The sequence below is a fragment of the Kitasatospora sp. cg17-2 genome (assembly GCF_054031055.1).
On sequence record NZ_CM132923.1, the window covers coordinates 855,840 to 913,510 of the forward strand.

General features: G+C 74.3%; 39 protein-coding genes and 3 pseudogenes (2 of these 42 cut by a window edge). 17 read left to right on the plus strand and 25 right to left on the minus strand.

All coding sequences use genetic code 11. The annotated features are described in order from the left end of the window. Window positions 1-223, plus strand: the final stretch of a protein-coding gene (locus ACW14Y_RS03515) for a pyridoxal phosphate-dependent decarboxylase family protein (protein ID WP_456985826.1). Its footprint begins 1,223 nt before the window's first position; only the last 223 of its 1,446 coding nucleotides appear in the window; its start codon lies off the left edge, out of view; it ends in the stop codon at window positions 221-223. Between the two features lie 58 nt (window positions 224-281). Here ACW14Y_RS03515 and ACW14Y_RS03520 read toward each other — a convergent pair whose 3' ends face one another. Both ACW14Y_RS03520 and ACW14Y_RS03525 read right to left on the minus strand, forming a co-directional pair. Continuing rightward, window positions 282-962, minus strand: a complete 681-nt coding sequence (locus tag ACW14Y_RS03520) for a pyridoxamine 5'-phosphate oxidase family protein (protein WP_456985827.1) — start codon at window positions 960-962, stop codon at window positions 282-284. Between the two features lie 31 nt (window positions 963-993). Next, on the minus strand, window positions 994-2,037 hold the full coding sequence (locus tag ACW14Y_RS03525; RefSeq protein ID WP_456985828.1) for an alcohol dehydrogenase catalytic domain-containing protein: 1,044 nt from the start codon (window positions 2,035-2,037) through the stop codon (window positions 994-996). Between the two features lie 369 nt (window positions 2,038-2,406). On the opposite strand from ACW14Y_RS03525, the gene ACW14Y_RS03530 reads away from it, so the two are divergent. The 3 genes from ACW14Y_RS03530 to ACW14Y_RS03540 all read left to right on the plus strand — a co-directional run bounded on the left by ACW14Y_RS03530 (window position 2,407) and on the right by ACW14Y_RS03540 (window position 7,797). Then, on the plus strand, window positions 2,407-4,812 hold the full coding sequence (locus ACW14Y_RS03530; RefSeq protein WP_456985829.1) for a glycoside hydrolase family 65 protein: 2,406 nt from the start codon (window positions 2,407-2,409) through the stop codon (window positions 4,810-4,812). A gap of 290 nt (window positions 4,813-5,102) precedes the next feature. After that, window positions 5,103-5,915 carry a universal stress protein gene (locus tag ACW14Y_RS03535; protein WP_456985830.1) on the plus strand — a complete coding sequence of 271 codons (813 nt, stop codon included), beginning with the start codon at window positions 5,103-5,105 and terminating at the stop codon, window positions 5,913-5,915. 118 nt (window positions 5,916-6,033) lie between these two features. Continuing rightward, window positions 6,034-7,797: a GAF domain-containing protein gene (locus ACW14Y_RS03540; protein ID WP_456985831.1), complete on the plus strand. Its 1,764-nt coding sequence runs from the start codon at window positions 6,034-6,036 to the stop codon at window positions 7,795-7,797. Here ACW14Y_RS03540 and ACW14Y_RS03545 read toward each other — a convergent pair. From ACW14Y_RS03545 to ACW14Y_RS03570, 6 genes and pseudogenes are all read right to left on the minus strand, one after another. After that, window positions 7,794-8,777 carry an Acg family FMN-binding oxidoreductase gene (locus ACW14Y_RS03545; RefSeq protein WP_456985832.1) on the minus strand — a complete coding sequence of 328 codons (984 nt, stop codon included), beginning with the start codon at window positions 8,775-8,777 and terminating at the stop codon, window positions 7,794-7,796. The genes ACW14Y_RS03540 and ACW14Y_RS03545 overlap by 4 nt on opposite strands. Before the next feature lie 181 nt (window positions 8,778-8,958). Next, window positions 8,959-9,624 (minus strand): annotated as a pseudogene (locus tag ACW14Y_RS03550) (response regulator); the annotation flags it as partial. A 118-nt stretch (window positions 9,625-9,742) separates the two neighbouring features. Next, window positions 9,743-10,345, minus strand: a complete 603-nt coding sequence (locus tag ACW14Y_RS03555; protein ID WP_456985833.1) for a CBS domain-containing protein — start codon at window positions 10,343-10,345, stop codon at window positions 9,743-9,745. A gap of 9 nt (window positions 10,346-10,354) precedes the next feature. Further along, the gene (locus ACW14Y_RS03560) at window positions 10,355-11,050 is read right to left on the minus strand and encodes a CBS domain-containing protein (protein WP_456985834.1); all 696 of its coding nucleotides are present in this window, start codon (window positions 11,048-11,050) and stop codon (window positions 10,355-10,357) included. Between the two features lie 284 nt (window positions 11,051-11,334). Beyond that, window positions 11,335-14,121 carry a bifunctional acetate--CoA ligase family protein/GNAT family N-acetyltransferase gene (locus ACW14Y_RS03565; protein ID WP_456985835.1) on the minus strand — a complete coding sequence of 929 codons (2,787 nt, stop codon included), beginning with the start codon at window positions 14,119-14,121 and terminating at the stop codon, window positions 11,335-11,337. Between the two features lie 275 nt (window positions 14,122-14,396). Continuing rightward, window positions 14,397-15,050: a DUF4389 domain-containing protein gene (locus ACW14Y_RS03570; RefSeq protein WP_266315136.1), complete on the minus strand. Its 654-nt coding sequence runs from the start codon at window positions 15,048-15,050 to the stop codon at window positions 14,397-14,399. A 207-nt stretch (window positions 15,051-15,257) separates the two neighbouring features. Between ACW14Y_RS03570 and ACW14Y_RS03575 the strand changes: the two genes are divergently transcribed. The 4 genes from ACW14Y_RS03575 (at window position 15,258) to ACW14Y_RS03590 (ending at window position 18,661) form a co-directional block, all read left to right on the plus strand. Beyond that, a complete protein-coding gene (locus tag ACW14Y_RS03575; RefSeq protein WP_456985836.1) occupies window positions 15,258-15,494 on the plus strand; it encodes a universal stress protein in 237 nt (78 codons plus the stop codon). Next, entirely contained in the window at window positions 15,491-15,556 is a 66-nt protein-coding gene (locus ACW14Y_RS03580; protein WP_456988049.1) for a hypothetical protein, read from the plus strand. The genes ACW14Y_RS03575 and ACW14Y_RS03580 overlap by 4 nt, the downstream gene beginning before the upstream one ends. 242 nt (window positions 15,557-15,798) lie before the next feature. Beyond that, entirely contained in the window at window positions 15,799-16,671 is an 873-nt protein-coding gene (locus ACW14Y_RS03585; protein ID WP_456985837.1) for a universal stress protein, read from the plus strand. Window positions 16,672-16,909: 238 nt separating this feature from the next. Beyond that, window positions 16,910-18,661 carry a SulP family inorganic anion transporter gene (locus tag ACW14Y_RS03590; RefSeq protein WP_456985838.1) on the plus strand — a complete coding sequence of 584 codons (1,752 nt, stop codon included), beginning with the start codon at window positions 16,910-16,912 and terminating at the stop codon, window positions 18,659-18,661. Between the two features lie 66 nt (window positions 18,662-18,727). Here ACW14Y_RS03590 and ACW14Y_RS03595 read toward each other — a convergent pair whose 3' ends face one another. From ACW14Y_RS03595 to ACW14Y_RS03615, 5 genes and pseudogenes are all read right to left on the minus strand, one after another. Beyond that, entirely contained in the window at window positions 18,728-19,333 is a 606-nt protein-coding gene (locus ACW14Y_RS03595) for an Rv1733c family protein (protein ID WP_456985839.1), read from the minus strand. 670 nt (window positions 19,334-20,003) lie between these two features. Beyond that, window positions 20,004-21,239, minus strand: a complete 1,236-nt coding sequence (locus ACW14Y_RS03600; protein WP_456985840.1) for a hypothetical protein — start codon at window positions 21,237-21,239, stop codon at window positions 20,004-20,006. 203 nt (window positions 21,240-21,442) lie between these two features. Beyond that, window positions 21,443-21,847, minus strand: a pseudogene (locus tag ACW14Y_RS03605) (ATP-binding cassette domain-containing protein); the annotation flags it as partial. A gap of 553 nt (window positions 21,848-22,400) precedes the next feature. Next, window positions 22,401-23,102 (minus strand): cation transporter, encoded by a 702-nt coding sequence (locus tag ACW14Y_RS03610; protein ID WP_456985841.1) that lies wholly within the window; start codon window positions 23,100-23,102, stop codon window positions 22,401-22,403. Window position 23,103: 1 nt separating this feature from the next. Then, window positions 23,104-23,439 carry an ArsR/SmtB family transcription factor gene (locus tag ACW14Y_RS03615; protein WP_380303557.1) on the minus strand — a complete coding sequence of 112 codons (336 nt, stop codon included), beginning with the start codon at window positions 23,437-23,439 and terminating at the stop codon, window positions 23,104-23,106. Window positions 23,440-23,744: 305 nt separating this feature from the next. On the opposite strand from ACW14Y_RS03615, the gene ACW14Y_RS03620 reads away from it, so the two are divergent. Further along, complete coding sequence (locus tag ACW14Y_RS03620; RefSeq protein WP_456985842.1) at window positions 23,745-24,632, plus strand: serine hydrolase domain-containing protein; 888 nt, start codon at window positions 23,745-23,747, stop codon at window positions 24,630-24,632. Here ACW14Y_RS03620 and ACW14Y_RS03625 read toward each other — a convergent pair. Continuing rightward, window positions 24,591-25,805, minus strand: coding sequence for an RNA-guided endonuclease InsQ/TnpB family protein (locus ACW14Y_RS03625; RefSeq protein ID WP_402723791.1), 1,215 nt, complete (start codon window positions 25,803-25,805; stop codon window positions 24,591-24,593). The two genes, ACW14Y_RS03620 and ACW14Y_RS03625, sit on opposite strands and share 42 nt — an antisense overlap. Window positions 25,806-25,855: 50 nt before the next feature. Between ACW14Y_RS03625 and tnpA the strand changes: the two genes are divergently transcribed. The 4 genes and pseudogenes from tnpA (at window position 25,856) to ACW14Y_RS03645 (ending at window position 29,248) form a co-directional block, all read left to right on the plus strand. Continuing rightward, window positions 25,856-26,284, plus strand: a complete 429-nt coding sequence (gene tnpA, locus ACW14Y_RS03630; RefSeq protein ID WP_402723792.1) for an IS200/IS605 family transposase — start codon at window positions 25,856-25,858, stop codon at window positions 26,282-26,284. 95 nt (window positions 26,285-26,379) lie between these two features. Then, a pseudogene (locus tag ACW14Y_RS03635) lies at window positions 26,380-26,745 on the plus strand (serine hydrolase); the annotation flags it as partial. Window positions 26,746-27,283: 538 nt separating this feature from the next. Beyond that, window positions 27,284-28,039 carry a hypothetical protein gene (locus ACW14Y_RS03640; protein ID WP_456985843.1) on the plus strand — a complete coding sequence of 252 codons (756 nt, stop codon included), beginning with the start codon at window positions 27,284-27,286 and terminating at the stop codon, window positions 28,037-28,039. Between the two features lie 480 nt (window positions 28,040-28,519). Further along, window positions 28,520-29,248: a hypothetical protein gene (locus ACW14Y_RS03645; protein WP_456985844.1), complete on the plus strand. Its 729-nt coding sequence runs from the start codon at window positions 28,520-28,522 to the stop codon at window positions 29,246-29,248. A 142-nt stretch (window positions 29,249-29,390) separates the two neighbouring features. Here ACW14Y_RS03645 and ACW14Y_RS03650 read toward each other — a convergent pair whose 3' ends face one another. Further along, the gene (locus tag ACW14Y_RS03650; protein WP_456985845.1) at window positions 29,391-30,683 is read right to left on the minus strand and encodes a HEAT repeat domain-containing protein; all 1,293 of its coding nucleotides are present in this window, start codon (window positions 30,681-30,683) and stop codon (window positions 29,391-29,393) included. Window positions 30,684-30,920: 237 nt separating this feature from the next. Between ACW14Y_RS03650 and ACW14Y_RS03655 the strand changes: the two genes are divergently transcribed. Next, window positions 30,921-32,882, plus strand: coding sequence for a hypothetical protein (locus tag ACW14Y_RS03655; RefSeq protein ID WP_456985846.1), 1,962 nt, complete (start codon window positions 30,921-30,923; stop codon window positions 32,880-32,882). Window positions 32,883-33,135: 253 nt separating this feature from the next. Beyond that, window positions 33,136-35,157 (plus strand): S53 family peptidase, encoded by a 2,022-nt coding sequence (locus ACW14Y_RS03660; protein WP_456985847.1) that lies wholly within the window; start codon window positions 33,136-33,138, stop codon window positions 35,155-35,157. A gap of 95 nt (window positions 35,158-35,252) precedes the next feature. Here the strand turns inward: ACW14Y_RS03660 and ACW14Y_RS03665 are convergent, their stop codons facing one another. The 4 genes from ACW14Y_RS03665 to ACW14Y_RS03680 form a co-directional block, all read right to left on the minus strand. Next, complete coding sequence (locus ACW14Y_RS03665) at window positions 35,253-36,332, minus strand: arylcarboxylate reductase (protein ID WP_380303546.1); 1,080 nt, start codon at window positions 36,330-36,332, stop codon at window positions 35,253-35,255. Further along, a complete protein-coding gene (locus tag ACW14Y_RS03670) occupies window positions 36,329-37,291 on the minus strand; it encodes an ACP S-malonyltransferase (protein WP_380303545.1) in 963 nt (320 codons plus the stop codon). The genes ACW14Y_RS03665 and ACW14Y_RS03670 overlap by 4 nt, the downstream gene beginning before the upstream one ends. A gap of 257 nt (window positions 37,292-37,548) precedes the next feature. Then, window positions 37,549-37,929, minus strand: coding sequence for a helix-turn-helix transcriptional regulator (locus ACW14Y_RS03675; RefSeq protein ID WP_456985848.1), 381 nt, complete (start codon window positions 37,927-37,929; stop codon window positions 37,549-37,551). A gap of 31 nt (window positions 37,930-37,960) precedes the next feature. Further along, complete coding sequence (locus ACW14Y_RS03680; RefSeq protein WP_380390713.1) at window positions 37,961-38,722, minus strand: thioesterase II family protein; 762 nt, start codon at window positions 38,720-38,722, stop codon at window positions 37,961-37,963. A gap of 598 nt (window positions 38,723-39,320) precedes the next feature. On the opposite strand from ACW14Y_RS03680, the gene ACW14Y_RS03685 reads away from it, so the two are divergent. After that, on the plus strand, window positions 39,321-41,147 hold the full coding sequence (locus tag ACW14Y_RS03685) for an AfsR/SARP family transcriptional regulator (RefSeq protein WP_380437573.1): 1,827 nt from the start codon (window positions 39,321-39,323) through the stop codon (window positions 41,145-41,147). A 139-nt stretch (window positions 41,148-41,286) separates the two neighbouring features. Then, the gene (locus tag ACW14Y_RS03690; RefSeq protein WP_380303541.1) at window positions 41,287-41,949 is read left to right on the plus strand and encodes a class I SAM-dependent methyltransferase; all 663 of its coding nucleotides are present in this window, start codon (window positions 41,287-41,289) and stop codon (window positions 41,947-41,949) included. Between the two features lie 42 nt (window positions 41,950-41,991). Here ACW14Y_RS03690 and ACW14Y_RS03695 read toward each other — a convergent pair whose 3' ends face one another. From ACW14Y_RS03695 to ACW14Y_RS03720, 6 genes are all read right to left on the minus strand, one after another. Further along, the gene (locus ACW14Y_RS03695) at window positions 41,992-43,152 is read right to left on the minus strand and encodes an HAD-IIIC family phosphatase (RefSeq protein WP_456985849.1); all 1,161 of its coding nucleotides are present in this window, start codon (window positions 43,150-43,152) and stop codon (window positions 41,992-41,994) included. A gap of 35 nt (window positions 43,153-43,187) precedes the next feature. Continuing rightward, the gene (locus ACW14Y_RS03700) at window positions 43,188-44,303 is read right to left on the minus strand and encodes an acyl-CoA dehydrogenase family protein (protein ID WP_456985850.1); all 1,116 of its coding nucleotides are present in this window, start codon (window positions 44,301-44,303) and stop codon (window positions 43,188-43,190) included. Further along, entirely contained in the window at window positions 44,296-44,577 is a 282-nt protein-coding gene (locus tag ACW14Y_RS03705; RefSeq protein WP_266315208.1) for an acyl carrier protein, read from the minus strand. The genes ACW14Y_RS03700 and ACW14Y_RS03705 overlap by 8 nt, the downstream gene beginning before the upstream one ends. Window positions 44,578-44,660: 83 nt before the next feature. Beyond that, on the minus strand, window positions 44,661-45,530 hold the full coding sequence (locus ACW14Y_RS03710; RefSeq protein WP_380391602.1) for a 3-hydroxyacyl-CoA dehydrogenase family protein: 870 nt from the start codon (window positions 45,528-45,530) through the stop codon (window positions 44,661-44,663). Window positions 45,531-45,547: 17 nt separating this feature from the next. Continuing rightward, window positions 45,548-51,919, minus strand: a complete 6,372-nt coding sequence (locus ACW14Y_RS03715; protein WP_456985851.1) for a type I polyketide synthase — start codon at window positions 51,917-51,919, stop codon at window positions 45,548-45,550. A 40-nt stretch (window positions 51,920-51,959) separates the two neighbouring features. After that, window positions 51,960-57,671: the 3' portion of a type I polyketide synthase gene (locus tag ACW14Y_RS03720; RefSeq protein WP_456985852.1), read on the minus strand. It continues 4,647 nt past the right edge of the window; the window shows 5,712 of its 10,359 coding nt (coding positions 4,648-10,359); the start codon falls outside the window, past its right edge; it ends in the stop codon at window positions 51,960-51,962.

A 57,671-nucleotide genomic window follows, 5' to 3' on the forward strand; every position in this document is an offset into this window, starting at 1 on the left:
GGACGCCTTCCACACCCGCGTGGCCCGCCGTGTGCAGGACGGCGGACGCGCCTACCTCGCCACCGTCGCCGTGCGCGGGCGCACCGTCCTGCGCGCCTGCCTGTGCAACTACCGCACCACCGAGGACGACCTCGACCTGCTGCTCCGCGAAGTCCTCCACGCCGCCGACACCGGCGGCCGCCCGGCCACCGCCGCGACCGGGCGGCCTCCGGACCCTCGGTGACCCTCGGGCCCACCGACGCCGCGCAGCCCGGAAGCCAACGCGCGAGGACGGCTGCCGCTCATTCCCCGCCGATGCGGCGACCGGTGACCTCGTCCGGAACGACGCGGACCCACAGGGGACGGCTGCCGCCCGCCCACGGGGTGGCCCCCGGGAGCCCGAGCAGCCGTTCCTGCTCGTCCACGTCCTCGACGTGTTGCGCGGTGCCGACCATCAGCACGCTCCACCCCTCGCTCAGCCGGTCGTCGAGGTGGTCGATCTGGAACGACGCCGGTGAGTGGTCCGGCGGTGCGGCCGCACCGCCGGACGCGGTGCGGTAGACGACCGTCCGCCGGTCGACGGCGTAGTTGACCGGGTAGACCGACGGAGCCGGATCGGCGGGCAGGCCCACCCGGCCCACGCCGTGGGTGCCGACCAGGTCCCAGCACTCGGGCTCGGTGAGGTGCCTCAGCAGCGGCCTCACCCCGGCCGCGGCCTCCGACTGCCCCGGCGGGGCGTCCGGCCGGTCCTCCAGGAGGTCCGTCCAGGTCATGCGAAGGGCGGCCGCCACCCGGACGAATCCGGCGGCGTCGAAACCGGGCCCGACCTCCAGCAGGTGCCGCAGGTAGGCGGGCGCCATGGCGGCCTCGCGGGCAAGGGTCTCGTCGTCGACACCGAGCTGGCGCCGGCGTTCGTCGATCCGGCGCGCCACGTCGGCGGCGTTCGCCCGCCGGACGGCTTCGAGATCGGGATTGCGGGTCACGGTGGGCTCCTCGCCTCGTGGTCCGTACGGGTCAGGTCCGGAAGAGCGCGACCTTGAGAGCGCCGTTGTCCCCGGCGGCCGCGAAGACGTCGTACGCCTCCTGCATCTCGTCGAGGCCGAACCGGTGGGTGACCAGGCCGGAGACGTCGATGCGGCCGGCGGCGAGCAGGTCGAGCAGCATCGGGGTGCTGTGGGTGTCGACCAGGCCGGTGGTGATCGTGACGTCCCGGATCCAGAGGTCTTCCAGGTGGAGGACGGCCGCCTTGCCGTGCACGCCGACGTTGGCGACCCGCCCGCCGGGGCGCACCACGGCGGTGCAGAGTTCGAAGGATTCGGGCACGCCGACCGCCTCGATCGCGACATCGGCCCCCAGGCCGTCCCGGCTCAGCCCTCGCAGCGCCTCCGGGGTGGCGTCGGCCACGGTGAGCGTGGTGTCGGCACCGAACCGCGCGGCCGCGTCGAGGCGGCTCCGCGCGAGGTCGACGACGACGATCCGGGCCGGGCTGTAGAAGCGGGCGGTGAGGATCGCGGCGAGTCCGATCGGCCCGGCACCCACGATCACCACGGTGTCGCCCGGTCCGACCCGGCCGTTGCGGACCCCGACCTCGTAGGACGTGGGAAGGATGTCGGCGAGCAGCAGGGCGTCCTCGTCGGTCACGTCCTCGGGCAGCCTGTGCAGGGAGGTGTCGGCGAACGGGGTGCGCACGTACTCGGCCTGGCAGCCGTCGACGAGGTGGCCGAGGATCCAGCCGCCGCCTCCGGTGCACTGGCCGTAGCCCGCGGCGCGGCAGTAGGAGCAGCGGCCGCAGGCGGAGATGCAGGAGACCAGGACGCGGTCGCCGACGGTGACGGTGCGCACGCCGGGACCGGTCCCGGTGACAGTGCCGACGGCTTCGTGGCCCAGTACGCGTCCCTCGGTGACCTCGGGGACGTCGCCCTTGAGAATGTGCAGGTCGGTGCCGCAGATGGTGACCGCGTCGACGCGGACGATCGCGTCCTCGGGGTCGCGGACGGCGGGTTCGGGGACGTCGCCCCAGGTCCGGCGGCCCGGTCCGTGGTAGGTCAGCGCCTTCATTTCCCGGTCACTCCTCTCGGCAGCGGAGCGGCGGTGCCGGTTCCGCTTCCCCCTCCAGCGTTGCGCCCGGCCGGAGTCCCCGCCATCGGTCGGCGGGCCCGCGCGGGCGGACGGGGCTCGGCGCCCCACCTCCACCGTGCGACCGCGACCCGGCCGGCGCTTGGGCCGGTCGGCCCCGAACCCGGGTACGAACGGCCACGACCCGCTGCTGCCGGGGTCAGCGCGGATGCGGGTGGGGACGCTGCTCCGGTTCGGCGTGCGCGGCGAGGCCGTCCGCCCGCCGGTGTCGTTCGACGCCGAGCTCGGCGAGCAGCCGTGAGAGGCGGTGCGCAGACTGGGAGACGACCGCTCGGGCTGGGAGGTGATCCGGTGGAAGCCCCTCGGCCTGCCGGCCGCCCTGTCGTGCCGGACCCGTGGATCCTCCGCTACGAGGGCTTCGACCCCGCCGAGGAGGGTCTGCGGGAAGCGCTGTGCGCGGTCGGCAACGGGTATCTGGTCACCCGGGGCGCGGCGCCCGAGGCGGTCGCCGACGGCGTGCACTACCCGGGCACCTACCTGGCCGGCTGCTACCACCGTGCCGCCTCCACCGTGGCGGGACGGACCGTCACCAACGAGGACCTGGTCAACGGCCCGAACTGGCTGCCGTTGACCTTCCGTCCGCCCGGCGGCGACTGGTTCACCGGTCCCCCGGCCGAACAGACCCTGGAGCTGGACCTGCGCCGGGGTGTGCTGACCCGCACCGCCCTGGTGGTGGACGGGCGGGGACGCCGGACCCGGCTGGTGCAGCGGCGTTTCGCCAGCCAGGCGAGGCCGCACCTGGTGGCCCTGGAGAGCACCTTCACCGCGGAGAACTGGTCCGGGCCACTGGAGGTCCGCTCGGCCCTGGACGGCGTCGTCGCGAACACCGGCGTCGCCCGATACCGGGGGCTCACCGCCCACCATCTCGTCCCGACGGCCCAGGGCACGGACGAGGACGGGGACGGTTCGTCCTGGGTGGAGGTCACCGCCACGGACTCACCGCTGCGGATCGCCGTCGCCGCGCGGACCTGGCCACGCCCGGAAGCGCTCACCGTCGCGTGGGAGTGCCGCCGGGGCTGGGCGGCCGAGATTCGCACGCTGGAGCTGTCGCCCGGCCGGCCCGTCACGGTCGAGAAGGTCGTGGCGCTGCACACCTCCCGCGACCCGGTGGCCGGCAGCCCGCTGGCCGCCTCCCGGCGCCTCGCCGCCGGGGCCGGGAGTTTCACGGAGCTGCTCGCCGAGCACGAGCAGCACTGGGCCGAGCTGTGGCGCCGCTGCCGGGTCGAGGCCGACTTCGACGGTGCGGGAGCGCTGAACCTGGCGCTGTTCCATGTGCTGCAGACCTGCTCGGAACACTCGGCCGCCCTGGACGTCGGCGTTCCCGCCCGGGGCCTGCACGGGGAGGCCTACCGGGGCCACGTCTTCTGGGACGAGCTGTTCGTGCTGCGGCTGCTCGACCTGCGCTTCCCGGAGCTGGCACGCTCCGTGCTCCACTACCGCCACCGCCGGCTGGCCGCCGCCCGGCGGGCCGCGCGGGAGGCCGGGTTCCGCGGCGCGATGTACCCGTGGCAGAGCGCGAGCGACGGTCGCGAGGAGTCCCAGCAGCTTCACCTCAACCCGCTCTCGGGCCGCTGGCTGCCCGACCACAGCCATCTGCAGCGCCACGTCGGCTCGGCGGTGGCGTACAACGTGTGGAAGTACTACGAGTCCACGGGTGATCTGGAGTTCCTGTCCTCGGCCGGAGCCGAGACGATCCTGGAGATCGCCCGCTTCTGGTCCTCCGCGGCCGTGTTCGACCAGGGCCGGGACCGCTGGTCGATCCGCGGTGTCCTCGGCCCCGACGAGTACCACGACGCCTACCCCGGCGCCGACCGCCCCGGACTGGACGACAACGCCTACACCAACGTCCTGGCGTCCTGGGTGCTGGCCCGGGCGCAGGACGCGCTCCGGGCGCTGCCGGGACGCCGCAGCGGCGAGCTGCGGGAGCGGCTCGCCCTGGACGACGCGGAGCTCGCCCGCTGGGAGGAGGTCGGCCGACGGCTCCACGTCCCCTTCCACGAGGGGGTGCTGAGCCAGTTCGACGGCTACGAGCGCCTCGCTGAGCTCGACTGGGCGGCCTACCGGCGCCGCTACCCCGACCTGCGCCGGCTCGACCGGATCCTGGAGGCCGAGGGCGACACCGTCAACCGGTACAAGGCCTCCAAGCAGGCCGACGCGCTGATGCTCTGGTACCTGTTCTCCGCCCGCGAGGTCCGTGACCTGCTGCGGCGGCTGGGCCACCCCGCGCCGCACGAACTGTTCCGGCGCACCACCGGCTACTACCTCCGGCGCACGGTGCACGGCTCGACCCTGAGCTCGGTCGTCCACGCCTGGGTGCTCACCCGGGCGGACCGCAGGGCGTCCTGGCGCCACTTCCGCGACGCCCTGGTGGCCGACCTCCAGGACTCCCAGCACGGCACCACCGCGGAGGGCATCCACCTGGGCGCGATGGCGGGCGCGGTCGACCTGCTGCAGCGCTGCTACACCGGGCTGGAGGTCCGGGAGGACGGGCTGCGGCTGGACCCGCACCTGCCGTCGGCGCTCGGCCGCCTGGAACTCGAGCTGTGCTACCGGGGGCACCGGGGTGTGGTGATCACCGTCGGCCGGCACACCGCCACCGTGGCGCTGCCGGCGGACGGGCCCGGGCCGGTCCGGATCCACTGCCGCGGCACCACGGCCACCCTGGGCCCCGGCGGGAGCCGCGTCTTCCGGCTCTGACCGACGCGGGCCGGGCCGGAAGTGCTCACCGAGTACCCGCCGACAGCCCGCCCGCTCCCTGGCCCCGAAGACCGCCTTCCTCCCCCGCCTGCCTCACGCCCCCCTGCGCACCACCAGCCTCGTCGAACGAGCCGGTGCGGCGGCCACTGACGACCGGCCCTCGAAGACTCTCGACGCCGGCCGCCTCCTCCGGCCGGCCTCCACGAGGCCGACCCGCGACGGCGGGTGCTCGGTGGCCGAATGGCATAGCCTGAATCCGGGCACGGCTGCGGAGCACGGAGGTGCCGACGATGAACCGTTCCGTCGTGGTGGGCGTGGATCCGTCGGGGCCGAATCGGACGGCCGTCGACTGGGCCGCCGCCGAGGCGCTGGCCCGGGGAGCCGATCTGCGGCTCGTCCATGCCCGGTCCGGAGGCGCCTCCGAGGACGAGGCACAGATTCTGGACCGGGAGTGGACCCGGGTCGCCGGTGAGCACCCCGGACTCACCGTCGTGGCCGAGCTAGTCGACGGGGCGGCGCGCGAAGCACTGACCGACGCCGCAGCGGATGCCGCGCTCCTCGTGGTCGGTGCCCGAGGATCCGGTGGGTTCGCCGGCCTGCTCGTCGGCTCGACCACTCTGTACGCGGCCGCCCATGCGCCCTGCCCGGTGGCCGTGGTCCGCGACGCCGCACCCGTGGAGCGCGGAGTGGTGGTGGGAGCAGAGGGCAAGGACGGCGAGGGCCCGGTGCTCGAGTACGCCTTCGAAACGGCCCGGCGGCAGTCCTGGCCACTGCTGGTGCTGCACACCTGGAGCTACCCGCTGGTCCTGGTCTCCGGACACGACGTTCCCCCGGTGTACGAGAAGGCACACGTCGGGGCCGAACACGAACGACTGCTCGCCGAGGTCCTGGCGGGCCGGCGCGAGCGCTTCCCGGACGTGCCGGTCACCACCTCGGTCGTCCACTCCGGGGCCGCGAAGGAACTGGTGGCGCTGTCGGAGCGGAACGGACTCGTCGTGGTGGGCCGCCGGGGGGAGCCCGGTGGTCCGATCGGCCGGCTCGGATCGACCAGCCAGGCGGTCGTCCAGCACGCGCGGGGCCCGGTGGTGGTCGTACCGGTGTGAGGTCACCCACCGTCGGCGCCGCCGCGGCCCGGCGCCGGCCGGCCCGACCGCGCCCGACACGGCGGCCGGTGATCGGCCCCGTTCCGCGGGCGACAGCGGTCGGCAGGCCGAGGACGGGATGCCTACGCTGGTGAGGGGACTCGGGCGACACCCGTGGAGGAATGCCGTGGACGCCGATCCGGAGGATTCCACGCCGGTACCCCGGCTGCGACTGGACGAACTCCTCGACGAGCTCCAGGCGCGGCTGGACGCGGCGCGCGGGACCCGCGACCGGATCCACAGCCTCCTGGAGGCGGTCCTCGCGGTCGGCCGCGACCTGGAGCTCTCCCAGGCCCTGCGGCACATCGTGGAGGCGGCCGTCACCCTGGTGGACGCCGAGTACGGCGCCCTGGGAGTCATCGGTGAGGACCGGCGACTGTCGCAATTCGTCCCGGTCGGGGTCAGCGAGGACCAGGTGAGGCGGATCGGGGACCTCCCGTCCGGGCACGGTGTGCTGGGCGAGCTGATCCGCCACCCCGAACCACTGCGGCTCGACCGGATCGCCGACCATCCGGCCTCCTACGGCTTCCCCGCCAACCATCCGCCCATGAGCACCTTCCTCGGGGTGCCGATCCGGATCCGCGGCAAGGTGTTCGGCAACCTCTACCTGACCGAGAAGCGCGGAGGCGCCGGCTTCGACGCGGAGGACGAATCGGTGCTGGCGACCCTCGCCGTCGCAGCCGGGGTGGCCATCGACAACGCCCGGCTCTACGCGCAGGGCCGACTGCGCGAGCGATGGCTGGCGGCGAGTGCGGAGGTCACCAGCAGGCTGCTGTCCGGCAGCCCGGAGCCCGAGGTGCTCGACCTGCTGGTGTCGCGAGCCACCGAGATCTCCGGTGCGGACCTGGCCGTGGTCGCCCGGCCGCTCCCGGCGACCGACGAGCTGGAGGTCCGGATCGCCGTCGGTCTGGGCGAGCGTCGGCACCAGGACCTCGTGGTCCCGGTACGGGGCTCCTTCGTCGGGGCCGCGGTCCTCACGGGTGGGCTGGTCACGAGCGCGGACGTGCGGACGGATCCGAGGATCACGGCCGGTCCCCCGCGCTGGGAGGGCCTGGGCCCGGCCGTCGCGGTGCCGATCGGCACGGACGAGCACGGCGTCCGGGGTGTGCTGATGCTCGCCCGGGCGGCCGGCTCCCCGCTGTTCGGCGAGGACGAGTCCGGGCCGCTGCTGGGCTTCGCCGGCCAGGCCGCCGTGGCGATGGAACTCGCCGAACGGCGGCGCGAGTCCGAACAGATCAGCCTGCTCCAGGACCGCGACCGGATCGCCCGGGACCTCCACGACCTGGCCGTCCAGCGGCTCTTCGCGACCGGCATGACCCTCCAGGGAGCGACCCGCTTCATCGACCACCCCGAGGCGGCCGACCGCGTCCTGCGGGCCATCGACGACCTGGACGAGACGGCCCGGACCATCCGTGCCACCATCTTCGGCCTGCGCCTGCGGACCACCGGCCCGGCCGCCTCGGGTCTGCGCGGGCGGGTGACGGAGACGGTCGAGCGGGTGGCGCGGACGCTCGGCTTCACTCCGGCCGTGCGGATGACCGGTCTGCTCGACGTCACCGTTCCCGGACCCGTCGCCGACGCCGCGGTGGCGGTCCTGGAGGAGGCGCTCTCCAACGCCGCCCGGCACGCGAGCGCCGGTTCCGTACAGGTCTCCCTCACCGCCGGGGCGGACCTCACGCTCACCGTCACCGACGACGGGATCGGGCTGCCCGAGGGCGGACGGCGCAGCGGCCTGACGAACCTCGCCGAACGGGCCACGGCCCTGGGCGGTACCTTCACCGCCGACCGCCGACCCGGGGGCGGCACCGAACTGGTCTGGCGGGTGCCGCTGCCGACACCCTAGGCGCCCGGCTCCAGGACATCGCGGACGGCCAGGCGCGGCGTGGGGGTGCCCTCGGGGCCGTAACCGAGGCGGATCAGCATCTGGACGTGGCCGGGGCCCCGGTGCGGCTCACGGGCGGCCCATCGCAGGTACGGCCACTCCATCGCCTGGTGGAACAGGGACGCGCGGACGCCGCGCACGGTGGCCGCGAGCAGCACGTGCTCCAGGGCGAGTCCGGCTCGCAGCCAGTCCGCACGCGCGTCGCGGTCGGTGACCAGCACGGCGATCCGCGGTTCACTCTCGAAGGTGGCGGCGGTGCGGTGCTCCGGGGGACGCAGGGCGGTGAAGTCGCGCATGGGCAGGTGCCCCTCCCGGTCCTTCGGGCCGATCGCCCGGGCGGGGATGCCGTAGGGCGGCAGTTCACCGCTGTGGACCCAGTTGCGGCTCTCGGCCCGCCGGCCGGCGTCACCGGTGCCGCGCCGCTCGGCCTCCGCGGTGAGGCCCAGGAGGCGGGCCGTCTCCTCGTGTCCGGGCAGTTCGAGGTGGGCGTCCTCCTCCCGGGCCGCCACCACGAGTTCGTCGAGCACCGCCGGCGGGACGGGGTCGCCGGAGAAGGGCGTCCGGATCGAGTGGCGGCGCCAGATCGCCGTGTAGAGCGCTTCGGCGCCGGGCAACTGGACCCGTGCCGAGGTGTCCAGGCGGACCGCGGCCAGGAGGTCGGGATCGGCCGGGTCCGGCAGCAACCGCACCTCCGGGGCCCAACCGAGGTGCCTGGCCGCGACCCTCAGGTTGAGCACGGCCGCGCCGACGGAGATGTGCAGGGCCCGTCCTGTCGGGTCCGTCGCCGGAACGGCCCGCTCCCCGGCGGCACGGACCTCCAGCGTCGAGGTCTCCGGCCGGAGCCCGAAGCGCCACGGCTGGCTGTTGTGGATCGAGGGCGCGGCGACCGCCGCGGAGACGAGGCTCTCCAGAGCGGCGGCGTCGAGGGCGATGGTGGACATGGCCGCCTCCGGAAGGTTGGCACCGGCTCGGTGGCCGGTCCGGACGGTGAGGCTCTTCGCCTCGTCTCCACCCTGCTTCGGCGGCCCGACGGGCGCTTGGGCCGGTCGGCCCTCTCCCGTGGCCCGACCGGCTCCCCGGGGTCAGGCCGGATTCGAGTGCGGCTGCCCGGATTCGGGGGGGTGGGTCCGCGTGTGCCGCGAGGACGGCGGCCTGGAGGCGTCGCTCCACGCCCAGCTTGGCGAGCAGCCGCGAGACGTGGTTCTTCACCGTCTTCTCCGCGAGGTAGAGCTCCCGGCCGATCTCGCGGTTGGTCTTCCCCTCGCCCACCAGGGCGAGGATCTCGTGCTCCCAGGGGGTGAGCTGAGCCAGCGCCGCCTCGGTCGGGGACTGCTCGTGGTGGCGCAGGCTCTCCATCAGTCTGCGGGTGGTGGCGGGGTCGAGCATGGACTGGCCGGAGGCGACCGTCCGGACCGCGCTGAGCAGGTCGGTGCCCTTGACCTGTTTCAGAACGTAGCCGGCGGCGCCGGCCATGATCGCGTCGAGCAGCGCGTCGTCGTCGTCGAACGAGGTCAGCATCAGGCACGCCAACCCGGGCATGCCGTCCCGCAGCTCCCGGCAGACGGTCACACCGTCGCCGTCCGGCAGCCGCACGTCGAGGACCGCCACGTCCGGGCGCAGTGCCGGCACCCGGGCGAGGGCCTGGGCGCACGTGGCCGCCTCACCGACGACTTCGAGGTCCGGCTCGGCGTCCAGCAGGTCGCGCACGCCGCGCCGGACCACCTCGTGGTCGTCGAGCAGGAAGACCCGGACGGGCCGCGGCGCCCGGGCGGCATCGGTCGTGTCCATCGGGCTGCTCCCTCGCCACGCCCGGCCGCCCGGTGGCGGAACCGGTCATGCCACCGATTCTCGGTCCCGCGGCCGGACTCCGCAGCGGGGAGCGGCGGGAGCACCGTGCCCGGTCGGGTCACGCCGGGGCGCCCAGCCGGACCTCGACCCCGACGACGCCGGGCACGGACCGTACCAGCCGTTCCAGCACCGGTACCGACAGCGCCTCCGGCAGGGTTCCGGAGAGCGTGATCCGGCCGTCCTCGGCGTGGACGCCGGCTTCGACGGCGGTGGCCGGGCCGAGGGTCGCGGCCAGTTCGAACCGCACCCGGTCCACGAGGTCCCGGTCGTCCGCGAGATGGACCTTGAGCAGGTCGCCGCGGCTGACGACGCCGACCAGGTAGTCCTCGCCGTCGACCACCGGGAGTCGCTTGAGATGGCCCCGGGCCATCACCCGGCCCGCCTCGGCGAGCGGGCTGCCCGGGTGCACGGTGACAGCGGGGACGGACATCATCCGTCCGGCCGTCAGGGCATCGGCCCGGTCGCCGTCGTAGTCCCGGGCGATGAGCAGATCCGCCTCCGAGACGACGCCGACGACCCTGTCGTCCCCGGTCAGCACCGGGACGGCGCTGACCTGCCAGCGTCGCAGGGTCTCGGCGACCTCGCGGAAGTCGGCGTCGCGGCCGACGGCGACGACCGCGCGGGTCATGACGTCGGCGACGGTGTCCGGTGTGCGGGTCATGACGGCCTCCTAGGTTGCCGCGCGGTAGGCGCGGGGGTGTTCGAGCCGGGGGTCGGTGTCGTCCTCGGTCCAGTCGAGCGTGCGGTGGACGGCGACGACGCCGTCCACGGCGCGGCAGAGCCGCTCCGCGACGGGTATCAGGCTGCGTCGGGGCAGGCGTCCGGTCAGCGAGACGACCCCGTCCGTGACGGTCACCCGGACGGCGTCGGGCGCGAGCCCGAGGGTCCGGTCGAGGATGTCGTGGACGATCTCCTCCCGGACGGCCGCGTCGTGCCGCAGGAACACCTGCAGCAGGTCGCGCCGGCTCACGATGCCGACCAGGCGCCCGGCCTCGTCGACCACCGCGAGGCGCTTGACCCGGTGCTTGTCCATCGCCCGGGCGGCCTCGGCGACCGTCCAGCCGGCGCGGGCGGTGACGGCCGGGCTCGTCATCAGCCCGCCGGCCGTCTCCGCCTCGGCCCGGGCCCGGTCCGCGGCGTCGAGCCAGCGGCCCGGGTAGTGCCCCTCGGGGTCGGGCAGCACGGCCGCCTTGCGGATCAGGTCGGCCTCGGAGACCACCCCGAGCGGCCGGTCCTGGTCGTCCAGTACCGGGATCGCGGTGATGTCGTTGCGGTGGAACAGCGCCGCGATCTCCTTGAACGGCGTGCCGGGCCGGGCGGTGACGACCTCACGGGTCATCACGTCGTTGACGCTGCGGTGCTGCATCGTCCTCAGTCCTCCTCGGAGTCCGCGCTCGGGCCCCGATCGGGGCCTGCCTTCACTGTCCGCCTGCGCGCCACCGTCGGACAGGGCCGGACGGTCCCCGCCGGCAGGGCCGGTTCGGCCCAGGACAGCGGGTCCCGGCGACCGGAGGACGGGAGCATCCGAGTCCCGAGGGAGATCGCCATGACCACGGACACGACGACGGACACGACGACGGACGCCGGCGACACCGGGCCACGGCCAGGCCGGGCCGGGCCGGGCCTGCTGACCTTCCTCCGCCCGGTCCGCTACTCCAGGATTCGATCCTCCCGGACCGCCCCGGCGGCTCCTCCTTCCCGGCCGTGGCGGCCCGGCGCCGCGACGGGTGCCGGGCGGCGCAGCCGTCGCAGGTAGGGGTCGTAGGAGGGCCTGGGTTCGAGGCGGATCCGGGCGTCGACGCACACGGCGCCGTCGGGGCGGGCGATCACCGGGTTGAGATCGGCCTCGACGAGTTCGGGGAGGTCGGCGGCCAGCCGGGACAGCCTGGCGAGCACCGACCGTACGGCGGCGAGGTCGACCGGCGGCGCACCGCCGTGGCCCGCCAGCAGGGGCTCCGTACGGAGGTCGGTGACCATCGTGGTGAGGTCGCGCTCGGTGAGCGGGGCCAGCCGGGCCGTGCGGTCGGCCAGGACCTCGGTCGCGGTGCCGCCCGCGCCGAGGACGACAAGCGGGCCGAACACCCGGTCCTGGACCACGCCCGCGAGCAGTTCGACGCCGGGTGCGGCCATCGGCTGGACCACGGCACCGGCCAGCCTCGCACCGAAGGAGCGGGTGAACTCCCGGTAGGTGGAACGTACTTCGCTCTCCCCGGCGAGGCCGGTGCGGACCGCCCCGGCCTCGCTCTTGTGCACCTGCCCCGGCCAGTACGCCTTGAGCACGGCCTTGCCCTCGTACCCGAGCCGGCCGAGGCCCGCCGCGGTGACGACCGCGGTGTGCTCGTCGCGTGCCCAGACCGAGGTGATCAGCGGGAGTCCGTAGCTCTCCAGCAGGTCGGCGGTGGCGAGAGGGTCCGGCCAACCGCCCTCCGGATGCGTGTCGAGGTACCCGTCGACGAGGCTGCGGGCGACAGCCAGGTCGCAGCCCGGGGCCTCGGCCTCGGGTGACGGCGGTTCGGCCAGCAGGCGGGCGCGGTCGCGAGCGTGGGCGAGGGCCCGGGCCGCGGCGGCGACGTCCGAGTAGGCCGGGAGCACGCCGCCGTCCGCACAGGTCAGGTAGCGGATCGGCACCTGCTGGTCGAGCAGCACGGCCGCCAGCGGGACGGGACGGGAGGCCGGTCCCTCCAGCAGGGCGCGCAGCGGATCGCGCCCCTGGGCGGTTCCGAGGGCCGTCGGCACCAGGCAGACCAGGATCGCGTCGATGGCCTCCTCCCGTTCCAGTGCGCGGAGGAACAGGGTGAGTTCGGCCGGAAGCACCGCCGCCGTGGTGTCCACCGGGTTGCGCACACCGGCGCCCGGTGGGAGCAATCTCGCGAGCTCGGCCGGGAGTTCCGGGAGTTCGAGTCCGGCCTCGGCGCAGGCGTCGGCCGCGAGGACGCCGATGCCGCCCGCGTTGGAGACCACCGCGATCGCACCGCGCGGCGCCGGGAGCGGCTGGGCGTGCAACAGGCCCGCGGTCGCCACGAGTTCGTCGATGCTGCGGGTGGCGGTGATGCCGGCCTGGTGGAACAGGGTCTCGCGGACGACGGTGGGTGTGGCAGCGGCTGCGGTGTGCGAGGCGGCTCCGCGGCGCCCGGCCTCCGAGCGGCCCGCGTCGACCGTCAGCACCGGCATCCGCCGGGTGACCCGGCGGGCCGTGCGGGCGAAGGCCCGCGGGTTGCCGAAGGACTCCAGGTGCAGCAGCGCGAGGTCGGTGCGGCCGTCCTGCTCCCACCACCGGAGCAGGTCGTTGCCGCTGACGTCGTACTTGTCGCCGAGGGAGACGAAGCCGGACACGCCGACGCCCAGCCAGGCCAGCCGTTCCAGCAGGGCGATCCCCACTCCGCCGCTCTGCACGGCCACCCCGGCGGTGCCCGGCAACGGGAAGGCCCCGCCGAACTCGGCGTCCAGCCGGACGGCGGGGTCGGTGTGGGCGATGCCGAGGCTGTTCGGCCCGACCAGGCGCATGCTGTGGCGTCGGCAGCTGTCCAGCAGTTGCCCGGACTGTTCGGCACCGAGCCCGGCGGTGAGGACCAGCAACGCGCGAACGCCGGCCCGGCCGCACTCCTCGGCGACGGCGGGTACGGCGGCGGCCGGGACGGCGAGCACCGCGAGATCCGGAACCCCCGGAAGCGCTCCGACGGACGGGTACGCGGGCTCGCCCGCGATCGAGTCGGCGCCGGGGTTGACCGCCCACGCGGGACCGGTGAAACCGCCGTTCCGGATCCGGTCCAGGACAGCCCGGCCGACCGATCCCTCCCTGCGGGAGACACCGACCACGGCGACCGAGGCCGGGCGCAGCAGCGCGGCGAGGCTGGCCACGTCGGCCCGGCGCCCCCGTTCGTCGACGGCCTCGCGGTAGTGCTCGTCGGACTCGTCCAGGGGGACCCGGACCCGGACCTCGCCCTGTTCGTAGCGGCGCCGGACCGGAAGGCCGAGGTCCGCGAAGACCTTGTGCACGGAGCGGTTGCCGGTCAGGGCGTCGGCCTCGAAGAAGCGCACCCCGCGTTGCCGGGCGGCGTGGATCAGGTGTTCCAGGAGGAGTGTGGCAACGCCCCGGTGGTGCCAGCGATCGGCGACCACCAGGGCCAGTTCCGCGGTCTGCGGCGGCTCGTCCAGCAGCTCGCAGTCCGCTTCGCCGACGAGTTCGTCGCCGGCCCAGGCTCCGAGTGTCAGCAGGCCGTCGCGCGGCGGCCCGCACAGGCGGTCGGTGGCCGTCCCGGGTGCGGTGCGGCTGACGCCGAAGAAGCGCATCCGCCGGCTCTCGTCCGAGAGGCCGGTGGTGTAGAGGCCGAGGACGGCCTTCCGGTCGTCGGCTGTGATCGTGCGGATCCGGACGGTGGTCCCGTCGGCGAGCAGAGCCGCCTCGGTCCCGGCACGCGGAGCGGGAGCAGTGGACATGGCAGCCTCCTCGGGCCTTCGTCGGACCCTTCCAGCCTCCGCGCCCGCCACCGCCCGGGGCCAGGGCCGACCGGCCCCGGCGGGCGGGGCGATGGGCTTCGACTCCGGAACAGGCGCCCGCTGCCGCTCGACCCCGCCGACGGCCGCGCTGGTGCCACTCACCCATGCCCACCCGGAACCACGGCGGTTGTGTGCGAATACCTGAACCGGTACCGGGCTCGGCACCGCCCCCGACGTCCTTCGGCCGTACGCCGTGAGAAGCCGCATCGTCCGTGTCAGGTGGTGTCCCGGGCCACCGGCTCGAGGCTTCCCTGGTCCAGCCGGAACGGCGGGTAGGAGTCGGTCATCAGGGCCGCGTACGCCGCCACCCTGAACACCCAGCGGTTGAGGCCGACGACGAGGTCGAAGAGGCCCGGCGGGTAACGCCTGGTGGCGGCCAGCGCCACCCCCGCGAACAGTGTCAGCAGTCCGATCAGCCCGCCACCGCCCCAGCCTTCGTGGTATCCGCCCACGAAGAGTCCGACGACGAGGTACTGCGGCAGAGCCAGCAGCCACCACTTCACCAGCACCAGCCCTCTGGAGAGCTCGCCAGGCCGGGCGACGTACAGCGTGGCCGGGTAGTCGGGCTCCTCACCGAGGCTGAACGGCGGATACCGGTCGGTACCCAGGCCGCCGCAGGCGTAGTAGGACACCCGCCACGACCAGCGCAACACGCCCAGGTTGAAGTCGAACACCCCGCGCGGGTAGCGGCCGGTGAACAGGATCGCGAAGAACGCGACCACGGTGAGCAGCACGAAGCCCACCCACAGGAAACAGAGGACGATCCAGTGCGGGACGGCCAGGATCCACTTGACGAGCCAGAGCCAGCGCGAGAGCGGCAGGTCGAGCCGGGCTTCCACCCGAACGGGCGGCGGGGTGGCGGTGGCCACGGCGATCACCTCCGGAGTGACGCGCCGCCGTCAGCGGGTGCCGGAGCGGTGCGTTCTCGGACACCTTCATCGTCCCTCCGGGGCGGGAAGTCCGCGAGAGTCGACCGGCCGTGCACGAGGCACGTGGAGGGCGGGGAGTGGAACGGACAGGGCGCTGCAGCCTGGGCGGCTTCGGCCGCTCGGCACAGTCGGTGAGCGAGGTGAGCCATGGACCAGGGCACTCCGGTGGCGGGCGGCATCGTGGTCGGAGTGGACGGGTCGCCCTCGTCGCAGAAGGCGCTGCGGTGGGCCGTCGAGCAGGCGCGGCTGACCGGTGCCACGGTGGAGGCGGTCCTCTGCTGGACGCTCCCGACGGTGTACGGGCGCGCTCCGATGTCGGTCGACCGGGAACTCGGCCGTGCCGCGGCCTGGGAGGCTTCGTGGGCACCCTGCTCGGTTCCGTGAGCAGGCGCTGCGTGGAGCACGCCCACTGCCCCGTGGTCGTCGTCCGCGGCACACCCGCCTGAGGCCCCGCCCCACCGACCGGGGCCGACCTTGTTGCCGCCCGGCCCGGCCCGCCGTTCAACAGGGTCGCCAGGCCATGCCACCGCGCATCGCCTGCCCCACCATGGAAGGAGGGACCACGCTCCACATCGGCTCAGGACCATGACAGCCCCGGCCGGGAGCGGTCGTCGGCCGGCGCGGGGGCCGGGTGTCGGACCGACCGCCGCCGTCCCCGATGACCCACGCCCCGACCCTGGAGGGCCCTGTGAACGGACCGATCGTGGTGGGCTTCGACGGCTCGCCCGAGAGCGTGGCCGCGGCCGCTTGGGGAGCCCGCGAGGCGCTCCTCCGCGGACTGCCGCTCGAACTCGTCCAGGCCTGGCCGTGGCCGAGGACCGACGTCCTCGGCAGCGACGACGCGATCAGCTGGAGCCGGAAGAAGCTGGCCGCGAAGGAAACGGAGCTCCGAGCCGTCCTCACCGCCGGCGCCGGAATCACCTCGGCGCACGTCCACCAGGATCCGGCCCAGGCTCTCGAAGCGGCCGGACGGAACGCCACCGTGCTGGTCCTCGGCTCGCGCGGGCTGAGCACCGTCCGCGGCTTCCTGGTCGGCTCGGTGAGCCAGGAGGTGCTGCGCCGGGCGCGGTGCCCGGTCGTGCTGGTCCGGGCGGAGGAGGACGGAGAGGCGACCGCGCCGCCGGATGCCGCCGACGGCGACGTCGTCCTCGGTCTCGACCTCAAGCACCCCTGCGACGACGTCATCGCCTTCGCCTTCGAGGCCGCCGGGCTTCGCGCGGCGCACCTCCGGGTCGTCCACACCTGGGCGCCACCGATCAGCAGCGAGTACACGGCGCTCGCCGCCGTCGGCAGCATGTACGGGGAGCTGGCCGCCGTCGAGCAGCGACGGCTCACGGAAACGCTCGCCCCGTGGAGGTCGCGCTGTGCCCAGGTGACCGTGAACGCGACGCTCGTCCGCGACAACGCGGCGGCCGGTGTCGTCGAGGCCTCGGCCGGCGCCGCCCTCCTCGTGGTCGGCCGCCGGATCCGGCGCTCACCGATCGGCGCCCACATCGGCCCGGTCGCACACGCCGCCATCCACCACGTGAAGTGCCCGGTCGCGGTCGTCCCCTACGACTGAGCCGGACGCCCAACAGGCCGTACTCCATGGGTCGGCGTTCGGGCGCCGCCCGCCTCTTCGCGGCCGCCGACCTGGTACCGCGCCGAGGAGGCCGACGCGCGGTCCCGGCAGTGAACACGCACGTAGAAGAAGCCGGTGCGTGATCAGATGGGAAGCCGCGCCCCGTACCGGGCGAACGGCGGTCACCTCGACACTCCCTCTGCCGGATGTGGTCGGACTTCGCGGTGGGAGGAGATCCATGGCGCGCCACGGCGACGGCACGGGCCGGTCCCGGCTCCGTTTCGTGCCCGCGGTGCCGGGAGCGACCGTGCTCAGGGGCTACCGGCAGGGTCGGCTGCGTGGCGACGTGGTGGCCGGTCTGACGGTCGCGGCGTACCTGGTTCCCCAGGTCATGGCGTACGCCGGGGTCGCGGGCCTGCCGCCGGTCGCGGGCCTGTGGGCGATCCTGCCGGCGATCGGGGTGTACGCGCTTCTCGGCTCGTCCCGGCTGCTGTCGGTCGGACCCGAGTCGACGACCGCGCTGATGACCGCCACCGTGGTCGGACCGCTCGCGAGCGGGGACCCCGGACGTTACGCCGTCCTCGCCGCGACGCTGGCCGTCGTGGTCGGAGGCCTGTGCCTGGTGGCGTGGGCGCTGCGGCTCGGCTTCGTCGCCGACCTGCTCTCGAAGCCTGTCCTGATCGGCTATCTGGCCGGGGTCGCCCTGATCATGACGGGCGATCAGCTGGAGCGACTCACAGGTGTCCCCGTGACGGGTGAGCGCTTCCTTCCACAGCTGTGGTCCTTCGCCCGGCACCTGCCCGAGGCGAACGCGGCCACCACCGCCCTGAGTGCCGTCACCCTGCTTCTCCTGTTCACCGCGGCGCACTACGTCCCTCGGCTGCCCGCGCCCCTGCTGGCGGTCGTCCTGGGTACGGCGGCGGTGGCCGCGTTCGACCTGGAGCAGCACGGCATCGACACGATCGGAGCGATTCCCGGCGGGCTCCCCCACTTCTCCTGGCCGGACCTGGGCGACCTGGACCGGCTGGTGCTGCCCGCCGTCGGCGTCCTCCTGGTCGGCTACACCGACATGATCCTCACCGCGCGGGCCTTCGCGTCAGAGGGCAGCGGGGGCAGCGAGGGCAGCGGGGAGCGCCTCGACGCCGACCAGGAGCTTCTCGCCCTGGGCAGCGCGAACCTCGGTGCGGGTCTCCTCTCCGGGTTCCCCGTCAGCAGCAGCGCCAGCCGGACCGCGCTCGCCAGGTCGACGGGCGGACGCACCCAGGTGTACTCGCTGGCCGCCGGCGCGTGCGTCCTCGCGGTGCTCCTCTTCCTCGGTCCGCTGCTGGGGGACCTGCCGGTACCCGTACTCGGTGCCGTCGTGGTGTTCGCCGCTGTGCGGATGGTCGACCTGGCGGGTTTCCGCAGGCTTGCCTCCTTCCGCCGGCGGGAACTGGTGCTGGCCATCACCTGCACGGCCGGTGTCCTCGTCCTGGACATCCTGTACGGCGTGCTGGTGGCCGTGGCGCTGTCGGTGACCGAACTGCTGAGTCGGGTGGCGCGACCGCACGACGCGGTCCAGGGACTGGTACCCGGCCTGGCCGGCATGCACGACGTCGACGACTACTCGAAGGCCCGCACCATTTCCGGCCTGGTGGTGTACCGCTACGACTCCCCGCTGTTCTTCGCCAACGCCGAGGACTTCCGCCGCAGGGCGTTGGCCGCCGCCGCCGACGGGACGGCCCCGGTGCGGTGGTTCGTCCTCAACACCGAGGCCAACGTCGAGGTCGACATCACCGCGCTGGACTCGGTGGACGCGCTGCGCCGGGAACTCGACCGGCGTGGCATCGTCTTCGCCATGGCCCGCGTCAAACAGGACCTGCGCGACCAACTGGACGCGTACGGCCTGACCGAGTCCGTCGGTCAGGGGCGCATCTTCCCCACACTGCCCACCGCGGTGGAGGCGTACCGGCTCTGGTGCGACTACCACGGAGGCAGTGCGGACGCCTGACCTGCGGACGGCCGATCCGATCCTCCTGCTCCGGCTCCCGGAGGTCCGGCCCGCCCCGGGGCGGGTTCACCGGCGCCGGGACCAGAGGGGCTCCACCCGCTCCCAGTCCGGATCCCAGCTCCGCTCGGCCCGGCGGTCCAGGGTGCGGCGGTGCACCGTGTGTCCGACGACGGCGAGGGAGACGAGGCCGACGGCCGTCCCGACGCCGAGGACACCGGCATCCGAGAGGACCGCGGCGGCGGTCCGGGCCCCGGCTGCCGGCACGCCGCTGTCGTCCAGCCGGATCGCCACCGTCGAACCGACCGGGGTCCCCGCGGCCACCTGGACGGTGCCGGTGCCGGGCCCGACGGGGTAGGCCCATCGGGCCGGGGCACGGGCACGGGCGCTTCCGGTCCGGAGGTCGTCGGTCACCGCGGGGCCGACGGTCGTCGCGGTGACGGCGTGCCGGTGCCTCGCCGTCTCCTGTTCGGCCTGCGTCTCCACCCGGAACACCAGCACCGCCACGGCCGCGCCGACGGCGACCAGCAGCGCGAGGACGAGCGGCAGGGCGAGTGCCGTACGGCTCCGGGCCCGGTCGACCGGGCGGCACAGCGGATTGCGGTCGAGGCCGGAGGCGCGGCGGACCTGGGTGCGGAGCGACGTGTGCGCGGCCGTTCGCTGCTGCGTGGTCATGGCGCACCTCCTCGGAGCGGGGCCGCCCGGTCGTCGGCCGTACCCCCAGTCTTCCGACGCCGCCACCGGACGACCCAGGGTCCGGCGGGCCCGCCACCGGGGCCGATCGGCCCCTGCCCCGCGGGGTCGGAGGTGGTGCCGTGGAAAGCAGGGGGAGCCGTCCACCGGGCCCTCTACGTCCGAGGCCGCGGTGAAGACCTGCCCCCGCCCCCTCAAGCACACCCGGTGCGCCGCAGCGTCTTTGCAGAGAGCGCGCCGCCCTCTCCGGTGACAATGTGCCTGAGCACCGGCTCGGCGTATCCGCCCGGTCGGAGTCACGCCACGATCCGGGCGAGGTCGCGGGGCAATGCCGACCGCGTTGCGGCTTCCTCCGTCCGCGGTTCCGGTGCGTCCGGTGGAGAGTGGGCAGACCGGTGGCGTGTCGCCCCGGGAAGGCTCGCGGTGCGGGCAGCACCGAACGTCCCGGGCGCTGCTGCCGGTCCTGTCGGTCATCGCGGCAGTCGGCCTGCCCGCGACGCCCGCGCGGGCCGCCGCCGAGCTGTCCACCGCCGAACTGTCCGCCGTCGCGGGCCGCGTGGTCGGCCGCGACCGGCGGCCCTCGGGCGCCGCGGGTCGCTGCCCTCCAAGGTGACGACCCGCGGCACGTAACGGTCACCCCACTACGGGGTGGTCACTTCGCCTCGTTCCAGGCGGAGGCGGCCGGTGTGCTGCTGTTGGCGGCGAAGGTGGACTCGTCGAGGTCGATGTCGGCGTAGAAGACGCCCAGGTCGTAGCCGTCGCCCTGGGTGTTGACGGTGACGGTGATGGAGGTGTCGCCGTTGCGCAGGAACCGGGAGACGTTCCAGCGGTTGGTGTCGTAGCCGAAGTTGTTGCGCGGGGCGGGGTTGCGGGCGAACGTCCCGCTGGAACCGGGGGCGCCGACGGTGGAGTTGAAGGCGTCGTCCGCCGGGTGGTCGGCGTCGGTGAACCGGGTGAGCGGGCCGTTGGTGGACTTCACGTCCAGGGTGTCGCCGGTCCACTTGTGGTCGCCGTCGTAGACGACCCAGCCGAGGTGGCCGGTGACCGGGCCGGTGGCGGGTGTGCGGATGCCGTTGAGGGTGCCGGTCAGGGCGGGGCTGTTGGGCAGTTCGGGCTGGAAGCCGTCCCACAGGTGGACGTGCCGCAGCGGCGCGCAGGGGTCCTCGTAGGCGATGGCGATGCTCCAGCCGCCCCAGCTGTGGGGCTTGACCACGGAGTCCATGTTCGCGCCGGTGTAGGTGCCGGTGCCGTGGCTGCGGACGAGGTCGGTGATGTCGGCGGAGGCCTGGTAGCTGCTCTCCTCGTCGGTGGTGATGTAGCCGATGGACGGCTGCTGGTTGGCGATGTTGGTGTAGTCGGCGTCGCCGGGGAACTTCAGGTAGATCTCGTCGATCCGGCTCTCGGGCAGGACGGTGTCGCCGATGCCGCGGGTTCCGCCCCAGTAGAGGCGGGCGTACTTCACGCTCGCGCCCGGGGGGAGGTTGAGGTCGGCGGAGCTGGCGGAGTAGATCGGGTCGCCGAGCGGGCCGATGGAGCCGGGGTCGATGTTGACGTACTTCATCTCGTAGTTGTTGTTGATCGGCCGGGTGCCGGCGCCGGTGCGGGCCTGCTCGCAGGGAGGCTGGGCGGGGTCGACGGGAGGCTTGGTCTCGTCGCACGTCATCAGGGCGTTGCCGATGTGGGTGACGGAGCCGTGGAATTCGCCCTGGAACCGGGTCGTGAAGGGCAGCCGGTTCTCGATGATGGTCGTCGCGGCGCGGTGGCCCCGGGCGGGTTCGGTGCCGCGCGAGTGGGCGCTGGGCACGGCGAGCGCGCAGGTCGCCGAGGCGACGGCGACCGCGACGGCGAGCGTGCGGCGGGCAGAGGGGGTGGTACGGGGATGTGGCAACGGGTCCTCCGGTACGAGGCGCTTGCGGGAATGTCCTCCACAGGAGCACGCTCCGGGCCGTTCATCGGTCGATTCCCCCGAACGAGGGCGCGCCCGGAAGCCGTGAGCAACGAATGGGCCGCGTCCACCTGAACCGATGTCGTACCCCTGGTCCCGTCCGCGGGCCGTTCGGCCGGGGACCCGGACCGAACGGCCCACGCCCGGGCACCCGCCGCCGGGCCAGCCTGGTGGTGACGACCGGTGAGAACCGACGAGAGGTGACAGCCTCCCGGGAGGTAGCCGATCGACGGCGCCACCCGCCGGTGGTCCGCGACCGGGTCCGGTCCCAGGACCCGGACCGCGCCCGCACTCGGCCGGAGCAGCCCCGCCAGGCAGCGCAGGGTCGTGGTCTTCCCCGCTCCGTTCGGTCCGAGCAGTCCGAACACCTCGCCCCCGCCGACGTCGAGGTCCAGGCCGTCGACGCCGACACTGCGGCCGTACCTCTTGGTGAGCGATCCGAGCTCGATCACCGCCGTACGCCACCTCCACTCCCGGTCAGTGCTCGGCCTCCCACCGAGCTTCGAGCCGCCGGGTGCCGTCCGCCCCCACGACCGGTCGCCAGGTGGCACTCAGCCCGGCGCCGCGGCGAGCGGCACCCGCCGTGTGCGCGGCCGACGCCCCGCCCACCGCCTGAAGGACGCTGCTGTCGAGCGGGCTGTCCGCGATCCTGCGAACGATCGCCGGCAACGCCGACAGGACCGACCCTGCGGCCTCCCGGACACGGATGCCGGAGTGGAACGGCCGGCGTCGGAACACACTGACAACGGCCACGTGGACCTCATTCCCGGTAGGGCATCTCCCGATGCGGCAGGACGACCGACCCGACGCGACTCCGGGGTTTCCCGGGCCCTCCGCCCAGGTCTCCCGACCCTGCGGGTCTCAACAGCTCGAACACCCCGAGGCTAGAACGGGCCGGTCCGCCACCGACCCGCCCCTGACACTTCCTTGACTCCACCGGGGCCGTTGCTGACGACACACTGACGCGGGAGTCGGTCGCCCGGAGCGTGAGTCCCCAACGCCCCGTCAACCACCGGGTGGCGGATCCAGCCCGCCGACCTGCACCCCGTCCGTGCGGGACCCGGGATGCGGACCGGCACGGGGGCAGGACGTGCTCACGGGTGTTCAGCAGCAGTCGCAGCCCGCCCGGCAGCCGCAGGTGTCCGGCACGCCGGTGGGCGGGGTGAGGACCGCAGGTGCGCAGCAGCCCTTGCCCTGCCAGGCGTCGCGGCCTTCCTTGAGGGCGACGGCGGCGATGACGAGGGCGGCGACGGGGTCGGCCCAGGTCCAGCCGAGGGTGGCGTTGAGGAGCAGGCCGGCGAGCAGGACGGCGGAGAGGTAGGTGCAGAGCAGGGTCTGCTTGGAGTCGGCGACGGCGCTGGCGGAGCCGAGTTCGCGTCCGGCCCTGCGCTGGGCGGCGGACAGGAACGGCATGATCGCCAGGGAGAGGGCGGCGATGACGATGCCGGGGAGGGAGTGTTCGGCCTCGCCGGTGCCGGTCATGGCCCGGATCGAGTCGAGGGCGACGTAGGCGGCGAGGGCGAAGAAGGAGACGGCGATGATCCGCAGGGTGGTCTTCTCGCGCGCTTGGCGGACGGCGTGGTCGCGGGCGGAGAACTGCCAGGCGACGGCGGCGGCGGAGGAGACCTCGATGACGGAGTCCAGGCCGAACCCGATCAGCGCGGTGGAGGAGGCGAGGGTGCCGGCGGTGAGGGCGACGACCGCCTCGATCACGTTGTAGCTGATCGTCGCGGCGACCAGCAGCCGTATGCGCCGCGCGAGCGCGTCGCGGCGGGCCGGGGACGGCCCGAGGGCGAGCACCGCCATCTCAGCAGCAGCCCTTCTCGGCGGCCTCGGCGCAGGTGCGGTCGTCGGCGACGGCGACCACGGCGGTGCGCAGGTCGTCCAGTGCATGTCCGAGCCGCTCGTCCGCGAGTTCGTAGCGGGTGCGGCGCCCGACGGGGACGGCCACGACGAGGCCGCAGTCGCGCAGGCACGCCAGGTGGTTGGACAGGCGGGTGCGGGAGACGCCGAGGGCTTCGGCGAGGTCGGCGGGGTGAGCCGGGGCCTCGCGCAGGGCGAGCAGGATGCGGCAGCGGATCGGGTCTGCCAGCGCCCGCCCGAATCGGGTCAGGGCTTCCAGGTCGGAGGCGAGGGTCAGCATGCCCAGAACAGTACACATACTTGTGGATTCACAAAACTCTGAACTCTGGATCAGCCGCGGCCCGGCCGCCGGGCCCAGTCCAGTTCCGCGGAGCGGCCGCCGCCCGGCCGGTCGGCCGTGGTGAGGCGCACGGTCGTCGCCCGTCCCCGGGTTTCGCCGACCGACACACAGCGGTGCGCGCGGTACGCGGTAGGGGTAGCCCCACCGCGAAGCGGGGGGACAGCAAGATCCACTTCTGTGCCCCTCCCGCAGATGCTTGATCCACGAGCCAGTCGGCTCGCAACCGACCCACAGGAGCATCTTTCGTGAACGTGCGCGCAGGCAACAACCCCCGTGTCCCCGGCCGGCGGAGCCTTCGACGGGTGGTGGTCCCGGCGGCGGTCGCGGTGGCCGCCGGTCTGATGACGGTGAGTGCGCCGCTGCTGCCCGCGGCGGTGGCCGCTCCGGCGAAGGACGGCGTCCAGCAGAGCCTCAACGCCCTGGTGAGGGACGACGGCGTCCCGGCGGCGACGGCGTCCGTCACGGGCCGCGACGGGCGGACCCGCAACTACGTCGCGGGCGTCGCCGATCTGAGGACCGGCGCCAAGGTCCCCGTCGACGCGCAGGTCCGGATCGGCAGCAACACCAAGGCGTTCACCGCCGTGGTCGTCATGCAGCTGGTCGCCGAGGGGAAGGTCGACATCGAGGCCCCCGTCGACACCTACCTCCCCGGGCTGGTGCGCGGGGACGGGATCGACGGCCGCAACATCACCGTCCACCAGCTGCTCCAGCACACCAGCGGCCTGCCCGAGTACGGCGAGTCCCTCGACCTCGTCGGCGGCCGCTACACCTACACCGAGCCCCGCGACCTCCTCGACCTGGCCCTCGCCCGCAAGGCCGACTTCGCGCCCGGTACCAAGTGGGCCTACAACAACACCAATTACCTCCTCGCCGGCATGATCGTCCAGAAGCTCACCGGCCGCCCCGTCGGCGAGGCCATCACCGAACGCATCATCAAGCCCCTGGGGCTGCGCCAGACCTACTTCCCCGCCCCCGGCGACATGACCGTCCGCGGCGCCCACCCCCAGGGCTACCTGAAGACGCAGCCCGACGCCCCCCTGCTCGACATCACCGAGGTGACTCCTCCCCCACGTAAACGTGGGGGCTTCTCGCTAACCCTGGCGGGCGTCGCGACGGACCAGCCCGGCCCGTAGAACGTTGATGGCTCCCACCGTGTCAGCGTGCGCACGGTGGCCGCAGCTGACGCAGTGGAAGATGTCCTGAGAGGGCCGGTTCTCCGCCGCAACGTTCCCGCAGAGCGGGCAGGTGCGGGAGGTGTTGCGGGGGTCCACGGCGATCACTTCCCGACCGGCGCTTTCAGCCTTGCTGGTGAGGATCGTGAGGAACACCCCCCAACCGGCATCGTTGATCGACTTGTTAAGCCCTGCCTTGGCCGCCGCACCGTTGGGCAGGAACGCGCCCGGCCGGTCGGGGTCGGGCTTCGGCGCGGGGGCCTTGACCATGTTGCGGATCCTGAGGTCTTCGTGCGCGATGAGGTCGTGCGCCCGGACCAGGTCAAGGGCGGTCTTGTGGGCGTGGTCGAGGCGCTGGCGGCGGACCTTCCGGTGCAGGTCGCCAACACGCTGCACGGCCTTCTGGTGGTTCTTGGTGCGCTTGTCGCGGCGCACGCGGGGGAACCTGCTGAGGGCCTGCTGAGCTGATTCCAGCTTCGCGGCAGCCTGCCTGCCGTGACGCGGGTTGGGCACGAACTCGCTGTTGGAGTCGGCGAGGAAGTTGGCTATGCCCATGTCGATGCCGATCACGCTGCCCGTCGGGGACAGCGGCTCGGGCTCGGCCTGCTCGGCGGTCAGGATGACGTACCAGCGCTTGCCCTCGCGCTTGACGCCGACGGTCCTGACCTTGCCGACCACCGGCCGGTGCTGGTTGACCTTGACGTGCCCGACCCCTTGGAAGCGCACGCGGGTGGTCCGGTCATGCGGGGTGGAGTCCCAGCGGCAGCCGTCCCCGTCCTTGGGGAAGTCCACCGTGTCGAACCGGTTCACCCCACGGAAGCGCGGGTAGCCGGGCGTGTCACCGGACTTGACCCGCCGGAAGAACGCCGCGAACGCCTTGTCCAGACGGCGAAGCGTCGCCTGCTGCGAGCTGAACGACCAGCGGCCCTGACGCTCCGGGTCGAACGCCCGGATCTCCTTCAGCTGCGCCGACTGCATGCCGTACTTGATGCTGGTCTTCGACACGTGCCGGTAGGCGTCCCGGCGCTCCTGGAGTGCCCCGTTGTACAGCGCGCAGTGATCCCTCAGCATCTCGCCGAGCGCCTGCGTCTGGCCCACGGTGGGCCGCATGAGGAACTTGTACGCACGAATCATCCGACCCACCCCCTTCCTGGTCAGCTCAAAGATCGTACTACGCTTGGAGTATGTCACCACGCTGGGAGCCAAACCCCGACGTTCGCACCGGACGGCACGTCGCTTACAACTTGCACGCGCACTTGGTGTTCGTCACGAAATACCGCAAGGGCGTCTTCGATGACGCCATGCTCAAGCGGTGCGAGGAGATCATGCGCGAGGTCTGCGACAAGTTCGAGACCGAGTTGCGCGAGTTCAACGGCGAAAGCGACCACGTGCACCTGCTGGTGCACTACCCGCCGAAGATCGCCCTGTCCAAGCTGATCAACTCCCTCAAGGGCGTCAGCTCCCGGTACCTGCGCGCCGAATACGCCGGCCGCATCAACCGCATCGGCCTCGGGTCCGTCTTCTGGTCTCGCTCCTACTTCGCCGGGTCGTGCGGCGGCACACCGCTCAGCATCGTCCACCAGTACATCGAAGGCCAGAAGCGGCCCATCTGACCGTCACCCCGGAGCCGCAGCGAACTCCGCCGCTTCGCGGCTGCGGGCCAGGAATGCATTCCCTCCCCGGCTAAAACCGGGGATACCCTGCAAGATCAGGGATGGACCCCTCCTGGGCCTGGGCGGCCGGTGCCATGATCTCCACCAACTCCGACCTCGACCGCTTCTACACCGCGCTCCTCGGCGGCCGCCTCCTCCCCGCCGCGCAGCTCGCCCAGATGCGCACCACCGTGCCCGCCGACGAGCTGGCGCCGGGGATCCGCTACGGCCTGGGCCTGACGAGCACGCCGCTGTCGTGCGGCGGCGTCTACTGGGGCCACGGCGGAACCATCCCCGGCTACCGGACCCGCGGGGGCGTCACCGAGGACGGCCGCGCCGCCAATGTCACGGTGACCACCATCCCGACCGGCGCCGCCGCGCAGCACCAGGCGGCGGCCGTGGACACCGCCCTGTGCCGCTGAACCGCACGCTGAACCGGGAGCCCGGGGCGAGGAGGACCTTCGGGGTTCCCTGGCCCCGATGAGGTTCCCCACCTGCTCCACCCGGTCGAACGGGCGGGAGAGCGGGTGGGAGAGCGGGCTGGCATCCGGAAGCGCGTACGTGGGCCCCGCCGACCGACGGCCGGCGGGGCCTGTCCGACGTGGCCGCAGAGTACGGAGGGGCGTCCCGGCCGGAACGCGTCGCGGTCGCAGACCTGCACCATCCGGTTGATCGGGCGTACGGGGTGGTGTGTCGGCCGTGGGCGGCGGCGACCGGCGGTCCGATACTCGGGGCGCCGAGGCAGACGATGCCCCGAGCGCGGTCACCGGCCCGCCCGGGCGGCCCTGCGAGTGTGCCGCGGGGGACGGGTCCGACCGCTGGAACCCGTGGAGAACGAGGACACCCCCAATGCCGAACACGCCCTTCCCCGTGCGCCGAGCGGGCCGCGTACTGCTCCCGGTCCTGTCGGTGATCGCACCGCTCGCCGTAGCCGCTGCCACACCCGTCCACGCTGCCACCGTGACCTGCACGGTCAACGGCACTCCCGTCACCGGCACGACCGTCAACGGCACCGACGGCGACGACACGATCGACTGCGCCGCGGTCCCGTCCGGAGTCCTGGTCCACGGACGCGGCGGGAACGACACCATCACCGTCAACATCGGCGAGCACGCCAGCCGGGGCACCGACGGGAACCGGGGCGAGATCAACGGCGGGACCGGCAACGGAACCGGCTCCGGCGGCGGCGACGGCGACGGCGGCAACGCCGGGGAGATCTACGGAGGCGGCGGCAACGACACCGTGCGCGTCACGGGCGGCAACGGACAGGTCGGGGAGGTGCGCGGCGGTCACAGCGACTGCGGCAACGGCGGGCGCGGCGGCATCGGCAACGACGGCCGCATCAGCGCCCACGGCACCATCACGGTGACCGGCGGAGACGGCGGCCGGGGCGGTCTCGGCATCGGCGAGATGGACTGCGACGGCGGCCACGGCGGCGACGGCAACAACAGCCGCATCATCGGCAGCGGCTTCGACAGCAGGGTGAAGGCCGTCGGCGGAGCCGGCGGGTACGGCGAGCAGGGCGGCGACGGCAACAACCGCACCGTCGACATCCTCGTCGGGGGCAAGGGGCTCGTCCGCGGCGGCGACGGGGGCAACGGCCGACCCGTCGGCACGGGCGGCAAGGGCAACGACGGGACCGTCAACACCACACCCGCGGGCGACTACGAGGCCCCCGGCGGCTCCCCCGGGACGAACGCCCCGCTGTCGGAGTAGCAGCGGGGAAGCGGCCGTCGCACCCGCACCGGCCCGAACCGGTCCGGTGTGACCGCCGAGCGTTCTCCTTGTCGGCGCGCCTGTCGGCGTTCCGGCGAACTCGTGTGCGAAGCAAGGGTGGTATCCGGTAGCTTGCACGAAGGAGTGCCGGGAAGCCTGGTCGGCGAACAAGGGACAGTTGTGTCCGCGACCGGGTCCGGGGGTGGTGTGCGTGGCGCTCGACGCGAGGTCCGCCGACACACCGTCGGCCCGGCCCCGGCCGCGGACCCGCCGCCCCTCACTCCGGCCCCGGCCCCCGCGGGCCCCGTGCACCGTCCGCCGGGCTTCAGCGGACTTCGGGCAGATACCGAGAACCGAGACACCGTCCGGCGTTCCGGCCGCCCTGTGCCGTCCGACCCCGCGACGGGGGGCGGGGCGGCACGCCCCGGCGACGGCGACCCGGGCGTTCCGGCCACCCACCGGACCGGGGGGAGAACCGTCATGACCGACCGTCACTCACCATGGACCCGCACCGGCGGCGCGCTGCTCGCCGCGGCGGCGCTCGTCCCGGCCGCGGCCGCCTGGTACGTGTTCGCCGTCCGGATGCCGGACGACACCGAGCGCTCCCGCTCGTACGCGGTCGCCGCGACCTGCCCGGCCGGGAGCCCGGGCACGGCGGTCCAGGAATGCCTGCGCACCGTGCCGTTCACCGTCGGCGGCACGGTCCTGCGGCCCAAGGAGCACCTGGCGACGCTGGACGGCGCGCCGACCTGGAGCGGCACCGTGCGGTTCGGCGACCCCGGGCCGCTGCTGGAGGACCTGAAGCCCGGCGACCGGGTGGACGGCACGGTGTGGCGCGGCCGGGTGACGCGCCTGGAGCGGGCCGGTGTCGCGCAGTCCTCCGTCGACGAGCCCCGCGAGGAGGCGCAGATCACCGCCGGGCTGGGCACCGCACTCGCACTGCTGGCGGTACTGGCCGCCGCCCTGGGCGCGCTGCTGTTCACCGGCCGCACCACCACGTTCGCCCTCGCCCGGTCGCTCCTCTTCTGGACGCTGTTCTCCTGCGTCGCGCCCGCGGCCCTCGCGTTCTGGGCCGGCCTGGCGTGGTGGACGGTGCCGGCCGCTGCCGTCCCGACCGCGCTGGTCGCGGCGGAGGCGGTGCGGCGCCTCAACACGGGAAAGGCCCCGGGGGAACCGCAGGGGTCCGTGGCCGACCGTCTGCCCGCCTGATCCCACAGGCAGTCGGAGCGGTCGCCGCCGCCTCCCCGCCACGGGCCTGCCGGTGCACGAACAGGCCCGTGGTGCAGCGGTTCCGGCGACCACCGCGCGCCTGGGCGACGACGGACTCGGCGAACCGGCCCGCGGCACACGGTCACCACCCGTTGGGCACGCCGTAGGTGCGGAGCATGTGCCGAACGTCGCCCATGGTGCCGTCGCCGGGGCTGCGGTGGTTGGTGAAGCCCCGGCTGATCCCGTCGAGAACAGCACGCCCGCGCTGGTCCCCACGTGCGGCCAGCGCGCCGGCCGCCTGGATCCGAATGTCGATGACGACCCCGGAGTCGTCGAGGCGGCGGGTGAGTACGGCCCGCAGGGCCGGTGTGTCCTGCCGGGAGCGGTACAGGGCGTGGGTCGCGGCGGCCCGGACGTCCGGTGCCGGGTCGTCGGCCAGGTGCAGCACGGCGGCAAGGATCCGCGGGTCGACGTCGTCGCGGTGCGCGAGGGCGTTGACGAAGACTTCCGCTGTCACTCGGCGCACCGTCGGGTCCTGGTCCTCCGCGCGGTGCAGCAGCGCTGCCACGAGCTCCTGGTCCCACTCCGTGGTGGGGGGCAGGAGGGCGCCCGCCGCCGCGTTGACGGCCGCACTGCGCACTGTCGCGTCCACGTGCCCGAGGTGCGGCAGGGTGGCCCGGTGGTCGCGCCAGCAGTGCTCCCGCAGGGCGTACAGCACGGTCTTCAGCGCGTACGGGTCCTGTTCGGTGTCGAGCAGAGGTCGCAGGAACGCGACGGCGGCGTGGGTGAAGTCGGGCCCGCCGTTCCCCTCGTCGCCGTCGTCCAGGAAGTTGATGCCGAGGCCGAGGTAAAAGAGGGCGTCGAGGGCGAAGCGGCGTGCGGCGAGTGACGGTGCGTCCAGGACGCGGGCGCAGGCCCAGTCGACGAGCTCGCGGTCGGCCCGACGGGCGAGCACCAGCAACGCCTCGTCCCAGTCGGGATGGTCCGGATCCGCGTGCACCAGGGCGCGGGCCATCAAGCCGTCCGGCGAACGGAACAGGCCCAGGTCGAACTCCAGCATGCTGATCACCGCCCGGCGGGCTTCCGGCCCGGTCGGGTCGGCGGCGAGGGCCGCCCTGGCGGCGCGAAGCGCACGGCGGTGCAGCACGAGCTCCTTGCCCGTGCCGCTGAGAAGGCTTCGCAGGACATCGACCAGGCCGCGTTCGGCGGCCCAGCCGACCGCGTCGACACCGTCCGTCCACGGCCGGGAGACATCGACGCCCCGCAGGAGGACCAGTTCCTCCACCGCCTCGGCCCGCCCCGCCCGGGCAGCGGTCTCCAGCAGCTCGGTGCCCCGCGGACCCGCCAGTTCGTCGTCCGGGACGAAGCAGAGGAGGTGGGCGAACTCGGCCTCGTCGCCGTCGGCGAGGGCGCGGGTCAGTGCGTCGAGGTCCATTCGCGCGAGTCTGCCGTGACGAGCCACCGTCGTCGAACGGTTTTCCCGCACCGGGAGCACCCGGCCGGCGGGCGGCACCCACGACCGGTGTCCGGCCTCGCGCGAAGAACGCGCCGCGGCGGCGCGGGGCACAGCAGCGTACCGGGCCGGAGGCCGACACCCGGACGGCGCAACCATCACATGATCGACTCGTTGGACCGTCCACCACGACAGCACCGACGACTCCGGGAGGGCCCGTTGGCAGAACGGACGGTGGACTCGGCGGCGCCCGCCAGGGGCGCCGGGCGCCCGGTGGTCCAGGCCGAGGCCGCCCTGGTGCGCCACTACCGCAGGCTGGTCCGGCTGGCGTACGTCGCGCTGCCCGCCGACCGCGACCGGCACAGCCGGGTCCTCGCCGCCCACTCGGCCGTTCAGCGGGCCCTGCCGTCCCGCTGGGCCCGCCGGTGCGACCCGGCGCCGGGCGACGAGGACCCGGCCTACACCGCGCTGCGCCTGCGGGTGCTGCGCGACGGGCTGCGCCCCCGCCCCGCCCGTCGGCTGCTGGCACCGCGGGTCTGGGGCCTGCGGCTGTTCACCCCGCACGGCGGCGAGCAGGACGCCGCGCTGGAGCACGCGCTCGCGGCACTCGACGCGCCCGCCCGGGCCGCGTTCGCGCTGCGGGCCGTGGAGGGTCTGAGCGCCCCGGAGGCCGCCGAGGTGCTGCGGCACGCCGGGGTCCAGCAGGCCGAGCGGGCCCTCGACGCGGCGGCAGGCCTCGGCGGGGCGGCCGGCGCTGCCGTCGCGGGCGGAGTCGGCGGGGCGGCGGAGCCGGACCTCTCCGCCTTCGACCCCTGCGCCGTCCGGGTCCAGCCGACCGACCTGCTGAGCCGCCGCCGGAGGCTGACCGCCGTGCTGGTGGTCGGCGTGCTCGGCCTCGGCACCGCGGCCGCCGTGCTCACCGGTGCCGGTACCGACACCCGCACCGACACGGACCCCGGCACCGGCCCGGTCGCCGCCGGGCCCGGGCCGGCGCCCGCTCCGCCCGTCGGCGCCGCGGCCGCTCCGAACCGCCTGGTCCGCGCGCCCGCGGACCTCTGGCAGCACACCGCGCGGGTCGACTTCACCGCCTGGCCGGCCCGCGGCGACCGCCGCGAGGACGCCGCGCTGCTCGGCCGCGCGACGACCGCCTGGGAGCGCCCCGGCCCGCAGACCCGCGCCGAACCGGGCACGGACACCGCGCCGCCGATCGCCCCGCCGCGGCTGCTCTACGCCGGCACCGTGGACGGGGCCGCCGTGGTCCTGCTGTACGACGGGCAGCGGCTGGCCCGCTACACCGACGGACGCGACGGCGGCCTCGACCTCGCCCGGGCCGACGACTCCGACGTCACGACGGCCGGAGCGGTGGTGCTGCACCGCCGGGGCGCCTCCGTGCGCTACCTGCTCGCCCCCTGGGTGGAGGCCGCCGAGACCCGCCGGATCGACCGGCCCGACACCCCCGCCCAAGCCCTGGACCATCCGGACGGCCTCACCCCGGCGACGCCGGGCGGCGTGCTGACCGACTGTCGGGGAGCCACCGTGCTCCAGCTCCGCTCCTCACCGGTCGTCGCGGAGAAGCACGCCTTCCTACTGGCCGACCTCGGGGGGCTCGTCCCCGCCCACCTCACCTACACGCCGCCCCCGGACCGCAACCAGCCGGCCCGGTCGCCGCGCGAGGCGACCGGCCCGGACGCGCTGCAGGCCTGGGCCCGGGCGGGCTGCGCCGCCCCGGACGGCACTCCCGGCGTCAAGCAGCTCAACCTGTGGGCGTTCGCGGTCCAAGCGCTTCCGCAGAACGCGGGCTCGGCGTCCTGGGTCTGCCTGCGCGCCGATCGCTGGACCGGCGAGGGCAGCGCCGCCACGGCCGTCCTGCTGCCCGCCGCCCAGGGCCCGCAGCGCACCGGCGGCGGTCCGGGCCGGTCGTGCAGCCGGTTCGAGCAGGACACCGTGGGCTGGGCCTGGTGGCGCTCCCCGCAGGGCACCGAGTTCCTGCTGGCGGCGGGCAGCCGGCGGGTCACCCGGCTCACCGTCAAGGGCCCCGGCTGGTCCACCGACCGGCCGGTGCCGGACCACACCCTCGCGGTGGAGCGCCCGGCCCGGACGGACGTCCAGGTGGAGGGCGTGCTCGACGGCGGCACCCGGATCGGCCCGCAGCGCCCGTCGCAGAGTGCCGGCGCTCCCTGACCCGCAGCGGACCGGGATTCCGGGTGTTCGGGTCCAGGAGGTGGGAGCCGCGTCGGGGCCCGAGCGGGACGGTTCCAGCCGCTGGGTGGGTGAAGCCGACGGTGCGTCAACGACGGGTGCACGGAACGGGAGGCGGGACAGCCCTAGGGTCGGGCCCTGTCGCCGGGACGCGTCCGTCGTCCCCGCGTCAGCACTCGTCGGGCCTCGCTCCGGCCGCTCGCCCCCACTCCCCCGGCAGGAAGGTTGCTGCTCCATGCGCATCCCGTCGTCGCGTTCGAGAGCAGGTCTGGCCGCCACGGCCGTACTGCCGCTGGTGGCGGCCGCCCTCGCCGTCGCCCCGGCGGCGACGGCGGACACTCCCGCGCCGCGGGACCGGGCGGTGGTGCCGGACACGGCACCGGACTGGGCCCGGTCCACCGCCGACCAGGGCAGGGAGCGCGCCGACGCGCCGGTCACGGTCCGGGTCTACCTCGCCGGCCGCGACCACCACGGCCTGGACGACCTCGCCCGGCAGGTCTCCGACCCCGCCTCCGAGCAGTACGGGCACTTCCTGAGCCCGGAGCAGCTGGCGGAACGGTTCGGCAGCAGCGAGGAGCAGAGCGCCGAGGTCCGCGGCTGGCTGGACTCGTCCGGGCTGCGGGTGACCGCCGCCAACGGCCACTACCTCACCGCCGACGGCGCCGTCGCCGACGCGGAGCGGGCCTTCGGCACCGAGCTGCACACCTACCGCAAGGGCGGGCGGACCTACCGGGCGCCCGCCGGGGACGTCACCGTGCCCGCGCACCTCGCGGACCACGTGCTCAGCGTCACCGGGCTCAACACCGCCCCCAGCAGAGTCCGGCCGGGCCGGCCGACGCCCAGGGACCTCCTGCCCGGCCCCGGCAACGCCTTCGTCAACGCCCCACCGTTCTCCGACCACTTCGGCTCCACCCCGGCCACCGGCACGCCCCCGGCGTACGGCGCGGTCCGACCGTACGTGATCCAGGGCTTCAACGGCTCCCAACTGCGCACCGCCTACGGCGCGACCGCGACCGGGCTCACCGGCCGCGGCACGACCGTCGCCGTCGTGGACGCCTACGACTCGCCCAGCATCGGCGACGACACCGCGCGCTACGCCGCCGAGCACGGTGACGCCCCCTACGGCAAGAACCAACTGCTGCGCTACGACCCGGCAGTGTGGACGCACACCGCCCCGCCGGACGTCGACCCGGACGGCTGCGACGCCGCCGGCTGGTACGGCGAGCAGACCCTCGACATCGAAGCGGTGCACGCCGTCGCGCCCGACGCGGACATCTCCTACGTCGGCGCGGCCTCCTGCTACGACCAGGACCTCGTCGACGCCCTGGACCGCGTCGTCGACCAGCACCTCGGCGACATCGTCTCCAACTCCTGGGGCGAGCCGGAGAACGCCTCCGACCCGGCCTTCGACCGGGTCTACCAGCACCTGTTCAAGCGCGGCGCGGTCACCGGCATCGGCTTCTACTTCTCCAGCGGCGACGACGGCGACGAGTTGGAGAACACCGGCACCAAGCAGACCGACATGCCCGCCTCGCTGCCCTGGGTCACGGCGGTCGGCGGCACCTCGCTCGCCCTGGACGCCTCGCACGGGTACCGCTTCGAAACGGGCTGGGGCACGCTGAAGTCCGTCCTGTCGGCCGACGGCACGTCCTGGACGGACCTGCCCGGCGGCTTCAACGGCGGCGCCGGCGGGGGCACCAGCGCCCGCTCCCCCCAGCCGCGCTACCAGCGCGACGTCGTCCCGCCCGCGCTGTCCGGGGCCAACGGCGGCCGCCACCGGGTCGTCCCCGACCTCGCCGCCGTCGCCGACCCCAACACGGGCTTCCTGGTCGGCCAGACCCAGACCTTCCCCGACGGCACCGTCCGCTACGGCGAGTACCGCATCGGCGGCACCAGCCTGGCCTGCCCCGTCATCGCCGCCCTCCAGGCCCTGGCCCAGCAGGCCAAGGGCTCCCCGATCGGCTTCGCCAACCCCGCCATCTACCAGCGCTACGGCACCGGCGCCTACCACGACGTCACCGACCACCCCTTCGGCCCCGGCACCGAACTCGCCCAGGTCCGCGTCGACCACACCAACGGCGTCAACGCCGACGACGGCACCACCACCTCGCTGCGCACCATGGGCCACGACACCTCCCTCGTCGCCGACCGCGGCTACGACAACGTCACCGGCGTCGGCACCCCCACCACCGAGTACCTCACCTCCTGGGACTGCCCGCCCGACGGGCAGGGCCCCGAACACCGCACCGCCGACTGACCACGGCCACCGGCGCACCGCCCTGCGGGAGAGGTCTCCCGACCGGGAGGGGCGTCCGACCCCGGGCCGCCGCCACGGCGGCCCGGGGCGACGGTTCAGTAGAGGCCCTCGGGGGACGAGCTGGTGGTCTGGAGGGGGCGGACGTTGGCGACACCGTCGGTGGGCCACTGGTCGGTCGGGTGACGGAGGGCCTGGTCGCGTTCCAGGATGTTGGGGAGGAAGAGGTCCTCGTGGAGGACCGTGAGCCGTACCTGGCCGACCGTGCCGGGCGCGACCGGGGTCGAGCGGTCGCCCTTGTCGACCACCGTCATGGTGACCTGCGGGTAGTTCGGGACGTAGCTGATCAGCTCGCCGTCCCGCTCGATGTCCAGGCAGGCGGCGTTGCCGAAGGTGTTGCCGTACGTCAGTCCGCAGATCCCGCCCTGGAGGGCGGTGCTGAAGGTCCGGTACATGTCGGCGCTGATCTGGGTGCCGCTCAGGCGCACGCCGTCGAGGGCGGCGACCAGCTCGGGCCGGCGCTGGCGGAGGGCCTGGAAGAGGGCCGGGGTGGTGTTGACGTAGTGGACCCGGCCCCGGTCGAGGACGTCGGCGATCTGCTCCAGCAGGTGGGTGGTGTAGTCGGCGACCTCGGCCATCCGGCCCGCCCGGATGAGGCGCTTCACCCACCGGGGGTCCATGTCCACGGCGTACACCTGGCCGGCGTGGAGTTCGGAGACCTCCTGGGTGCCGTTCCCGATCAGGTGCGGTCCGGTGGGGGTGGCCTGCAGCCAGGTGCGGCCCGGCGCGAAGCCCTCCCGCACGAAGGACCAGCGGCGCCAGAGCGCCCGGTGCCGCAGCATGCCGGGGGTGTAGAACGCCCGGCAGGGGGTGCCGGTGGTGCCTCCGCTGTCCCAGACCCGCCCGGCGAGCGGCCTGGGCACCGACAGCGGGACGAGGTCCGCCGGGTCCTCCACCCGCAGCCGGTCGAGCGGGAACGGGCCGAAGGCTCCGAGCTCGTCGTAGCGGGTGATGTCACGGGGGTCGAAGTCCAGCCCGGGGGCCTGCGCGAGCCAGTAGGGGCTTCCGGACACCGGGTCGAAGTGCCGCCGGACCACGGTGCGGGTCCACTCGTCGAGGTCGGTGTCCAGCCAGCGCGCGATCTGGGCGTCCGGGTCGGCGCGGGTGGCGGCGGTCACGACAGGGCCGGGGCACCGGAGAGGTCGATGCCGAGGTCGTAGGCGGTGGTCAGGGCCTGCTCGATGTGCTCGGGCCGCTCGATGTGCACCACCGGGAAGGGGAACGCGAGGATGCCCTCGGGGATCGAGGGGCCCATCACCAGCCCGAGTTGTACGCCCTGCTCCTTCATCCCGGTGTAGACGTCGACCAGGCTGATCGGGTCCGTGGAGTTGCGCTGGAAGAGGTCCCTGACGTCCGCCGCGGTGCGCAGGACCTTGGGCTCCAGGCAGGACAGCAGGGGGATCTCGGGGTCGGCGAAGGGGATCGCGTCGATGCGCGGGGCCATGAAGTCGCGGTAGGGCCGGCGCAGCGGGGTGTGGACGGCGATGGTGCGCCCGGGCAGCGGTACGACCGTTCCCGGCGGGACCTCGGCGGCGAGCGCGCCGAGCGCCTCGGCGTGGCCGGCCAGCATCATGAGGCGCTGGCTGCCGTCGGCCGTGGGGCCGAAGTCGCCCGCCAGGTAGACGCCGGGGACGTTCTCGCCGGGGTGGGAGGGGGCGCCTTCGGCGAGGGAGCCGAAGGCGATGGCTATCCCCTGCCGCGGGTCCTCGGCCGGAGGTTCCGGGGTGTCGCGGGAGCCGGCCAGCATCTCGAACAGTTCCCGTCGCCCCAGCGATCCGGCGAGGCAACTGGCCGTCATCGCGCCGAGGCTGAGGCCGCCGATGGCCCCGGGTCGCAGGTCGAACGAGGCGAGGACGTCGTGCACGCCGATCGCGAGGGCCGCTTCGCGGACCGTGCCGACGCTCTGGCGCTCCTCCTGGGCGGTCGGGAGGTCCTCCTCCAGGATCTGACCGACCGTCAGACCGGTCCACTCGGAGACTTGTTCGTACCACCCCTGGACGACCTCGAAGGTCCGGTACAGCTCCAGGCCGTGCGGCTCGGTCCCGACGCCGCCGCCGAACAGGTACCCCAGACTCATGACAGCTCCTGTGACTCGGTGGGAAAGGAGGGGGTGGTGGTGCGGCCCATGCGTGATGCAGCAGAAGTGGGCACGACAGCACAGTGCGCAGAATACGGCGTTCGACCGGAGACTCGGGAACCTGTCGCGCGACGCGATATCGATACGCTATCCGGGTCCGGAAAAATGGCCGATAGCATACCATCGGCATGCATTGCCCGCCCTCGGAAATGATTTGATTTCGGCCTGTCCACCCGGGCGGGGACCCACGGCAGAGTTCAGGGAACAGTACGCTCCGTCCTCTTCTCGGACTCGTGGAATTCCGGGAGAACGCGGGGTGGCCATGCCCCGACGCTCAGCACACCGAGGGAGTGCGCCCGGGAGACCAAGGCGGGCCGGTTCGCGGCCTGGAAATGGCGCATCATCAACCCGATGCGGTACTCGATGCCCTGCCGGCTCAGATAGAGCGATGCCGCCAGCCGCGCGGTCGAGGTGCCGATCGCGACGCCTTCCAGGATGCGGACGTCCACGGCGGTCAGCAGCCGGACGTCCGCGCCGCCGGCCGGGCGCCCGCCCGTCGGACGGGCGGCGTCGGCGGTCTCGGACCGCGGTGGCCGCGGCGCGGGCTTGATCTCCTCGGAGGTCGCTGCCGGTGTCACTCCTCGGTCTTCCTTTCCTGTCGTCCCTGTTCTAGGTCCTCTGCGGGCCGGCGAGGTGCTCGCGGAGCATGCCGGTCACCTCGTCCGCCCGGTCGCTGAGGTAGAAGTGCCCGCCGGGGAAGACCTTGAGGTCGAACGCCGCCGTCGTCCGGTCGCGCCAGTGCCCGGCCTCGGGGACCGGGGTCCAGCGGTCCCGGTCCCCGACCACGGCGGTGACCGGACAGTCCACCGCGGCGTCGCGGTCGGCCCGGTAGGCCCCCAGGGCCCGGTAGTCGGCGCGCAGCGCGGGCAGCACCATCCCGAGGAGTTCCTCGTCCTCCAGGAGCCGGGCGTCGGTGCCGCTCATCTCCCTGACCTCGGCCAGGATGGCCTCGTCGTCGAGCGGGTGGGCGAGCTCGGGCCCGTCCGCCGACGGCCCCTTGCGGCCGGAGACGAAGAGGTGGTCGATCCGACCGCCCGCGCGCTCGATCCGCCGGGCCACCTCGAAGGCGACCAGCGCGCCCATGCTGTGCCCGAAGAGGGTCAGGGGGAGGTCGTCCCAGCGGCGCAGCGCTTCGGCCACTTCGTCGGCCGTGCGGTGCAGGTCCTGGACACCGGGTTCCTCCCGGCGGTCCTGCCTGCCGGGGTACTGCACGGCCAGGAGGTCGACCGGGCCGCACAGCGCGGCGGAGACCGGGAAGTAGAAACTCGCCGAGCCGCCGGCGTGCGGAAAGCAGACCAGTCGGCGCGTGGCTGTCGGTGAGGGGTGGAAGCGACGGCACCACAGGTCGCTGTCCAAGGAGAGGGAGGTCATGTCGGCCTTTCATTCCTTTCGCGAAATCCGCGCGGTGTCTGCGGGCGGGGTGCGGTGACCACGTGGGACACCCTCGGCAGCGGCGGCCGACTGGTACTTGCTAATACGGGAAGCTCCGATCGACGGCGCTCGGCGAGTCACGAGCGCGGCATATGACAGCCTGCCATGTCCATCGGATTATCAGCAAGTACGCATCGGAGTCGACCGACCACTCATGTCCGGGTCGATTCCGGCTGTTTCGTCGGCGAATGGCGGGAGCGCCGCGGCGCGGGAGCAATCCCGTGGGATCCGCTCGGCTCCGCCCCGGCGACAGCGGTCCGACCGGACCGCGCGCCGCGGGTCCGACCGGGGAGCGGCGGCGCCGGGCGCCGGCCGGTCCCGACCGCTGTGCCGGTGCCGCGCAGCGTAAACCCGGCAGGAGTGCAAGACCCGTGCTCTAGGAATACACCTAGATACGACAGGACCGCGTTGACCCGCACAGGGCCACCCCAGACGCTGGTGGCAGTCTTGCCCACCGGTCGTGCGATGAAGAGGACTCCCGTTGAACTTCCTGCTGCTGGGACCGCTTTCCGTCCGGTTGAACGCGCGTGAGGTGCACGTGTCGGCACCGAGGCAGCGCGTGGTCATGGCGGCGCTCCTCCTCAACGCCAACCGGGTGATCTCGGTCGACCGGATCGCCGAGTACGTCTGGGACGACGCCCCGCCGCCGAGTGCCGCCGCGACCGTGCGCACCTATGTGATGCGCCTGCGGCAGTCGCTGGGCGAGCACGCCTCGGCGCGGCTGCTCACCCGGGCCCCCGGTTACCTCCTCGAACTCGGCGAGCACGAGAGCGATCTCGGGCAGTTCACGGCCCACCGCCGGCGCGCGGCGGAGCTGGCCGAGCGCGGAGACCTGGAGGGCTCCTCCGCCGAGCTGGCCGAGGCGCTCGCCCTGTGGCGCGAGGAGCCGCTGGCGGACATCCCGTCGCGGAGGCTGCGCGACGTGGAGGGCCGCTACCTCAAGGAACTCCGGTTGCAGACCATGGAGTTGAGGTTCGACGCGGAGCTGGCGCTGCTGCGGCACGCCGAGCTCGTGCCGGAGCTGGTGCGGCTGGTCCGGAAGCACCCGCTGCGGGAGGCCCTGGTGGGCAAGTTGATGCTGGCGCTGTTCCGTTCGGGCCGGCAGTCGGAGGCGCTGGACCTCTACCGGCGCACCCGGGTGCTGCTCGTCGAGCAGCTCGGCGCCGAGCCGAGCGCCGATCTGCGCGAGGTCCACCGGAGCATCCTCTCGGCCCACCACCGGCCCCGTACGCCCGAGCCTCCGGAGCGGCCCGCGACCGCCCCGGAGGCGGCCGTCGCGACGGCGCCGACCGCCGTCCGGGAGCGGTCCTGCTGGCCGAGTCCGGCGCAGCTTCCCTCGGTGCCGCTGCCGCTGTCGGCCCGCTCCGGCGCGCTGGCGCGGCTGCAGCACTTCGTCACGACCGGCTCGATGCCCGCGGGCATGGTGGCGACGGCGGTGGTGACCGGCCGGGGCGGTGTCGGCAAGAGCGCGCTGGCCCTGCACACGGCGCACGCCGTCCGCGGTTCCTCGGTGCACGGCCAGCTCTACGCGGACCTCGGCGGAGCCGGGCGGACGCCGACCGCCCGGGCGGTGCTGCCGCGGTTCCTGGCGGACCTCGGTGTGCCCCGGGACGAGATACCCGAGGAGGAGTCGGAGCGGGAGAGCCTCTACCGCTCGCTCACCGCGGGCCGCCGTCTGCTGGTGGTCCTCGACAACGCCTCCAGCACCGCGCAGGTCCGGCCGCTGATACCGGGCAGCGGGGGCAGCAGACTGCTGGTGACGAGCCGCCGGCGACTGGCCGATCTGGACGGCGCGCACACCCTCCTGCTCGGCCCGCTGGACGAGGCCGGGTCGCTGGAGCTGCTGAGCAGCATCGTCGGCCCGGTCAGGGTCGGTGCCGAACCGCAGGCGGTCCGTACGGTGCTGACGGTCTGCGCGGGCCTGCCGCTGGCGATCCGGATCGCGGGGACCCGGCTGCTGGAGCGCCCGCACTGGAGCATCGGGCACTTCGCCCGGCGGCTCACGCAGGCCCCGCGGCTGCTGGACGAACTGTGCGCGGGCGACCTCGGTGTCCGGCCCTGCTTCGACGCCGACCACGCCGGGCTCCGGCGGACCGCTCCGGCCGGGATCGACCCGGCCGAGGTGTTCACCGCGCTGGGGGCCGCCGGCGTGTCCTCGGTCTCCGGCAGCAGGGTCGCGGTGATGTTCGGCTGCTCCGAGGAGCAGGCCGAGGAGGCCCTGGACGCCCTGGTGGAGGCGAACCTGCTGGGTGCGCCGACGGGGGGCCGCTACCGGCTGGACCCGCTGCTGCGGGCCTACGCCCACGAGCGGGCGCAGGCGGTCGCCGAGCGGGAGGACAGCCACCCGTACCGGCGCGCCGGGTGACCGCCCCGATCTTTTTCACCCCGATCTCCTCCGACCCGTTCTCCTCCGACCCGTTCTCCTTCGCCCCGTTCCGCTTCGCCCCGTTCCGCTTCGCCCCGATCTGCTTCGACCAGATCCCTTTCGAGAGGACCCCTTCGCCATGGCCGACCAGACAGCAGCCACCCAGGACCTGCTCGCCTACGTCCGGGAGGTCTCCCTCCGCGACGACGACCTGCTCAGGGAACTGCGGGAGACCACCGCGGACCTGCCCGGCGGGACCGCCATGCAGGTGATGGCGGAGGAGGGCCAACTGCTCGCCCTGCTGGTCGGGTTGACCGGCGCTCGGGCGGTGCTGGAGATCGGCACCTTCACCGGCTACAGCACCCTGTGCATGGCCCGCGCCCTCCCCGCCGACGGGGTACTGGTGTCCTGCGACATCGAGGACCGGTGGCCGGCCATCGGCGCCGACTTCTGGAAGCGGGACGGGGTCGACTCCCGGGTGGACCTGCGGATCGGCGATGCCGCCGCGACCCTGGACGCACTGCTGGAGGAGCGCGGGCCGGAGAGCTTCGACCTGGTGTTCATCGACGCGGACAAGTCCAACTACGTCCGCTACTACGAGGCTTCGCTGACGCTGCTGCGCGCCGGCGGTCTGATCGTGGTCGACAACACCCTCTTCTTCGGCCGGGTCGCCGATCCGGCCGCCACGGACCCGGAGACCGCCGGGGTCCGGGCGCTGAACCGGCTGCTGCACCAGGACCCCCGGGTGGAGCTGTCGCTGCTGGTGATGGCCGACGGGATCACCCTCGTCCGCAAGCGCTGAGGGCGGCGGGCCGGGGCCCGGGAGCGCCGGCCGCCGCGGCGGTCAGGACGCTCCCGGGCCCCCTTCCGGTTCGTTCAGGTCCGGTTCGTTCAGGTCCGGCACGCTCAGGTCGGGCACGCCCAGGTCGGGCACGCTCAGATCGGGCGCGTCCACGCTGACGACGGTGGACACCACGCGCGGGCCGGGGACCAGGTGCAGGCGCTGGAGTCCGGTGTCCTCCGGAGCCGGTGCGAGGACGGCGGCGCACGGGCACGGCACCTCGTCCAGGCCCTCGAAGCCCGCGAACCGGTAGGCGATCTCCATCATCCGGTTGCGTTCGGTCGCCCGGAAGTCGGCGACCAGGTGGACCCCGGACCGGGCGGCGGCGTCGGCCAGCCAGTTCAGCAGGGTCGCGCCGGCGCCGTAGGCGACGACCCGGCAGGAGGTGGCGAGCAGCTTGAGGTGCCACAGGCCCGGGTGCCGCTCCAGCAGCAGGACGCCGACCGCGCCGTGCGGGCCGAACCGGTCGGTGAGGGTGACCACCAGGACCTCGTGCCCGGGGTCGGTGATCAGACCGCGCAGCACCGCGTCCGGGTAGTGGACCCCGGTCGCGTTCATCTGGCTGGTGCGCAGGGTGAGTTCCTCGACCCGGGACAGCTCCTCGCCGGTGGCCCGGCCGATGCGCATCCGCAGGTCCAGGGAGCGCAGGAACTCCTCGTCGGGGCCGGGGGCGGCCGCCCGCTCGGCGTCGCGGCGGAAACCCGCCTGGTACATCTCGCGACGCCGCCGGGAGTCGACGGTGCTGGTCGCGGGGGTGAACTCGGCGAGTTCGGGAAGGGCGAGCACCTCCTCCGCCGGGTAGCACCGTACGTCGGGCAGGTGGAAGGCCACCTCGGCGCGTTCGGCGGCCCGGTCGTCGACGAACGCGATGGTCGTGAGCGCGAAGTTCAGCCGGTCGGCGATCCGGCGCACCGACTCCGACTTGGCGCCCCACCCGATCTCCGGCAGGACGAAGTACTCGGCCAGGCCGAACGCCTCCAGCCGGGCCCAGGCGTGCTCGTGGTCGTTGCGGCTGGCGACGGACTGGAGGATGCCGCGGGAGTCGAGCTCGATCACCACCTTGCGCACCTCGTCCGACAGGTGCACCTCGCCGTCCTCCAGCAGGGTGCCCTGCCAGAGGGTGTCGTCCAGGTCCCAGACCAGGCACTTGACGGTCTCGGCCATGTCGTCCTTCCTCGTCTCCTCGGCCGCGGGCCCGCTCACGGTGCCCCCGTTACGGAGAGGGCGTGCTGGGCCAGCATCAGCCGGCACAGCTCGTTGCTGCCCTCGATGATCTCCATCAACTTGGCGTCCCGGTACGCCCGGGCCACCGTGTGCCCGTCCCGGGACCCGGCCGAGGCCAGGACCTGGACGGCCGTCGCCGCGCCCCGGGCGGCCTGGGTCGCGCTGACGTGCTTGGCCAGGACGGTCGCCACCACCTGGTCCGGCGACCCTTCGTCCCAGCAGCGGCTGGCGTGCTCGCAGACCCGCGAGGCCACCTGCTCGGCCGTGTAGAGGTCGGCGAGGTGCCCGGCGACGAGCTGGTGCTCCGCGAGCGGTCGGCCGAACTGCTCCCGTCCGGCGGCGTGGGCGGTGGCCGCCGCCAGGCAGGCCCGCAGGATGCCCACGCACCCCCAGGCGACGGACATCCGCCCGTAGGCCAGCGCGGTCGTCACCAGCAGGGCGGGCGGCAGTCCGTGACCGCCCAGCACGCTCTCGGCGGGCAGCCGCACCCCGTCGAGGTGCACGTCCGCGTGCCCGGCCGCGCGGCAGCCGAGCGGGTCCGCGATCCGCTCGATCCGGACGCCGGGCGTGTCCGCGGGCACCACGACGGCCACCGCGCCGTCCTCGTAGCGGCCGACAACGACCAGCAGGTCGGCGTAGTGGGCGGCGGTCACCCACTTCTTGTGTCCGTCGACGACGACCTCGTCGCCGTCGCGGCGGACGGTCGTCGTCATCGCCGAGAGGTCGCTGCCGGCGCCGGGCTCGCTGAAGCCGACCGCCGCCAGCGCCCCGCCGGTCAGCCGGGGGAGGTGGACGGCCGACTGCTCGGGGGTGCCCAGGCGCTGGATGGTCCAGGCCGCCATGCCCTGGGAGGTCATCACGCTGCGCAGCGAGCTGCACAGGCCGCCCACGTGGGCGGTGTACGCGCCGCTGCTCGTGCTGCTGAGTCCCCAGCCGCCGTACTGCTCCGGGACTTCGGCGCACAGCCGGCCCTCGGCGCCCAGTTCGCGGAGCAGGTCCAAGGGGATGAGGCCGGTCCGGTCCCACTCCCCCGCCCGGTCGCCGACCCGCAGGGTGGCGGAGGTCATGGCGCCGCTCAGGTCCTCACCCATGCTGGCCCCCGGCGGCGGGCACCCGGAGCCGGTCCACAAGCTCCGCCATCCGCCGGACCGTGCGGAAGTTGTCCAGCCGCAGGTCCGCGCCGCGGACGGCGATGCCGTAGGTCTTCTCCAGGTGCACCACCACCTGCATGGCGAACAGGGACGACAGGCCGCCGGCGTCGAACAGGTCGGTGTCGGCGTCCCAGGCGGTTCCGGTGCGTCCTTCCAGGAATCCCAGCAGTTCCTTCTCCAGGTCGTGGGTGTCGGGCGTGTTCGCCGTGGTCATGGCCGTCTCCTCGTCGGGGTGATCAGGTGCGAGGTGGTCAGGGTGATCAGGGTGGTCAGGGTGGTCAGGGTGATCAGGTGCGGTCAGGTGTAGTCGTAGAAACCGCGCCCGGACTTGCGGCCCAGCCGGCCCTCGCGGACCAGCCGGAGCAGCAGTTCGGTGGGGCGGCAGCCGTCGTCGCCGGTGCGTTCGTGGAGCACGGTGAGGGAGTCGACGAGGTTGTCGATGCCGATCAGGTCCGCGGTGCGCAGCGGGCCGGTGGGGTGTCCCAGACAGCCCTGCATCAGGGCGTCGACGTCCTCGGCGGTCGCCGTGCCCTCCTCCACGACCCGGGCCGCGTCGTTGATCATCGGGTGCAGGATGCGGCTGGTCACGAAGCCGGGCGCGTCCCGGACGACGACCGCCCGCCGCCGCAGGGCCGTGAGCAGGGCCGCCGCGGCGGCCATCGTGGAGTCCGCGGTCCTGGCGCCGCGGACCACTTCGGCGGTGCCGATCAGGTAGGGCGGGTTCATGAAGTGGGTGCCGACCAGTTCCTCCGGGCGTTCCAGGGCCCCGGCCAGTTCGTCGACGGGGATGGAGGAGGTGTTGGTGATCAGCAGGGTTCCGGGCCGGACCAGTCCGGAGACCTCGGCCAGCACGGCGGCCTTGATCGCGGCGTTCTCGGTGACCGCCTCGACGACGGCGGTGGCTCCGGCGGCGGCCTTGAGCGAGGTGCCGGTGGCCAGGGTGCCGAGGGGCGTCCCGGCGGGCAGGGCGCCCATCAGCTCGGCGAGCCGGAGCTCGCCGTCGATCAGGTCCGCGGCCCGGTCGAGCCGGTCCCGGTCGATGTCGACCAGGTGGACCGGCAGGCCGTGCCCGAGGGCGAGGACGGTGATTCCGACGCCCATCACCCCGGCTCCCAGCACGGTGAGGGCGGGTCGCTGGGGGGGATCGTCGTACGGGGCCGCGGTCAACGGGTTCTCCTTCGTCTTCACAGGTCGTCGGGGGTGCGGAGGGTGGTGCCGAACGTGGTGCGGAGGGTGCTGCCGAGCCAGTCGGCGACGGCGTCGCCGGTGGTCGCGACATGCTGTTCCATGAGCGAGAAGTGGTCGCCGGGAACGTCGACGACGGTGTCGGCACCGGCCCAGGACGCGCGCCAGTCACCGGCGTCGGCGGACGGGCGGCCGAGCGGGGTGGAGGCGCGGACCAGCAGCAGCGGGGCGCGGACCGCCGGGGGCTTCCAGTCGTCGAGCAGACGGAAGTAGCCGCCCATCGCGGTCAGCCTGGTCCCGTCCATCGGGGCCGCCCGGTCCTCGCGGGCGAACATGCCGCCCAGCAGGACGTCGTTGAACTGGGTGATGCCCTGGTTGTCGGAGAGGTAGGTGTCCAGCAGCACCACGGCCGCCGGGCCCTCGCCGCGCCGCTCCAGTTCGGCGGCCACTCCGTGGGCGAGCGTGCCGCCGGAGGAGGAGCCGGCCAGGACGAGCGTGCGGCCGGGCAGTTCCCGGAGCAGTGTCGTCGCCTGGAAGTCCAGCAGGGCCGCCATGTCGGCGGGCAGTTCCTCCTCGGGGGTGAATCCGGGGGCGTCCAGGGCGGCGACGGCGTAGCGGTCCCGGAAGCGGGAGGCGAAGCGGGCGTACTGGTGGGCGCCGCCGAGAGCCACGATGGAGCCGAAGCAGACGAGCACGGGGGCGTCGGCGCGCTCGTTCAGGCGCAGCAGCCGCGGGCCGGTGCCGGCGGCCGCGAGGTCGCTGCCGCTGTGGAAGGCCGGGCGCAGCGCGGAGGCGTTCTTGAGCAGGGCGATGCCCTCGTCGATCCGGCCGAGTGCGCAGGCCCGGCGGAACAGCACGCTCACCGGGTCGGTGTCGGCGGTGTCGGCGTCGGCTCCGGGTGCTTCGGCTCCGGTCGCGGGTGCCGTTCCGGGCCGGGGGGTGTCCGCCGTCCGGGCCTCGGCGGCGAGGCGTGCCGCGAGCGCGGCGGGGGTGGCGCTGTCGAAGACGGCGGAGGGCCGCAACCGCAGTCCGGTGGCGGCGGCCAGCCGGTTGCGGAGCTCGACCGCGGTCAGCGAGTCGAATCCGACGGCGAGGAAGGGCACCGTCGCGGACAGCGCCCCGGAGTCGGTGTGGCCGAGGACTTCGGCGGCCTGGGCGAGCACGAGTTCGCGCAGGACCAGCTCGCGTTCCCGGTCGTCGGCGGCGGCGTCGAGCCGCTGCCGCAGCGCCGCGGCACCGGTCGGCGTCCGCCTCGCTCCGGTCGTCGCGGTCGGGCCGCGCCGGACCAGGGAGCGCAGCATCGGGTGCACCGGGCCGTCGCCGCGCACGGTGAGGTCGAGGTGGGCCAGCACGACGGGGCTCCCGTCGGCCGGCGGGGCGGCGTCCGCGGCGCACACGGTGTCCAGCAGGGCCATGGCCTCCTCGTCGGAGAGACCGCGGGCGCCGCGCCGCTCGATGCGCCGCCGTTCGGCGTCGCCGAGCTCCGCCGTCATCCCGCTCACCCGCTCCCAGGCGCCCCAGGCCAGGGACAGGCCGGGGAGCCCGAGCCGTCGGCGTTCCGCGACGAGGGCGTCGAGCGCGGCGTTGGCGGCCGAGTAGGAAGCCTGGCCGGGACTGCCCAGCACGCCCGCGGCGGAGGAGAAGACGACGAACGCGGCGAGGTCCGCTCCGCGCGTCAGCTCGTCGAGGTGGTGGGCGGCGTCGTACTTGGGCCGCAGGACGGCGGCCATCCGCTCTCCCGTCAGCCCGTCCAGCAGACCGTCGTCGAGCACTCCTGCGGTGTGGACCACGGCGCACAGCGGATGCCGTTCGGGGACGGTCGCCAGGGCGGCGGCCAGGGCCTGCCGGTCGGACACGTCGCAGCTGAGGGAGGTCAGTTCGGCGCCGGCCTCGGCCAGTTCCGCCGTCAGCTCCGGCAGGCCGGGGGCGTCGGCGCCGCGGCGGCTCAGCACGAGGAGGTGGCGCACCCCGTGCGCGGCGACCAGACGGCGTGCCAGGACGGCCGCGAGAGCGCCGCCGCCGCTCACCAGGACGGTGCCGTCGGACGGCCCGAAGGCACCGTCCGGCCGGGGCCCGGAAGCGGGCGCGGACACGGTGGCCGTGGTGGCGGTGGCAGCCGTGGCCGTGGTGGCCGACGGCCGGACCAGTCGGGGCGCGTACAGGACGCCGCCGCGCAGGGCCGCCTGCGGCTCGCCCGTGGCGAGGAGGTCGGCGAGCGCGTCGCCCAGGCCGTCCGGGTCCGGCCCTTCGGTGTCCAGCAGCACGAACCGGTCGGGGTGTTCCAGCTGAGCGGCCCTCAGCAGGCCCCAGACGGCCGCCGCGCCGAGGTCCGCCGGCCGCGGCTGCGCGCCGAGCGGGCCGGTCGCACCCCGGGTGAGCACCACCAGCGGCGTACCGGCGGTGGTGTCGTCGGCCAGGTGGGCCTGGAGGCGGTCCAGGACACCGGCCGCGACCGCGTGCACCGCCGCGGGGTCCGCGTCCGCGTCCCCGGTCACGGTGTCGGCGGACGGGGGGCAGATCAGCAGCATCGCGTCGGGTGTCGCGGCGGGGGGTCCGGCGGCGAAGGCGGCCGGCAGCAGCCGCTCGTCCCGGGGGCCGAGGAGGCCCCAGCGGGTGACCGGGCGCGGGCCGGGCTCGACGACGAGCGGCGTCCAGCCGACGTGGAAGACGGAGCCGGAGGACGCCCGCAGCGCGGCGGTGGACGCCGTGCGCAGGGTGAGCGAGCCGACCGTCGCCACGGTGCGCCCCGAGGGATCGGTGATCCGCGCGGTGACGGCGTCGGGGCCGTCGGCGCGCAGCCGGACCCGCAGGACCGGCGCGTCGGAGGCCTCGATCGCGACGCGCTGCCAGGAGAACGGCAGGGGGACGCCGTCGGCGGGCTCGGCGGTCGCGGCGCCCTCGCGCAGACCGGTCGTCTGGAGGGCCGCGTCCAGCAGGGCCGGGTGCACCCCGAAGCCGTCCGCCCCGGTGCCGGGGAGGCCGTCGGGCCGGGCCACCTCGGCGTGGATCGCGTCCGCGGTGCGCCAGGCGGCGCGAAGGCCCCGGAACGCCGGGCCGTAGGCGACGCCCCGGGCTTCGAGCAGCCCGTACAGCTCCTCCACGTCCAGGGGGACCGCGTCGGGCGGGGGCCACGTACCGGCCGGTCCGGCCGCGTCGTCCCGGTCGGTCGAGACGTCCGGGGGACCGACCGTGCCGGTCGCGTGCCGGGTCCAGGGCCGGTCGGCGACGCCGGCCTCGGGCCGGGAGTGGAACTCCACCGGGCGCCGCCCCGTGCCGTCCTCGGCACCCACCAGGACCCGCAGTTGGACGGCGTGGTCGTCAGCGGCGTCGCCGGGCAGCAGCAGCGGGGCGGCGAGGGTCAGTTCCTCCACGAGAGCGCAGCCCAGGCGGCGGCCGACGTGCGCGGCCAGCTCCACGAGGGCCGCGCCGGGCAGGATCACGGCCCCGGCCACGGCGTGGTCGACGAGCCAGGGGTGTGCGGCCGACGAGATCCGGCCGGTGAAGAGGGTGCCCGCGTCGTCGGGGAGTTCGACCGCGGCGCCGAGCAGCGGGTGGTCCGCGGCGGACTGGCCGATGGCCGCCCGGTCGTGGTCCGCCGGCTGGGCGTCGAGCCAGTAGCGGCGTCGCTGGAAGGCGTAGGTGGGCAGGTCCACCCGCTGGGCGCCGGTTCCCGCGAACAGCCGCTCCCAGTCGACGCGCAGGCCCCGGACGTGTGCCTCGGCGAGGGCGAGCTGGAACCGGCGGAGCCCTCCGGCCCCGCGCCGCAGGGTGTCGAGCAGCAGCGTCTCCGGGGCGCCCGCGTCGGCGGCCGTGTCCTCGATCGCGTACATCAGGGCGGGCTGGGGACCGGACTCGATGAAGACCCGGTGCCCGGCCGCGAGCAGCGAGCGGGTCGCCCGCTCGAACTCGACGGTCTGCCGGAGGTTGCGGTACCAGTACTCGGCGTCCAACTCCTTCGTGTCCAGCAGGTCGCCGGTCACGCCGGAGTAGTACGGCACCGCACCCGGGAGGGGGGTGAGGCCGGCCAGGTCGGACAACAGGCGCTCGCGGATCTCCTCCACCTGGGAGGAGTGCGACGCGAAGTCGACCTCGATCGGACTCGCCCACACCCCTTCCTCCAGGAGTTCCGCCACCAGGGCCGTGACGGCGTCGGCGTCGCCCGACACCACCGTCGACGACGGGCCGTTGACCGCCGCCACCGACAGCCGGCCCGCCCGGGAACCGATCCGCTCCCGCACCGCGTCCACCGGCAGCGGCACCGAGGCCATCCCGCCGCGGCCCGCCAGCGCACCCACCGCCCGGGACCGCAGCGCGGCCACCCGGGCCCCGTCCTCCAGACTCAGACCACCGGCCACACAGGCCGCCGCGATCTCGCCCTGGGAGTGGCCCACCACGGCGTCCGGAACGACGCCGAAGGAACGCCACACCTCCGCGAGCGACACCATCACCGCCCACAGCACCGGCTGCACCACATCCACCCGCGCCAGCAGGGTTTCCGAACCCAGCGCCTCCGCCAACGACCAGTCCACGTACGGCGCCAGAGCCCGCTCGCACTCCGCGAAACGGCCCGCGAACACCTCCGACTCGGCCAACAGACCGGCGGCCATCCCCACCCACTGCGAACCCTGACCGGGGAACACCAGCACCGAGCGGCCCGGGAGCGGTCCACCGCCGACCTTCACGTCCGCCGAACCCACGCCCCGCGACAGGGCGGCGACACCGGCCAGCAGCTCGCCCCGGTCCGCCCCCACCACCACCGCGCGCTCCGCGAACCGCGAACGCCCCACCGCCAGCGAATGAGCCACGTCCAGCACGCTCAGGCCCGGTTCCGCCACCACCCGCTCGTGCAGCGCCGCCGCCTGGGCGCGCAGCGCGTCCGGAGTGCGCGCCGACAGGATCCAGGGGACGGCGGCGGGCACCGGTGCCGGCGCGGCGGGCCGGTCGACCGGCCCGTCGGTGGCGGCCGTCGCGTCGGCCGGAGCGGTGAGGGCCTGTTCGAGGACGACGTGGGCGTTGGTCCCGCTGGCGCCGAAGGAGGACACCCCGGCCCGGCGCGGCCGCCCCGTCTCCGGCCAGGGGGTGGCCTCGGTGAGCAGGGAGACGGCTCCCTCGGTCCAGTCGACGCGGGGCGAGGGACGGTCGACGTGCAGGGTGCGCGGCATCACACCGTGCCGCATGGCGAGCACCGACTTGATCACCCCGCCGACGCCCGCGGCGGCCTGGGTGTGGGACAGGTTGGACTTCAGCGATCCCAGCCGCAACGGCCGGTCGGTGGGCCGGTCCTGACCGTACGTCGCCAGCAGCGCCTGGGCCTCGATGGGGTCGCCGAGGGTGGTGCCGGTGCCGTGCGCCTCCACCATGTCCACCTCGGACGGGGCGAGTCCGGCACGGGCGAGCGCCTCGTTGATGACGCGCTGCTGCGCGGGCCCGTTCGGGGCGGTCATCCCGTTGCTGGCGCCGTCCTGGTTGACGGCCGAGCCCCGGACCACCGCCAGGACCGGGTGTCCGTTGCGGCGGGCGTCCGACAGCCGCTCCAGCAGGAGCAGGCCCAGACCCTCCCCGAACCCGGCGCCGTCCGCCGCGGCCGAGAAGGACTTGCTGCGCCCGTCGGGTGCCAGGCCGCGCTGGCGGCTGAATCCGACGTACAGGCCGGGGGTGGACATCACGGTCACCCCGCCGGCCAGGGCGAGGGTGGTGTCGCCGGAGCGCAGCCCCTGGCAGGCGAGGTGGACGGCGACCAGGGAGGACGAGCAGGCGGTGTCCAGGGTGACCGCCGGGCCCTCCAGGCCCAGGGCGTAGGCGATCCGGCCGGAGGCGACGCTCGGGATGGTGCCGGTGCCGAGGAAGCCCTCCACCTCGTCGGGCACCCGGCCGAGCCGGGACCCGTACTCGCTGTAGATCACTCCGGTGTAGACGCCGGTGCGGCTGCCGCGCAGGGTCGTCGGGTCGATGCCCGCGCGTTCCACCGCTTCCCAGGACGCTTCCAGCAGCAGCCGCTGCTGCGGGTCCATGGCCAGGGCCTCGCGCGGGGAGATGCCGAAGAAGCCGGGGTCGAAGCCGGTCGCGTCGTGGAGGAAGCCGCCCTCACGGACGTAGAAGGTGCCGGGGGCGTCGGGGTCGGCGTCGAAGCCGCCCTCGACGTCCCAGCCGCGGTCGGTGGGGAACGGCGAGACGGCGTCGCGTTCCTTGACCAGCAGCTCCCAGAGGTCTTCCGGGGTGCGCACGCCACCGGGGTAGCGGCAGCTCATCGCGACGATGGCGATGGGCTCGGCGGAGTCGTCGCGGAGCCGTCGGTTCTCCTGCCGCAGGCGCTGGTTGTCCAGCAGCGAGGCGCGCAGCGCGGCGACCACCTGGTCCGTGTCGGTGGGCATGGGGTTGGCCTTCTCCTTATGCGGCTTGTGCGGCTGTCGGTCAGTCACGTTCGCCGCCCAGGGCCATCCGGACGAGTTCGTCGACGGCCATGTCCTTGATGTCGGCGGTGGGGACCGGTGTCCCCGGTCGGTCGGCGAGGTCCAGGAGCGCGTCGAGAAGACCGGCCCGGCGCAGGGCGGCGGGCGGGATCGCGGCGAGCAGGGAGCTGATCTCGTGGTCCTCGCGGTCCGCCCGGCCCGGCGTCCCGGGGGTCCTGCCGGTGGCGGCGGGGCCGCCCGTCCCGTCGGGCGCCAGGCGCCCGGCGAGGTGGGCGGCGACGGCGGCCGGGGTGGGGTGGTCGAAGACCAGGGTCGCGGGCAGCCGGCGGCCGGTGGCGGCGCTGAGCCGGTTGCGGAGTTCGACGGAGGTGAGCGAGTCGAAGCCGAGGTCCTTGAACGCCTGGTCCGGGTCGACGTCCCCGGCTCCGCCGTGGCCGAGGACGTCGGCGCTCCGGCTCCGTACCAGGTCGAGCAGGGTGGCGACGCGTTCCTCCGGGGTGAGGCCGGCCAGTCGGCGGCGCAGCGAGTCCGCTTCGGCGGCGTCGGCCCCGGAGGCGGGGCGGCGTGCGGCGCCGGGGACCAGGGCGGAGAGCAGGGCCGGGACGGGTGCGGTCCGGGCCGCCGCCCGGAGCCGGCCGAGGTCGATCCTGACCGGGACGAGCAGCGGTTCGTCCAGGGCGAGCGCCGCGTCGAACAGGGCCAGACCCTCTTCGCTGCCGATGGCCGCGGTGCCTCCCCGGGACATGCGCCGCAGGTCGGTGGTGGTGAGCGTGCCGGTCATGGTGCTGCGGCGCTCCCACAGGCCCCAGGCGAGCGACTGGGCGGGCAGGTCCAGGGCCCGGCGGTGCTGGGCGAGCGCGTCGAGGAAGGCGTTGGCGGCCGCGTAGTTGCCCTGCCCGGCGTTGCCGACCGTGGCGGACGCGGAGGAGAACAGGACGAAGGCCGACAGCGGCAGATCACGGGTGAGGGCGTGCAGGTTGAGGGCCGCGTCGACCTTGGGCCGCAGGACGTGGCGCATCCGCCCGGGGGTCAGCGACTCGACCGTCCCGTCGTCCAGGACGCCGGCCGCGTGGACGACCGCGCTCAGCGGACGGCCGGCGGGGAGGCCGGCGAGCAGGGCGGCGAGCGCGTCCCGGTCGGCGACGTCGCAGGCCTCCACGGTCACCTCGGCGCCGAGCCCGCGCAGTTCGGCGGCGAGGTCGGCCAGGCCCGGGGCGTCCGCGCCGCGCCGGCCGACGAGCAGCAGGTCCCGGACGCCGTGCGTGGTCACGAGGTGCCGCGCCACCAGGCCGCCCAGCGCGCCGCCGGCCCCGGTGACGAGGACGGTTCCCCCGGTCGCGGCGATACCGGACGGTGCGGCGGCCGGGTCCGGGCCCACGAGCGCGTCCGGGCCCGGGTTCGGGTCGGTGGCGACGGTGGCCCTGGTGAGGCGGGCGGCGAGGAGTTGTCCGGCGCGTACCGCCAGTTGGGGTTCCGAGCCGGCCAGCGCCAGTGCCCGGGGCAGCAGACCGGTCACGGCCGCCGGGTCGTCGGTGTCGATCAGCAGGAAGCGGTCCGGGTGCTCGGACTGGGCGGAGCGGACGAGGCCGCGGACCGCGGCGCCGGTGAGGTCGGTGACCTCCTCACCCGCCGCCGTGGAGACCGCGCCCCGGGTGACGAGGACGAGCCGGGTGCCGTCGTCCCACCGCGGGTCGGCCAGCCAGTCCTGGACGAGCCGCAGGGCGTCGTCCAGCGCGGCGTGCACGGATGCGGCGTCGGGCGGGGACGGGAGGTCCGGGGCGCGGTCGCACCAGGCCAGCACCGCGGCGGGCGACGGCGCTCCCCCGTCCAGCGCGGCACCGAGCGCGGCCAGGTCCGGATGGCTGTCCGGGAAGAGTTCCCGGCTCCCGAGGACGGCGACGTGACCGAGGGGGTCGGCGGGTGCGGTGGCGGGCGCCGCCGACCACTGCACCCGGTAGAGGGATTCCGGGCCGCCGGCCGGGCGGAGGCTGTCGAGGTCGATCGGGCGGACGGCGAGCGCCTCGACCGACGCGACCGGGAGGCCGTTCGGGTCGGTCGCGTCGATCGACACCGATCCGTCCGGCCGGAAGCCGAGCCGCACCCTGAGCACGGTGGCTCCGGAGGCGTGCAGCCTGACTCCGCTCCAGGAGAACGGCAGTCCGGCGGACAGTCGGTCCGGGCCCGGTCCGGTCTCCTGCTGCGCGCGCAGGAACAGCCCCTGGAGGGCGGCGTCCAGGAGGGCGGGGTGCACGCCGAAGGCGGAGGCGGACCGGTGCTGGTCCTCGGGCAGGCGTACCTCGGTGAAGATCTCCTCGCCCCGGCGCCAGGCGGTGGTGAGCCCGCGGAAGGCGGGTCCGTAGCCGTAACCGGAGGCGTGGAACCGCTCGTACAGGTCGTCGACGGGGATCGGGACGGCGCCGGGCGGAGGCCAGGCGCCGGCCTCGTCCGGTGCGGGCGCGGACGGCGGCTCGTGGGTCGTGGCGTCGGCGGTGAGTCCGCCGGTCGCGTGCGCGGTCCAGTGCGGGGTCGCCGCGTCCTCGCGGCAGGAGAACAGGTCCAGCGAGCGGTTGCCCTGCGCGTCCGCGGCGCCGACCCGCACCTGCAGGCGGACGGCGGTGTCGGCGGGTATCAACAGCGGTGCCTGGAGCGTCAGTTCCTCCACCGTGTGGCAGCCGGCCTGGTCCGCGGCGCGGACGGCGAGTTCCGCGAAGGCCGCGCCGGGCAGCAGGACCGTACCGGCCACGGCGTGGTCGGCGAGCCAGGGGTGGGTACGCAGCGACAGTCGGCCGCTGAGCACCAGTTCACCCGTGTCGGCCAGCTCGATGGCCGCTCCGAGGACGGGGTGGTCGGCCGGGTCGAGCCCGGCCGAGCCCACATCGGCCGCCGTGGTGGGCGCCGGCTCGGGCCAGTAGCGGGTGCGTTGGAAGGCGTACGTCGGCAGCTCGACGCGTCGGGCCTGCGGGAACGCGCTCGACCAGTCCACCGCAAGTCCGCTCTCCCACGCACGGCCCACCGCACGCAGCACCTGGTCCACGCCGCCCTCGCCGCGGCGCAAGGTCCCCAGCACCGCGGCATCCGCACCCGCGGCCTCCACCGACTCCCCCACCGCCACCGACAGCACCGCGTGCGGGCTGGACTCCACGAAGAACCGGAACCCCTCCCCCAGCAGCGTCGCCGTGGCCGTCCCGAACTCCACGGTCTGACGGAGGTTGCGGTACCAGTACTCGGCGTCCAACTCCTTCGTGTCCAGCCACTCGCCCGTCACCGTCGAGAAGAACGGCACCGAAGCGGAGAGCGGGGCGATGCCCTCCAGATCGGAGAGCAGCTGCTCGCGGATCTCCTCCACGTGCGCGGAGTGCGAGGCGTAGTCCACCTCGATCACCCTCGCCCGCACACCCTCGCCCACCAGGGCGTCCACGAGTGCCGTCACCGCGTCGGCGTCGCCCGAAACGACCGTCGACGACGGGCCGTTCACCGCCGCCACCGACAACCGGCCCGCCCAGGAGGCGATCCGCTCCCGTGCGTCCTCCACCGGCAGCGGCAGCGACGCCATCCCGCCACGGCCGGCCAGCACCTTTATTGCGCGGGAACGCAGCGCGACCACCCGGGCGCCATCGTCGATACTCAGGCCGCCGGCCACACAGGCCGCCGCGATCTCACCCTGGGAGTGGCCGACCACGGCGTCCGGCACGACGCCGAACGAACGCCACACCTCCGCGAGCGACACCATCACCGCCCACAGCACCGGCTGCACCACATCCACCCGCGCCAGCAGAGTTTCCGAACCCAACGCCTCCACCAACGACCAGTCCACGTACGGCGCCAGAGCCCGCTCGCACTCCGCGAAACGCCCCGCGAACACCTCCGACCCGCCCAGCAACTCCGCAGCCATCCCCACCCACTGCGAACCCTGACCCGGGAACACCAACACCGAACGACCGTCGACCGGACGGCCGCCGTCCCAGGCTCCCGAGTCGTCGTCGGCCACCTGACCCAGCAGGGTGCGGAGTTGGCTCCGGTCCCCGATCAGTGCCTTCCGGTACTCGAAGGCGGTGCGCGCGTGCAGGGCGGACCCGATGTCGCGCGGTTCGGCCACGGGGTCGCCGTCCAGGTGGCGGCGCAGACGGTCGGCCTGGAAGCGCAGGGCCCGCGGGCTCTTCGCCGACAGCAGCCAGGGCACCGCCGGCAGGGGGGTGCGTTCGGCCTGCGGGCCGTCGTCCTCCAGGGGGGTGTGTTCGAGGATGGTGTGGACGTTGGTGCCACTCAGACCGAAGGAGGACACACCCGCCCGGAAGGGGCGACCGTGCGAAGGCCAGGGCTGCTGCTCGGTCGCGAGGGCCAGCGCGCCGCGCGTCCAGTCGACGTGGCCGGAGGGCCTGCCGACGTGCAGGGTCCGGGGCACCTGCCCGTGGTGCATGGACAGCACCGTCTTGATGACCCCCGCCACACCCGAGGCCGCCTGGGCGTGGCCGAGGTTGGACTTGAGGGAGCCGACCAGCAGGGGCCGGTCGGCGGGCCGGTCCTGCCCGTACGTGGCCAGCAGGGCCTGGGCCTCGATCGGGTCGCCGAGCGTGGTGCCGGTGCCGTGCGCCTCGACCACGTCGACCTCGGAGGCCGTCAGCCCCGCGTCCGCCAGCGCCGCCCGGATCACCCGCTGCTGCGAGGGACCGTTGGGGGCGGAGAGGCCGTTGCTGGCACCGTCCTGGTTGACGGCGGAGCCGCGGACCACCGCCAGCACCGGGTGTCCGTTGCGGCGGGCGTCCGACAGCCGCTCCAGCAGCAGGACGCCGGCCCCTTCGCCCATGCCCATGCCGTCCGCGTCGTCCGAGAAGGCCTTGCAGCGGCCGTCCTCGGCGAGTCCCCGCTGACGGGAGAAGCTGATCAGGGCGCCGGGGGTCGCCATCACGGCGACGCCGCCGACCAGGGCGAGGGTGCAGTCGCCGCCGCGCAGCGCCCGGCCCGCGAGGTGCAGGGCGACGAGCGAGGAGGAGCAGGCCGTGTCGACGGTCACCGCGGGGCCTTCGAGGCCCAGGGTGTAGGCGACCCGGCCGGACACGACGCTGGGTGCGCTGCCGGTGAGCAGGTGGCCGTCGCCTTCCTCGGACTGCGCGACGACGGCCGCGTAGTCGGCGTAGTTGACGCCGGTGAACACTCCGGTCCGGCTGCCGCGCAGGGCGACCGGGTCGATGGCGGCGCGTTCGATCGCCTCCCAGGTGGTTTCCAGGAGCAGCCGCTGCTGCGGGTCCATGGCCAAGGCCTCGCGCGGCGAGATGCCGAAGAACTCCGCGTCGAAGTCGGCGGCGTCGTGCAGGAAGCCGCCCCGCCGGGTGGTCGAGGTGCCGGGGCGGTCGGGGTCGGGGTCGTAGAGGGCTTCGACGTCCCAGCCGCGGTCGGTGGGGAGGTCCGAGACGGCGTCGCCGCCGGCGGCGAGCAGGCGCCACAGCTCTTCGGGGGTGCCGATGCCGCCGGGGAAGCGGCAGGCCATGGACACGATCGCGATCGGCTCGTCGTCGGGCGCGGCCGGGTTCGCGGCGGCGTCCGGGTCGGAGGGGCCCGGCTCGGGGGCCTGCCGGCCGAGCAGTTCGGCGCGGATCTCCCGGGCGAGCGCGGTGGACGACGGGTGGTCGAAGATCAGGGTGGACGGCAGCCGCAGTCCGGTGGCGGTGTTCAGCCGGTTGCGGAGTTCGACCGCGGTGAGGGAGGCGAAGCCCAG

Bases quoted from the DNA above. Each gene is read 5' to 3' on its own strand.
- ACW14Y_RS03575 (WP_456985836.1), top strand. From the start codon at position 15,258: ATGGACCAGGGCACTCCGGTGGCGGGCGGCATCGTGGTCGGAGTGGAC.
- ACW14Y_RS03645 (WP_456985844.1), top strand. From the start codon at position 28,520: ATGACCGACCGTCACTCACCATGGACCCGCACCGGCGGCGCGCTGCTC.
- ACW14Y_RS03565 (WP_456985835.1), bottom strand. From the start codon at position 14,121: ATGTCCACTGCTCCCGCTCCGCGTGCCGGGACCGAGGCGGCTCTGCTC.
- ACW14Y_RS03715 (WP_456985851.1), bottom strand. From the start codon at position 51,919: ATGCCCACCGACACGGACCAGGTGGTCGCCGCGCTGCGCGCCTCGCTG.
- ACW14Y_RS03695 (WP_456985849.1), bottom strand. From the start codon at position 43,152: ATGGCCGAGACCGTCAAGTGCCTGGTCTGGGACCTGGACGACACCCTC.
- ACW14Y_RS03690 (WP_380303541.1), top strand. From the start codon at position 41,287: ATGGCCGACCAGACAGCAGCCACCCAGGACCTGCTCGCCTACGTCCGG.
- ACW14Y_RS03535 (WP_456985830.1), top strand. From the start codon at position 5,103: ATGAACCGTTCCGTCGTGGTGGGCGTGGATCCGTCGGGGCCGAATCGG.
- ACW14Y_RS03595 (WP_456985839.1), bottom strand. From the start codon at position 19,333: ATGACCACGCAGCAGCGAACGGCCGCGCACACGTCGCTCCGCACCCAG.
- tnpA (WP_402723792.1), top strand. From the start codon at position 25,856: ATGTCACCACGCTGGGAGCCAAACCCCGACGTTCGCACCGGACGGCAC.
- ACW14Y_RS03590 (WP_456985838.1), top strand. From the start codon at position 16,910: ATGGCGCGCCACGGCGACGGCACGGGCCGGTCCCGGCTCCGTTTCGTG.
- ACW14Y_RS03680 (WP_380390713.1), bottom strand. From the start codon at position 38,722: ATGACCTCCCTCTCCTTGGACAGCGACCTGTGGTGCCGTCGCTTCCAC.
- ACW14Y_RS03615 (WP_380303557.1), bottom strand. From the start codon at position 23,439: ATGCTGACCCTCGCCTCCGACCTGGAAGCCCTGACCCGATTCGGGCGG.
- ACW14Y_RS03670 (WP_380303545.1), bottom strand. From the start codon at position 37,291: ATGAGTCTGGGGTACCTGTTCGGCGGCGGCGTCGGGACCGAGCCGCAC.
- ACW14Y_RS03650 (WP_456985845.1), bottom strand. From the start codon at position 30,683: ATGGACCTCGACGCACTGACCCGCGCCCTCGCCGACGGCGACGAGGCC.
- ACW14Y_RS03540 (WP_456985831.1), top strand. From the start codon at position 6,034: ATGCCTACGCTGGTGAGGGGACTCGGGCGACACCCGTGGAGGAATGCC.
- ACW14Y_RS03555 (WP_456985833.1), bottom strand. From the start codon at position 10,345: ATGACCCGCACACCGGACACCGTCGCCGACGTCATGACCCGCGCGGTC.
- ACW14Y_RS03625 (WP_402723791.1), bottom strand. From the start codon at position 25,805: ATGATTCGTGCGTACAAGTTCCTCATGCGGCCCACCGTGGGCCAGACG.
- ACW14Y_RS03660 (WP_456985847.1), top strand. From the start codon at position 33,136: ATGCGCATCCCGTCGTCGCGTTCGAGAGCAGGTCTGGCCGCCACGGCC.
- ACW14Y_RS03700 (WP_456985850.1), bottom strand. From the start codon at position 44,303: ATGGGTGAGGACCTGAGCGGCGCCATGACCTCCGCCACCCTGCGGGTC.
- ACW14Y_RS03610 (WP_456985841.1), bottom strand. From the start codon at position 23,102: ATGGCGGTGCTCGCCCTCGGGCCGTCCCCGGCCCGCCGCGACGCGCTC.
- ACW14Y_RS03545 (WP_456985832.1), bottom strand. From the start codon at position 8,777: ATGTCCACCATCGCCCTCGACGCCGCCGCTCTGGAGAGCCTCGTCTCC.
- ACW14Y_RS03560 (WP_456985834.1), bottom strand. From the start codon at position 11,050: ATGCAGCACCGCAGCGTCAACGACGTGATGACCCGTGAGGTCGTCACC.
- ACW14Y_RS03705 (WP_266315208.1), bottom strand. From the start codon at position 44,577: ATGACCACGGCGAACACGCCCGACACCCACGACCTGGAGAAGGAACTG.
- ACW14Y_RS03525 (WP_456985828.1), bottom strand. From the start codon at position 2,037: ATGAAGGCGCTGACCTACCACGGACCGGGCCGCCGGACCTGGGGCGAC.